Below are 57,671 nucleotides of genomic sequence, written 5' to 3'. Positions count from 1 at the left end.
GCTGGTCGAGTCCCGCGACCTGGCCTTCGGCACCAGCCGCTGGAGCTCCAAACTGGTGCACGGCGGCCTGCGCTACCTCGCCTCCGGGCGGATCGGGGTGGCTCGGGAGAGCGCGATCGAGCGCGGCGTGCTGATGACCCGCACCGCCCCGCACCTGATCCGCGCGCTGCCCCAACTGGTGCCGCTGCTCCCGGGCTTGCTGCGCCCCGGGCAGGCCTCGCTGATCCGGGTGGGCTTCCACGCCGGGGACGCGCTGCGGATCGGCGCCGGGACGCCGGGCGCGCTGCTGCCCCGGGTGCGCCGGATCGGCGCCGCGCGGACGCGGCAGCTGGTGCCGGGCGTGCGGACCGCCGGACTGTCCGGCGCGCTGGTCGCGCACGACGGCCAACTCGTCGACGACGCCCGGCTGGTGGTGGCGCTGGCGCGGACCGCGGCGCAGTACGGCGCCACCGTGCTGACCAGGGTGCGGGCGGAGTCCGTGACCGGCAGCAGCGCCCGGCTCACCGACACCGTCACCGGGCAGTCGCTGACCGTCGAGGCCGGCGCGGTGGTCAACGCCACCGGCGTCTGGGCGGGCGAGGTGGACCCGTCGATCAGGCTGCGCCCCAGCCGGGGCACCCACCTCCTGGTGGACGCCGCCGCGCTCGGCCACCCGACCGCGGCGCTCACCGTGCCGGTGCCCGGTTCGACCAGCCGCTTCGTCTTCGCGCTGCCCCAGCAGCTCGGCCGGGTGGCGATCGGGCTGACCGACGAGGACGCGCCCGGTCCGATCCCGGACGAGCCGCAGCCCGCCGAGGGCGAGCTCGCCTTCCTGCTCGACACCGTCAACGCCGCCCTGAGCACCGCGCTGACCAGGGCGGACGTGCGCGGCGCGTACGCGGGACTGCGGCCGCTGATCGACACCGGGGGCGGCAGCACCGCCGACATCTCCCGGGAGCACGCGGTGCTGGAGTCGCCGTCCGGGCTGGTCACGGTGGTCGGCGGCAAGCTCACCACCTACCGGCGGATGGCGGAGGACGCGGTGGACGCCGCCGTCCGGCTGCGCGGCCTGCCGGCCCGGGCCTGCTGGACGGCCCGCCTGCCGCTGGTCGGCGCCCCGGCCCACCGGGACAGCCGCCCGCTCCCGGCGGGCGCCGTGCCCGGCTCGCTGCTCGCCCGCCACGGCGGATCGTCCCAGGAGGTGCTGGCCGCCGGGGAGTCGACCCCGATCGCGGAGGGCCTGGACGTGACGCGCGCCGAGGTCGCCTACGCCGTCACGCACGAGGGCGCGCTCGACGTCGCCGACGTGCTCGACCGCCGGACCAGGATCGGCCTGGTCGCCGAGGACGCCGAGCGGGCCCGGAAGGCGGTCGAGGAGATCGTGGCGCGGCGCCTGTAGCGGGTGGGGGAATCAGCGCGCCGCGCGCTCCGGCATCGGGTGCTCGGCCCCCGCGACCTCCAGGACACAGGAGTACGGCTGCTCGGCCGCGCCCGCGCGGTCCAGCCGCACCGAGAGCGGCAGCGGCGGCTCCTCGGCGAGCTGGGCGGCGAGCGTCAGCGGGTAGACGCCGTGCCCGTGGACGCGGTGGAAGGCGCACTCCTTGCCGTCCACCAGCAACTCGGTCTCGGTGATCCAGCCGGAGCGGACGTTGACGGTGACCGAGTGCCCGGCCTGGTCGAGGTGGAAGCTGTACCGCTGGCGCATGGGGAACCTCCCGCGCGGGGGCCACCGGTCGGGGCGGACCAGGGGATTCACCGCCAGTCTAGGGCGGCCGCGGGGCCTCGGCCCGGCGGGTGCGGCGGCCGGGGTGACGGGTGGTTCCCGGTGGAGCCCCTGAGAAATCCCCGGGGTGGGGCCCGACCGCAGGTGGATTCCCGTGATCTCTACAGTGTTGTAGATTCGTCCGCAGGGAGAGATCGAGGAGGGCATTGTGGGAGTTTCACTGGCCAAGGGCGGCAACGTCTCGCTGAGCAAGGAGGCGCCTGGCCTGAGCGCCGTGATCGTTGGTCTCGGCTGGGACGTGCGCACCACCACCGGCGCCGACTACGACCTGGACGCCAGTGCGCTGCTCTGCAACGCGCTCGGCAAGGTGGTCTCGGACCAGCACTTCGTCTTCTTCAACAACCTGCGCAGCCCCGACGGTTCGGTCGAGCACAGCGGTGACAACCTGACCGGTGGCGGCGACGGTGACGACGAGCAGATCAAGGTCGACCTGGCGCGGGTGCCGGCCGACGTGGCGAAGGTGGTCTTCCCGGTGTCGATCTACGACGCCGACGCCCGGCTGCAGAACTTCGGGCAGGTGCGCAACGCGTTCATCCGGGTGCTGAACCAGGCCAACGGCCAGGAGATCGCCCGCTACGACCTCAGCGAGGACGCGTCCACCGAGACCGCGATGGTCTTCGGTGAGCTGTACCGCAACGGCGCGGAGTGGAAGTTCCGCGCGATAGGGCAGGGTTACGCCTCCGGTCTGCGCGGCATCGCGACCGACTACGGCGTCAACGTCTGATCGCGGCAGGTGGGTTGCAGCAGGTGATCTGACGGGGTTTCGGCGGCCGCCGGCCTGTGCGGCCCACGCTCACTCGGGACGCCCGAGGGCGTGGCCGCCGAAACCCCCGCTGCCGGTGAGCTGACGGCGCCACCAGGCGTCCATTCCCGGTTCGTCCATGGCCGACCAGTCCGGTGCGGCGGCGACCTGCTCCCGGCCGAGCCGTCGGCCCAGTTCCACGAGCTCCCGCCCGACCACGCCCCGCTCCTGGTCGTACGCGGCCAGCAGGGCCGGCCAGGACCCGCCGTCCGCGGCGGCGGCCCGCCCGGCCTGCTCGAAGGCGTGCGCGTCCTGCAAGGCCTTCACCGCGCCGCTGGTGTTGTGCGGGCGGACGACGGTGGCCGCGTCCCCGCCGAGCAGCAGCCGGCCGGTCGTGCGGCGCGGGGTCTCCAGGTCGTAGACGGGCTGGAGGAAGGTCCGCTCGCGCGGGGTGAGGGTGACCAGGGCGGCCCAGTACGGCGGCAGGTGCCGTTCGGCGAGCCGGCGCAGCTCGTCGAGCTGTTCGTCGGTGAGGGTGCCCGCCGGGATGCTGGTCGGGCCGTCGAGGCGCAGCCAGGCGGGGGTGGGCGCGTAGAAGACCCAGTTCACCTGGGTGGTGCCGGGGGTGAGCCCGGGGATGCGGTAGATCACGACCTGGCCGCCGGGGTAGCAGACGGTGGCGCACTCGTCCTCCGGCCAGGCCGCGGCCCCGCCGGGGAGCTCCGCCAGCAGTGCGGCGTCGTAGCTGCCGCGCCAGCACACGTACCCGGCGTACGCGGGCCGGGCCTGCGGGCAGACCGCCGCGCGGACCACCGAGCGGTAGCCGTCGGCGCCGATCACCAGGTCGTACGGTTCGCGGGTGCCGTCGGGGGCGGCCGTCCAGGCGCCGTCCTGGTCGGTGCCGGCCGCGGTGACGATGTGGCCCTGCCGGAACTCGACCCGGTCGGGGGTGCGTTCGCGCAGGGCCTGCCAGAGGACGGCCCAGTGGTGGGAGTGGAACGGCATCGGCTGCTTCCAGAGCACCCGCCCGCGCCCGTCCGGTCCGTCGCCGCCGCGGTCCTCGGCCGTCTCCCGGGTGACCCAGCGGCGGACGGTGAGGCGGTGGCGGCGGATGCCGTCGTGGAGGTGGCCGGCGCGGACCAGTTCGTCGAAGCGGTCGTCGTTGATGCAGATCCCGACGCCGCGGTCCTCCAGCTGGCCCTCGCTGCGTTCCAGGACGATGATCCGGTCCGCTCCCAGCCGGGCGGCGGCCCCGGCGAAGGCGCTTCCGGCGATGCTGCCGCCGATCACGGCTATCGAGCTGCCCCGCATGGCGGTCCTTTCCGAGCTGCCGACACTGCCGATCTGACAATACGCGGATCATGCGCGGGAGTTCGCGGGAACCGGCAGAGCGCGGGCCCGGCCCGCAACCCCCTTATGCAACTAGTTGCACATCGGGCCGCCGTCCCCTACTCTGCGGTAACACCGACCCCCGCCGCCCCCAGGAGACGTCGATGAGCGCGTCGATGAGCACCACCCCCGGCAGCAGCCGCTACCCGCACCTGCTCAGCCCGCTCGACCTCGGCTTCACCACCCTGCCCAACCGCGTCGTCATGGGCTCCATGCACGTCGGCCTGGAGGAGGCCCCCGACGGCTACCGGCGGATGGCCGAGTTCTACGCCGAACGGGCCCGCGGCGGCGTCGGCCTCATCGTCACCGGCGGCATCGCCCCCAACGAGGCCGGGCGCCCCTGGGAGGGCGGCGCGATGCTCACCACCGGGGCCGAAGCCGACCGCCACCGCGTCGTCACCGAAGCCGTGCACGCCGCCGGCGGGAAGATCGCCCTGCAGATCCTGCACTTCGGCCGCTACGCCTACCACCGCGACCTGGTCGCCCCCAGCGCCCTCCAGGCCCCGATCAGCCCCTTCGTCCCGCACGAGCTCACCGCCGCACAGGTCGAGCAGACCGTCGAGGACTTCGTCCGCTGCGCCGGACTCGCCCGCCGCGCCGGGTACGACGGCGTCGAGATCATGGGCTCCGAGGGCTACCTGATCAACGAGTTCGTCGTCGCCACCACCAACCGGCGCGAGGACGAATGGGGCGGCCCGTACGAGCGCCGGATGCGCTTCCCGGTGGAGATCGTCCGCCGGGTCCGCGAGCGGGTCGGCGAGGACTTCATCATCGTCTACCGCCTCTCCATGCTCGACCTGGTGCCCGGCGGCTCCACCCTCGACGAGGTCGTCCGCCTCGCCCAGGCCGTCGAGGCCGCCGGGGCGACCATCATCAACACCGGCATCGGCTGGCACGAGGCCCGCATCCCCACCATCGCCACCTCCGTGCCGCGCGGCGCCTTCGCCTGGGCGACCAGGAAGGTGATGGGCACCGTCGGCATCCCGCTGGTCACCACCAACCGCATCAACACCCCGGAGATCGCCGAGCAGTTGCTCGCCGACGGCTGCGCGGACCTGGTCTCGCTGGCCCGCCCGCTGCTCGCCGACGCCGACTTCGTCGCCAAGGCGGAGGGCGGTCGCGCCGACGCCGTCAACACCTGCATCGGCTGCAACCAGGCCTGCCTCGACCACACCTTCAGCGGCCTGATCACCTCCTGCCTGGTCAACCCGCGCGCCTGCCACGAGACCGAACTCGTGCTCACGCCCACCAGATCGCGCAAGCGCATCGGCGTCGTCGGAGCCGGCCCGGCCGGGCTCGCCTTCGCCGTCTCCGCCGCCGAACGCGGCCACGACGTCACCCTGTTCGACGCCGCCGCGGCGATCGGCGGGCAGCTGAACACCGCCCGACGCGTGCCCGGCAAGGAGGAGTTCGACGAGACGCTGCGCTACTACCGCACCCGGCTCGCCGAGTTGGCCGTCACCCAGCGCCTCGGCGCCACCGCCACCGTCGACCGGCTCGCCGCCGAGAACTTCGACGAACTCGTCCTCGCCACCGGCGTCACCCCGCGAACCCCCGCCGACCTCCCCGGCGTCGACCACCCCAGCGTCGTCGGCTACCTCGACGTCCTGCGCGACGGCGCCCCCGTCGGCGAGCGGGTCGCCATCCTCGGCGCGGGCGGCATCGGCTTCGACGTGGCCGGCTTCCTCACCGACCCGGGCGACGCGGCCAGCCTCGACCCGGCCGTGTTCCAGGCCAAGTGGGGCATCGACCCGGAGTACCGCGAGCGCGGCGGACTGCGCCGCCCCGAGCGGCCCGCACCGCCGCGCGCCGTCCACCTGCTCCAGCGCAAGACCAGCAAGGTCGGTGCCGGGCTCGGCAAGACCACCGGCTGGATCCACCGCACCGAACTCCGGCACCGCGGCGTCACCATGGTCGCCGGCGCGACGTACGACCTGATCGACGACGCCGGCCTGCACTTCACCGTCGACGGCGAGCGCCAACTGCTGCCCGTGGACACCGTGGTGCTCTGTACCGGCCAGGAGCCGCGCCGCGACCTCTACGAGGCGCTGCGCGAGCGCGGCCTGGAGGCCCACCTGATCGGCGGCGCCGACGTCGCCGCCGAACTCGACGCCAAGCGGGCCATCAAGCAGGGCACCGAACTGGCCGCCGCGATCTGACCCTTCCTTCCGCGCCGGGTCCTGTTCGGCCGGACAGGACCTGGGCGCGCCTTGGGCACACCCTAGGATCGACGGCATGTCGCTGCCGCACGCCATCCTCACCGCCCTGCTGGAGAAACCGTCCTCGGGGCTGGAGCTGACCCGGCGCTTCGACAAGTCGATCGGCTTCTTCTGGCCCGCCACCCACCAGCAGATCTACCGCGAACTGGGCCGGCTGGAGGCCTCCGGACAGATCCGGGCCCTCCAGCCGTCCGGCCCCGTCCGCGGGCAGAAGAAGGAGTACGAGGTCCTGCCCGAGGGCCGCGCCGAACTCGTCCGCTGGACGGCCGAGGGCGCCGCGCCGCGCGCCGTCCGCGAACCGCTGCTGCTACGGCTGCGCGCCGCCGCGGTGGTCGGCACGGACGGCCTGGCGGCCGAGGTGCGGCGGCACCTGGCGCTGCACCGCGCGCAGTTGGACGACTACCGGGAGATCGAGCGGCACGACTTCCCGGCCGAGGCGACGGCCGGGGAGAACCGCCTCCAGCACGCCGTGCTGCGGGCGGGCATCGGGTTGGAGGCCTTCTGGGTGCAGTGGCTCACCGAAACCCTCGAAACCCTCGAAACCCTCGAAACCCTCGAAACCCTCGAAACTCTCGAAGCGCTCGACGTGCCCCCGGCGGACCAGGCGGACGAGCTGGACCAGGGGGTCTGACCTGCGGCGATCCGCGCCCGCGAGCCCCCTGTCGGGCCCGGTGGGACACTGGTGCCTGTCCCTGCCCGCACCCTCGACCGGGGGGCCCGCATGTCCCACCCGAAGCCGCTCCTCGCCCTCGCCGCCGCCGCCCTCGCCGCGGCGGTCGCCGTGGGCCCGGCCCACCTCGCCGCGGCCGCGACGCCAGGCCAGCCCGCCCAGGGCCTGCCCACCTCCGACCAACTCACCGCGGCCCTGCTCACCGTCGACGACGTCGGCCCAGGCTTCACCCAGGTGCCCAGTACGGCCGGCCCCAGCGCGAGCCCCAGCACGATGCCGTCCCCGGCCAACGGCTGCGACGCCCTCAGCGACCTGATCAACATGCACACCGGCGTCCCCGGCCCCGAGACCCCGCACGCCGAAGCCGAACTGGACGGCCCGGGCGGCAACCCCATGGTGACCGAGTCCCTCACCGCCGAGGACGCGGGAAAGCTCACCACCGACCTCGGCGCCGCCACCGCGGCCCTCAAGAGCTGCCACACCATCACCTTCAACGCCGGTGCCAACGACTCGGTGACCTTCACCGTCACCCCGGTCACCCTCGGCGACCGCCAGGACGCGCCCGCCGTCCGCCTCGACGGCACCCTGGCCGGCGTCCAGCTGAACGCCTTCGTCGGCGTCGAGCGCTTCGGCACCGTCGGCATGGCCTTCGGCTTCTTCCAGCGCGGCGGGGACTCCTCCCAGCTGGCCTCGTTCCAGTACCGCGCCGCCGTCGCCAAGGTCCAGCGCGCCCTCGGCAGCACCGCCGGCAGCACCACTCCGCCCACCGCCACGGCCCCCGTCACCCAGGGCACCTCGGTCTGAGCCGGGCAACGCGACGGCCCCCGTCGGGCGGGCAGCCCGACGGGGGCCGCGGCGTGCGGGGGCGCCGGTGCTGGCGAAGCCGTATCGGGCGGGTGCGGAACCGGCGGTGTCGGCGGGTCTCAGGCGCTGATGTGCCGCTGGGCCCGTGCGGGGGCGGGGGCCGGCGCCTGGATCGGGGCCGGGGTGCGGCCTGCGAGGCGGCAGCCGAGGCAGTGGGGGTGGCCCCGGCGGCCGGTCGGGTCGGGGGTGCGCCAGTGCCGGTGGGCGGGCGGGCGCGGGCCGGTGGGTTTGCCCCAGCCGGCGAGGTGGAGCAGCCAGCTGGCGAGCGCGCCGAGGGCGGTGAGGATCCCGCCGGCCCAGAGCCCGGCGGCCGAGCCGAGGACGAGGGCGGCGCCCGCGACGGTGAAGCCGAGGATCGCGATGACGGAGCCGGTCCAGCCGGCGATGGTGTGCCCCATGTCGTGGTCGCCGTGTGCGCTCATTGCTCCTCGTTTGGTGTGATGGGCGGGTCGGGATGGACGGGTCGAACCGTTTATCTCACGAGCTAAGTAACTTAGATGCTAAGGAGATATCGGGTGAAGGGCAAGCCGCGCCCCAGGGCGACGCCCGAGCAGGCGCTCTACGCGATGGACCGGATGATCGCGCTGGCGCAGTTCGGCCAGCAGGACATCGCCGCCCGGCTCGGGCTCAACGTCACGGACCTGACCTGCCTCGGCTTCGTCATCGAGGCCGCGATGGCCGGGGAGCCGCTGGCCGCCGGCGACCTCGCCGAGCGCGCGCAGCTGACCACCGGCGCGGTGACCGGCGTGCTCAACCGGCTGGAGAAGACCGGCTACGCCCGCCGCGAGGCCGACCCGGCCGACCGTCGGCGCGTCCGCGTGGTGATGGCGGAGGACGCGCAGCAGCGCGTCCTCCAGGTCTACGGCCCGTTCTACGAGCGGATCGGCGCGCTGTTCGCCGACTACACGCCGGACGAGATCGCGGTGATCGCCGACTGGTTCACCCGGGCCAAGGGGGTGCTGGGGGAGTCGCTGGACGAGATCCGGGCCGAAACGCCGTAGCGGCCGACCCCGGGGAGGGGTCGGCCGCCACGGTCGCGGAGCAGTGTCGCGAGGCGACGTGTCAGGGCAGTGCCTCAGGGCAGGTACGTCACCTCGGGGAAGGCCGCGGACGGCCCGTCGAGGAGGCGGCCGGCGCGGTGCCGCAGGTGCAGGTCGAAGAAGGCCACCGGGTACGCCTGCTGGATCTTCACCGCGCGGGCCGGGTCGAGGGTGCCGATCATGCCCCGGACCTGTTCGTCGGTCAGGCCGAGGAGCTCGGCGGCCTGCGGGATCAGCACCTGGTTGTCGCCGTACGAGACGTGCACGGCGCCCTGGGCCTGGACGTCGAGCCGCCAGCCGCGCAGGTGCGTCCAGAACTCGGCGACGTCCGGCTGGCCGGCCCGGGTGAACGCGGCGGTCATCATCATGAACGGCCGGTCCAGGTCGGTGGTGATGGTCGGCTGCATCGGGCCGTCCAGGCTCAGTCCGGCGCGGACGCGCCGGTCGGTGAGCATGGTGTAGACGGTGGCCGTACCGCCCTTCGACCAGCCGAACATGCCGATCCGGTCCGGGTCGAGGGCGAACGGCAACCCGGCGGGCAACGGCCTGCCGTCGGCGTCGGGGTTGCGCCCGGCGGCGAGGGCCTCCACCTGGTCGAGGAGAAAGCGGATGTCCGCGGCGAAGTCCTTCGGCCCCATCGGGACGCTCCGGTCCGGGGTGAGGACCAGTCCGTCGGGGAACTCGGTGATCGCGTCGCGGGTGTGGTCGACGGTGACCACCACGTAGCCGTGGCTGGCGAGTTCCTGGACCATCACGGTGTGGTCGGCGCGGTGGCTGTGCGCGCCGTGCGAGTAGACGACGACGGGCAGGCGGCGGCCCGCGCGGTGGACCGGGGCGCCCACGCGGCCGGAGGTGAGCGGAGCGAGCGCGGGGTCGATGGCGAAGCCCGTGTCCGCGAGGAACGCCCGCAGTGCGCCGTCGGTCATCCAGGGCGCGAGCGGGTACGCCCCGGCCTCGCGGGCGGGGTACCAGACGCTCGCCATCAGCTCGCGGAACCGGCCCGGGCCGGCCAGCGGGTCCGGGCGGGAGGCGTCGAGCAGGTGCAGCGGGACGGTGCCCACGGGGTGCGGCCCGGTGGGCTCGGGCAGGGTGAGCCGCGCCGGGCCGCCGGGCGTGGTGGCGGCGGGCGTGCCGGGGGCGGCGGCCCCGCCGGCCGCCCACGCGGGGCGGGCGAGGGCGAGCGGCGCGGCGGCCCCGGTGGCTCCGGCGGCCAGTGCGGCCCCCAGCAGGCGGCGGCGCGTCATGGCGTGTCGGCTCGTGAACGGCGTGGTGGTCATGGGCCCTCCCTGGGTGTGCTGGACGGAACCGGGCCGAGGCGCGCGGTCCTCGCGGGTGCGGTCGTCGTTCGACACCGGGCTGTCGGGTAAGCGCCCCTGACGGGCCGTCCGGACCGTCCGGTGGATCTCCGTGCACCTGAACGGAAGGCTGTCATCGCGGCGCACCCGGCCACATCCGACCACCGGATGACGGTGCGGCCGCGCGCATTGGCCTGGGGGTTTACATCCGTGGGCTGATGCGGCGGCGCGCCGGGGCGGGCCGGCGCATAGCGTTCACGCTCAATCCAGTGCAACGGGCGGCCCGGCTGACGTTGCGTTAAATCTGCAACTGTTGCAACGATAATAGGGTATTGACCTGCAGTGATGTCGATTGCGTACGACATTGCTGTTGCCATGTGGCGTGAAGGCAACGTAGCGTTTCCGTTGTCAGAAACAACGAGCCGCAGGAGAGCATCATGCAGAAGTTCGCCACCCCCGCCCCGGTCTCGGCCGTCCTCGACATCCCCGCCGGGCACATCCGGTTCATCGCCGCCGACCGGGCCGACACCACGGTCGAGGTCCTGCCCGCCGACGCCTCGAAGAGCCGCGACGTGAAGGCGGCGGAGCGGACCACGGTCGAATACGCCGACGGCGTCCTGCGGATCGAGGCGGCGGCGGCCGAGAACCGGATCCTCGGCCAGTCCGGCACCGTCGAGGTGACCGTCCAACTGCCCGCCGGCTCCCGCATCCAGGCGAAGACGGCCAGCGCCGAACTCCGGGGCGTCGGACGCCTCGGCGACGTCACCTTCGAAGGCGCGCAGGCCTCGGTCAAGCTCGACGAGACCGCCGGAGCCCACCTCGCCGTCCTCGCCGGCGACATCTCCGTCGGCCGCCTCAACGGCCCCGCCGAGATCACCACCGCCAAGGGCGACATCCACATCGCCGAAGCCGTCCACGGCACGGTCACGCTGCGCACCGAGGCCGGCGACGTGTCCGTCGGCGCCGCCCGCGGAGTCTCCGCCTCCCTGGATGCCGGCACCACCTACGGCCGGATCCACAACGCGCTCAAGAACACCGACGGCGCCGCCGCCGGCCTGAACATCCACGCGACCACCGCCTACGGCGACATCACCGCCCGCAGCCTCTGACGCGGCACCGCTCACCCACCCCCGAACTGCGCCGCGCCCATCCCACCGTGAGACGAGGAACGACCATGACCAGCACCCTCCACACCGTCGGGAACGACACCGCCCAGGACCGCCCGGAACTGCAGCAGGCCACCCAGGAGTTCGTCGACGCCGGCTTCGCCGGGATACAGCTGCGCGTGCACGACGAGCGCGGGGAATGGGTCGGCAGCGCCGGGGTGCGCAAGCTGGGCGAGGCCGCGAAGCCGCCGGTGGACGGGACGTTCTGGGTGGGCAGCACCACCAAGACCTTCGTCGCCACGCTGGTGCTGCAGCTGGTGGCCGACGGCGTGATCGGGCTGGACACCCCGGTGGCCGACCACCTGCCGCAGTTCGGGCTGGACCGGCGGATCACCGTACGGATGCTGCTCCAGCACACCAGCGGATTGGCCAGCTACACCGGCGACCTCGAACCCGACGGAACGTTCGTACCGGGGATCCCCGCGATGGGGAAGGAATGGGTGGACAACCGGTTCCACAGCTACCGGCCCGAAGAACTCGCGCAGTTCGCCCTCTCCAAGCCGGCACGGTTCGAGCCGGGCACCGACCAGAGCTACTCCAACACCAACTACACGCTGGCCGTGCTCCTGATCGAGCAGGCCGGCGGCCGCCCGTACGCCGAGGAGATGCGGCGGCGGATCCTGCGGCCGCTCGGACTGCGGGACACCGCGGTGCCGGGCGACTCGCCGGAGCTCCCCGGGCCGCACGCCCACGGCTACTACCGCTACCAGGACGGCGACCAGTGGAAGGTGGTCGACGTCGCCCGCCAGAACCTCTCCCTCCTGGTCGGCGCCGGCGACCTGATCTCGACCACCCGGGATCTCCGCACCTTCTTCGCGGCCCTGCTCGGCGGCAAGCTCCTGCCCGCCCCCCTGCTGGACGAGATGCGCACGCCGTACGGGGCGCTCGGCTACGGCCTGGGCCTGTTCGTCCAGGACCTCGGCCCGGACGGCGGCACCATCGTCCACCACAACGGCGGTGCCCCCGGCGGCTACGGGGCACTGATGATCGGCACCCCCGACGGCAGCAAGACCCTGACCGCCGGACTGACCACCGGCGACTCCGCATCCGACCCGGCACAGGAGTTCCCGAAGGCGCTGGACCGGCTCATCAAGGCGGTGTTCGGTAGCGGCGGCGGCGGCGGCGGCGGCGTGCGGGCCGGGGGCTGACGGCGGGCGTTCGTGGCGTTCGTGGCGTTCGCTGCGACTGTCGAGGTCTGATTCGGTCTCCGCCACCGGCTCGCCGCTTCCGCGCGACGAGCCGGTGGAGGTCCGCCGGGAGATGGTCCGCCGGGAGATGGCGGCCAATCGGCGGACGGGTGGGCGGAGCGCGGGTGTCGTCGGGCCGGTGCCGGGTGGGGGCTGCTACCAACGGTCCCATGTCCCATCACCTCAGCGGCCCCAACCTCCGCTCGCCCCGAGGCGACTCGCGGCTCGACCTGACCGACGTGTTCGCCTTCCCGGCCGCCGACGCGCCCGGCCGGACCGTCCTGATCATGAACGCGAACCCCTACGCCCCCACCCAGGCAGCCGAGTTCCACCCCGACGCCGTCTACCGCATCAACATCGACAACGACGGCGACCACCGTGCCGACGTCGCCTACTCCTTCACCTTCTCCGCCCCCACCCACACCGGCGCCCAGACCGTCACCGTCCACCGCGCGACCGGCGCCGCCGCGCAGAAGCACGAGCCCACCGGGGACGTCCTGTTCTCCGAAGCCCCGGTCGCCTTCGGGGACACGCCCGACGTCATCGAGGCGAACGGCCGCAAGCTCTCCGTCGGCCTGCGCAGCGATCCCTTCTTCGCGGACCTCGAAGGGATCGTCGACAACTTCACCTGGACCGGCAAGGACGCCATGGCCGACGCCAACGTCTTCGGCATCGCCCTCGAAGTCCCCGACAGTGACCTCGGCCCCGACCCGACGATCGGCGTCTGGGCCCGGGTCAGCCTCCGCCAGGACGGGCAGCTCGTCTCCGTCGACCGTGGCGCGCACCCCTCCCTCACCGCCTACTTCAACAAGGAGGAGGTGAAGGACGCGTACAACGCGGGCGAGCCGGCCGACGACTGGGACACCTACCGCGAGGCCTGGACGGCCGTCCTCCAGCACACCGGGGACTACACCACCGCGGCCGCCACCGAGACCCTCAAGCTCGTCCTCCCGGACATCCTCCGCTACGACCGCTCCCGCCCCGCCGCCTACCCCAACGGGCGCACCCTCGTCGACGACGTGACCTCGGCCCGCCTCACCATGGTCTCCGGCGGCAAGATCACCAGCGACCACATCCTCCCGCACACCGACGTCCTCCCCGTCTTCCCCCACCTCGGGCACCCGCACCCCGTCACGTAGCGAGTCAAGCGGCCGGACGACAAAGCGGCGGTCAAGAATCCTTGACCGCCGCTTCGCACTTCCTGCTCTGATCATGTGCCAGGCTGTGCGCCCCCACCCGCGTATGAGGAGGTCCGGTGAACCACGCGCGCCCACTGATCGAGGACTTCCCCGCCCACCCCGACGGCGACCCGGCCGGCGCCCTCGCCCGCGCCGTCCGCGAGCGCCGCACCGCCCTCGGCCTCTCCGTCGCGGACCTCGCCAAGCGCGCCGACCTCACCGACGCCCAGATCCGCGCCATCGAGGCGGGCCACGCCGCCCCCACCCTCCCCCTCCTCACCGCCCTCTCCCGGGCGCTGGAGGTTGCGCCGAAGCTGTGAGCGCTGAGGCCCGCGCCCTCTCCAACTCGGCCACGAGGCCTTCGACCCGTCGGTTCGCCTCCGTCCCCCACCCGTAGCCGGCCAGCAGCGGCAGTTGGTCCGACTTGCCGTCGGCCAGGACCAGAGCCGGAACCCCGGCGAGGACGATCGGGATGAGGTCGTCGACCCTGGTTCCGTACGCCGCCGACGAGGCCGCGATCAGTGCGCACACGAGCCCGATCAGGAAGTACGCGAGAGCCCAGGGACTGCGCCTCTTCTGCATGATTTCCCCCAGTTGTGGTGTGAGTCGGGGCGCCATCCGAACTTCGGATGGCGCCCCGACGGGTGGTGTAGCGGATTAGGTGCGGAGTGGCCCGCCGAAAAAGGACGGTGGGCCACTCGAACGCTAGCTAGACATCTTCTTTTCTACTTGCCGATGATCTGCTCCCAAAGCGGCGTCTCGTGAGACAGCGGCCGGAACGCCCGCCACTGCTCTCCATCGATATCGAACTCCAAGACCCGTTCCCGGAATATCCATTTCCCGGTGGTCCTGACGCTGGCATCCCCCAGTGCAATCGACAGCACTGCGGAGACTGCCGACTCGGCCGGCATTTCCTCGAACGAGAAGCCGTCGCAGAAGAATCCATAACGGGACCAGTCCCCTACGGGGCGTAGGTCGATGTCCAAGGCGCCGCCAAGGTGCACGGTGACCATCGGATCATCCTGATCGATGTTGACCGAGATCGGCAGGAAGTCGGGAATCACTTCCCGGGACGATCCGGCGGCCGAGATCCTCTCGGCCATCTCCTCGATTTCCAATGCGACCCCTCGTCGATATGCCTGACTCTGTCGTTCCTTGCGGTTACCAGTGATGCTTGAACGCGTGCTTCCCGATGCGGGGGCCCCAGAGGGCGTCGATCTTCCGCAGCTTGGGGATGGGCGTCTTGATCCTGAAGACGGCTCGATAGATCTTGTCGCCATCACGCTTGTGAACCGACCAACCGGCGGCCCACCTGGTGTCCTTGTTCCCACTATTGTACCGACCGGCCTTGCCAGGTTCTCTGAGGCCGAGCTTCTGCTCACCCTTCTTGAAGGCAGTCATGCTCGCGTTGCCGAATCTCTCCGACCTTCCTCCGAAGGTCTTGCTGAGAAACAGCTTCTCGGTGTATTTGACCTTCGCCTTGGTGGCCGACCAGGCAACGGCCTTGGCCACCTTGCGCGTTGCGGAAACGGCCTTGACGGCTGCGAATGCAGCCCCCGCTGCGGCGCCTGCGCCGACGACCTGCGCCACTGCCACGACCGCCATCTCGGCAGCCTTGGCCGTGTTCCCGGTGGCCGCGTAGGAGACCGAGGAGACCACGGCCGCTATGGTGCCGATCGGGCCGGGGATGTAGGCGGCCACTTCGGCGACCTTGGCGACAACCTCGACCGTCTTCTTCAGGAAGCTCTTGATGCCCCAGTTGCCGTCGAGGTCGGTGCAGTTGATCGGGTCGCCGGTGCAGTAGTCGTACGGGCTGGCGTTGCCGCCGGGCACCGGGTCGATCTGCAGGAAGCGGCCGAGGGCCGGGCTGTAGAGGCGGGCACCCATGAGGATGTCGCCGTCCTGGGCCTCGGCGGAGCGCTGCTTGCCGCCGAGCCAGCCGTAGCGGGCGTTGGCCTGACCGTCCTGCGGGATCCCGAACTCGTCGAAGTCGAGCACCACCGGCTTGGTGAGCGCGGTGTCGGTGGTGACGACCACCGAGCCGAACAGGTTGGTCAGCTGGAGCTGGACGTCACCGGTCTTGCTGGTGGTGGCGACCAGGTCGGTGTCCGGGCCCGAGACGTTGCGGGTCAGGGTGCCCTGGGCGGTGTCCTCGACGGTCCAGCGGACCTCGTCCGAGTCGTCGCTGTAGTGGTTCAGCTTCGACGTGGCGTTGGCCCAGGTGCCGTCGGCCTGCTTCTTGCTGGTGGTGAACGCGGTCAGGCGGTGGGCGGCGTCGACGGCCCACTCCTGCTTGGTGTCCCCCTTCTCCTGGGCGGCGACGCGGTCGTTGGCCCAGTAGGTGTTGGTCGCGCCGGTGGCCGTCTTCACGGTGCGCCCGAAGGCGTCGTAGACGAAGCCGGCGTCGGTGAGCCGGTCGGCGCTGTCGTAGGTGTGGTTCTCCGTCGTGGCCCCGGCCGTGCTGCACTCGCCGGCTGCCCCGCGCGGGGAGGTCTGCTTGGACAGGCGGTTGGAGTGGGCGTCGAAGGCGTACTGGCGGGTGACGCAGCCGGTGGCGACCGTGGTCTGCTCGGCCTTCACCAGCCGGCCGAGCCGGTCGTACCGGTAGGAGCGGGTGGCGGTGGAGCTGGTGTCCTTGGCCACCTGGCCCTGGGTGGAGATGTCCGTGCTCTGGGCCCAGACCACGGTGTTGTCGGAACTACGGCTGTAAGTACGGCCGGTGGCCACACCCATGGCGTTGAAGGTGTCCTTGCGGACGATGCCGCCGGGGTAGGTCTGCTCGACGAGCTGACCGCTCGTGCCGTACTTGGCGGTGAACTCGCCCGCCACGCTGTCCGTGACGGAGGTGAGGAATCCGCGCGGCTCCTTCGCGCGGTCGTAGGTGTAGCTGGTGGACCCGGTCGGGTCGCTCAGCTTCACCGGCTTGCCGAACTTGTCGAACTCCGAGGTGGTGGTGGCGCCGTCGGCGTCCGTGTAGGAGATCAGCCGGCCCAGCTGGTCCATGACCCTAGTCAGGGACTTGCCGCCGGAGGTGGTCTTCACCGCGTCGCCGGTGGCCGGGTCGTACTCGACGGTGACCTTCGGCAGCGGCTTGCCCTCATCCGAGGTGATCTCGGTCGAGACGACGCGATCCAGCCCGTCGTGGACGGTGACGGTCTTTCGGCTCTTGCCCGCGTTGGTCTCGGTGGTCTCCTCGGGCTCGTTGAACGCCGAGTAGCGGGTGACCCGCTTGACCGGCAGGGTGGTCGGCATCCGCGTGTCGTCGGATCCGGTGATCGCGCCGCCCGGCATCGTGACGCAGGGCAGGCCCGCCCACTCGGGACGGTTGGCGCACGCGGCGTCGTCCGGGTTGGCTCCGGCGGTGTAGAACACCGACTTCACCGTTCCGGCGTCGGCACCGTTCGAGCCCGGCTTGCGGGACTCCAGCGCGCGTCCGGAGGCGTTGTACTTCACCGTCGAGGTGGGCTTGGTGCCGAGGGCGTCGGTGGTGACTGCGGTGGGCAGCTTGAGCGTCCAGCCGGAGGTACCGCCGATCGGCGTGTCGTAGCCGGTCTTGGTGACGCGCAGTTCGACGTCGTCGGCGTAACCGTCGATGCGGGCGCCGTCGGTGGCGGTGGTGACCAGGTGGTAGGCCTGGCCGTCGGGCTTCCCTTCGTCGTAGGTGTTGGTGTTGTGGTCGCGGGCGACGACCGAAGTCCCGGCGGCCAGGGTCGGGTTGACGGTCGCCTTGGTGAGGGTGACGGTGTCGATGCCGGTGTGGAACCGCTCGCCGCCGCTGGCCGCGTTGGTGTCGACAACGGTGAGCTTCAGCTCGTGGTCGCCGCGCGTCAGCTTCGCGGGTGCGCCGGTGGTGTACGGGGCCACCGCAGCGTTCGCGCTGTAGGTGTCGATCCGCTGGCCGACGTCCTTGCCGTCGATCGCCCACTGGATGACGCCGTGGTCGCTGTTCTTGGTCAGCTGGCCGGAGAGGACGTACTCGCCCTCCTCGGGAACGGTGACGCGCATCGCGTCGAACGCGCCCGCCGTCGTGCCGCGAATGCTCAGGTGAGCGCCGCCGGACCAGGTGACGCCGCAGCAGTCGTTGTCGATCTGGACCTTGGTGTTGGTCCCGAGCTGCGGCAGCTTCTCGGCCTCGGCCGTGACGACGACCGGGTTGGTCTGGCCGTTGACCTGCTCGGCGAGCGACGCGCGGTAAACCGGACCGAGCGTCTCCGCCACGTCCAGGCCGTCGGCCGTGAAGACGGTGCGGGAGTCCAGCAGGCGTGCCCGGGTCGCGGAGTCGGCCGTGGTGAGGTTCAGTTCGGCTGCGATCTTGTCCGCGTCCGGGTGCGTGCCGAGCGCGATGGAGCGGTTGGTGGCCTCCAGGGCGCGGACGACGTGGCCGTAGCGGTCGTACTCCTTGGTGTCGATGTCACCGCCCGGGGTGACCGACGGGGTCGCGGTGTTGACCTCGCTGCCGGACGCGTTGAGGTAGTGGACACCGGCGGGCTTGTAGCCGTCCGGGCCGGGCTTCGCCGCCGAGGCGGTGTTGGTGCCGGGGTCGTCCTCGGGGCCGAACACGGCGGTGGCGTCGGTCGGCGCATCGGTCTGCGCCCACTTGGCCACGTCCGCACCGGAGAGGTCGTACGGGCCGCCCGCGCCGCGGGTCAGCGGCACCTCGTAGACGACCGACGTCGCGATCTCGCCGTTGACCTGGTCCTTGCTGCCCGGCGAGAGCGTGCCGCGGCGGACCTTGAGGAGACGGCCCGGGTCCTGATCGGCTGCGGCCTTGCCGTAGTCGAAGTTCCACGGCAACTCACCGGCAGCGCCGATCCGGGTGACCCGGCCGGCGTCGTCGTAGCTGTACGAGGTCTTCAGCGGGGTGGCCAGACGCGGGTCCCACACCTGAGCCAGGCGGCCGCGGTCGTCGTACACGTAGTGCACGACCTCGACGGCCTCCTGCTTGGAGGTGGCGGGGTTCCACGACCAGACCTTCACGCCTCGCACCCGGTCCAGGTAGTCACCCGGCGTCGAGGAGGTGGCGGTGGTGGCCTTCGCGTAGTCGTACTCCATCACCTCGCAGCCGCGCGGCAGCGGGTCGACGGTGCAGCCGTTGACGTCGTCGACGCCTGGCTCGACGGTCGGGATGACGCGCTTGACCAGCGAGCGGCCGTCAGTGGTGTCGTACTGGTAGCGGGTGGTCGACGCGGCTTCCGCCCCCGTCTCGCTGACCACCTGGTAGATGTTCGAACCGGCCTGGCGGGCGAAGACGGTCTTCGAGCCGTCCAGCTCGCTCAGCTCGTAGGTGGTGCCGGAGGTCTGGACGTCCCAGACCTGGTTGGGGCCGGTCCAGCAGACCCAGATCGAGGCGCCCTTGTCGGCGTCGAGACACTGGCCCGAGTGACGGTTCATGACCGTGCCGTCGGTACGGACCTCCCACTGCTGGTTGTCACCGCCGTTGCAGCCCCACAGCGTGAGCGGGGTGGCGTTGCCGGTCTGGCCCCAGGGGTTGTCCAGGCAGTAGCCGAGCAGGCGCAGGGTCAGGTCGTCGCCGCGGGTCCACTGCTGGTTCGACGCGCCGGTGCAGGCGGCCGGCTGGAGCCTGGCGCCGTTGCCGGCCGAGCCGTTCGGCACCTCCAGGCACTGCCCGGACGAGGACAGCAGCATCGAACCCGACTTCGCGGGTACGGCCTTGAGGGTCATCGACTCGGCGCCGGGCTCGGGGAAGAAGGTCCCGTCGGTGCCCTTGGCGAAGGTCAGCGAGCTGTCGTCGTTGCCCTTGATCTCGACCAGGTCGGACTGCGGGAACGACAGCGCCCGGTAGTCCGAGCCGGTGCCCGCGTTCGGGCCGCCGGACCACTGCGGGCCGAACGGGGCGACGATCTCCTTCAGCGACAGGTCGTCGAAGAAGACCTCCTTGCCGCTGCCGGCCGTGTTGCCGTTGTAGAGGCGGAACCAGGCCTCGGTGGCGTCCTTGGGCACCGTCAGGTCCAGCGTCAGCTGCTGCCAGCCGTCGGTGAACGACGCCTTCGGAGAGGCGGTCTCGCCGTAGCCGGCTGGGGTGCGGTAGACGCCGACCATCCGCAGACCGCGATTGGCCAGCGGGTTGTCCAGGCCGGTCGCGCCGGGGACGTAGATCCAGCCGGTGAGGCGGTAGGTCTTGCCGGGCTGCATGCCCTGGCCGAGCGTGTACTCGGGGCCGAGCGCGGCGAAGGAGTCCCAGCCGGAGCCGGCCGGGACGACCAGGAGCGAGTCGGGCGAGTTGTCGTGGCCGCGGGCCGTGGAGCGGGACAGCGTCGCCTGCCCGGCGGTGAAGCCGGTCAGGTCGGTGCCCACCTGGCGCTGGTTGAGCGTCAGACGCTCGCCCTGGGGCTGCCAGCCGCGGCCGGTGTCCCGAGAGGAGGTGGTGCGGGCCACCGACATGGCGAACTCGTTGGCGTCGGTGACGTCGGTCGAGTAGTCACCGGTGAGCAGGTTGACCGAGCCGGGACCGATGCCGGTGCCGGCCGCGCCGTCGGCGTTGCGGTCGACCGTGATGGTGTTCCAGACGGTGGCGTAGCCGTTGCCGGAGCCGTCCTCGGGGAAGAGGAGGGCGCGGACCTGGACGACGCCGCCGACCTGGCCGAGCGTATCGAGGACGCTCCAGTTGGCGTGCGGGCCGAGGTCCGCGAGCCGCGGCTTGTCCTCGGTGACCGCGGTGTTGTCCGCCTTGGTCAGGTTGGTGCGCGGGACGTTGTACTCCGCGGCGCCGGGGCCACGGCGGTACTGGTAGACGACGCGCTGGAACTGCGCCTGCGCGTCGACCGCGAGCTTGACGCGCTTCGCGGACTGGGTGCCGTTGACGGGCGAGCTCATGCCGGCCTGGCCGACCTGGAAGGTGTACGTCGCGGGCGGGGACAGGTTGCCCGCGCGGTCCTTGGACTGCACGCTGAGCACGCGCCGGCCCTCGGTGGTCGGCGTGATCGACGTGGTCAGCGCGCCGGTCGCGGCGACCGTCACCGGGGTGCCGCCGTCCAGGGTGTAGACGTAGGCGGCGGTGTCGTCGGTGCCGGGGGCGGGGGAGAAGGTGAACGACCCGGCCTGGTTGGCGGTGCCGTGCCACAGTCCGTCCGCCGGGTAGTCGGAGGAGCTGACGAACGGGGTGCCAGGTTTGACGGTGTCGGCGATGACGTTGGTGCCGACCCAGCCGGAACGGGACTTGCCGTCGTCGAGCATGGCCCAGATCGAGTACTGCACGCCCTCGTCGAGCTTGGCGATGCCGTAGTCGGAGGGGCGGACGGTCGCGATCGCGCCGTTCGGGGTGTCCCGGACGATGCTGCCGAGGAACGTGCCGCCGCGCCACAGGTCCAGGTAGACCTTCAGCGGGTCGCCGTCGGGGTCGGCCGCCTGCACCTGGAAGCGCGGGTTCGCGTCCGAGGTGTAGCGCGGGTTGCCCTGCTGCGAGGGCAGCACCTCCACCGTCGCCGGGGTGGCCGGGACGGTGTTGTAGGTGATCGAGAGGTACGGAGGCCAGTAGCCCTCGGCGGAGCTGAACTTCTTCCAGGACAGGTTGCTCGACTCGTCGGCCGCCTTGAGGGCGAACCCGTAGTCGTTGTAGCCGAACCCGGCGAAGTACCGGATCATCTCGGTGACGTCGGCCTTGGCCCAGAACGTGCCGTCGGGGGCATAGCAGTCGTGGTTGTCACCGTCGTTCGCCACGTCGTACGTGTCGTTCGAGGTGGCCCACTTCTTCTCCATCGCGGGCTGGTTGCCCCAGCGGGTCCACCAGGCCGCGCCGGGCGCGTTCCAGACCTCCCACTGCTTCGGGACGCAGGACGAGGAGTGGTAGTTGGCGAGGTTGAGCGTGGCGCCCAGGATCTGCTTGCCGTTGAACGACCCGCCCGGGACGGTGAGGAACGACCGGGCCACGACCTTGCCGTCGTAGCTGCCCAGCTTGAGGTCCGTCGACGCGGAGGCGTCGATGTTCTCGTTGGTCTGGACGTAGGTGTCGAACGTGGTGTCGACGTCCACCACCGGGTCGATGGTGACCGGGAACTGGGTCTTCGAGTCGGCGAGGAAGGCGGCGTCCGGGGTGAACACCAGCTCGGTGTCCGCGCCCTGTCCGCGCACCTCCATCGTCACCGGGCCGCGGTTCAGGTGCTCCTGCGAGGCCGGGTCGATCGCGGCGTCCCACATGACGGGGGCCGGGATCTTGACCGCGCTCTTGCCGGTCGCCTTGTCGAGCAGCTGGATCGAACCGTCCTGCTGCGGCGAGACGGTGAGCCCGGTGGTGTCCAGCGGGATCGTCATCGTGCCGGTCTGGGCGACGGCGGAGCGGTCCTTGACGATCAGGAACTGCTCGAAACCGGTCCGGGTGGCTTCGAGGACCAGGTCGACGCCGGGGCGGGCGTTGACGTAGGTCGCCTTGTTGCCCTCCAGCTTGGGCTTGGGCAGCTTGCCCAGCCAGCCGAACTTGACCTGCTGCTCACCGGAGCCGATCTTGACCAGCTCGCGCTCGGCGGGGAGCGGGGCCGGGGCGGACTGCGGGTCGGCGGCCTGGGCGGCGGCGCGGGCGCCGCTGCGGGAGGCCCGGCTTGCGTCGGCCGAAGCCGAAGCCGAAGCCGAAGCCGAAGCCGAAGCCGAAGCGGAAGCCGAAGCCGAAGCCGAAGCCGAAGCGGAAGCGGAAGCAGAGGCGGAAGCAGAGGCAGAGGCAGAGGCCGAGGCCGACGGAGACGACGACGGAGACGCGGAAGCGGGGGCCGTCGGTATCGCACTGGGCGACGTCGCCGGTGCCGTGGCCGGCGCAGTGGTGGCCGCTGCGCTCGGAGTCGTGGCCGGAGCCGTGCTCGGCAGGCTGTCGCCGACCGTCACCCCGGCGTCGCCGCCCTCGAAGACGACCCCGCCCGGGTGTGCCTTCGGCGCGACCTTGCCGTCCGGGGTCTGCACCAGCGTGGTGTCGACGGGCACCCAGGCGTCGCCGACCTTCATCCGGATCGGCCCGGTGGAGCGGTCGGAGGTCAGCGTGCCGTCCGGGTTCGCCCACAGGGTGGTGAACTCCGTGCGGGCGTTGGTGACCTCGATCCGCCGCTTCTGCAGCCGGGCCGAGAGCAGCGCCGAAGCCTCGTCAGGTGCCTCGGTGGCCGGAGTGGCGGGCGGAGTGGCGGGTGTGGGTGCGGCGGAGGCCGGGGCGGCTGTCACCGCGTCCACCACCACACCGGCCTGCACCAGCAGGCCGAGCGTCAGGAGCGCTGATACGGGGCGCATCCGACGCGTAGAGAAGGCCCCGCCCGCGAATGCGGACGAGGCCCGGGACCGTCGTGTCATTAAAGACTCTCTCAAGGAATGTGCATTATTCAGAATGGCTTGTTTAAAGCCGAAGGACAATCTCTCACTCCCAGCTGACTCCCAGTGACCAATCAGGATGACGATTCCGTAACAGATCATTTGTGTAGGGGCGTTGCGAAAACCTGGACCACCTCGCTGGCGTCATCCCTGGTAAGGGGTGCCTGAGGGTATGGAGAAGGCCTCGCCCGCGGATGCGAGCGAGGCCTGAGGTTGTTTTGACGGAAATTGACCTACTGTCAATTCCCCTGAGAAGTTTCCGTTTTCGCCTCCGCAAAGAGAGGCGTGCAGGTGCCGTCAGGCGGTGCCGCGGCCCGCCCGGCGGCGGCGCAGTAGCGCCGTGCCGAGTCCGAGGGCGGCGAGGAGGGTGCCCGCCCCGGTGAGCAGGGCGGTGGTCGGGGTGGAGTCGCCGGCCGGCGCCGCGACGGGGGACGTTCCCCGGTCGAAGCCGCCGAGCAGGTGCGCCTTGGCGTAGTCGGTGCCGGGCAGCTTGTCGGCGTACCGGTCGTGGACCACCTGCTGGTACTGGGCGAGGGTGATGCCCGCGTCGCCCACGGACCGGACCGCGTCCGGGTTGAGCGGCCGTACCTGGCCGTCGACCAGGGCGTACCAGGCCCGGATCTGCGGTTCCTCGAAGGCGACGGCGCCCCGGCCCAGTGCTGCCGCGGCGGCGGCGTGGTCGGTCTCGTCGCTGCCGGAGGCTATGTTGATCTCGGCCCAGGATCCGCCGGCGTGGGGGTCGGGGGCCGTCCACACCGAGGCCTTGCGGCCGTCGGCCGCGTCGGCCTCGGTCGCCATGAACGCGAACTTCGCGACCGGCGCCCCGACGGAGGCCGCCGCGACGAAGTCCGGGTTGAGGTAGTACACGGGCACGGTGTCACCGACCACCCGGGCGGGGGCGGCGGCCTGCGCCTGGCGGGTGTCGGAGGAGCCCTGGCCGGAGCCGTGGGCGAAGAACCCGCCGAGGGTCTGCACGACGGGGGCGGCTTTCGCCGCCGCGGCGGCCGCGGTGACGTCGGCCGTGGACGGGGCGGCCGGGACGCCGGCTGCCGTGGCCGGGGTGGCGGCGAGGGCGGGGGCGGCGGCGAGCAGTCCGCTGCCGGCGAGGGCGATGGCGGCGAGGGCGCGCGGGGCGCGGAAGTGCGTCATGGTGTCACGCCCCGATCCGGTACAGCGAGTCGTTCCAGTTGAACTGGCCGTTGTAGCCGGCGTAGTAGCTGTACGACGCCAGGTTGTAGCGGTTGCTGCTGGGCCACGGGTCGCCCCAGTAGATGGACTTGTTGCTCTGGTCGTAGCCGTAGATGACCTGGGCGTGCCCGCCGCCGGCCAGCCAGGAGATGCCGGTCTCGATCGGCCGGCCCGCGTTGATCTCGCTGACGATGGTGGTGAAGGACAGGGCGCCGGTCTCCTGACCGGGGGACACCCCGAGGGCGGAGAGCGCGTTCTGCACCCAGGAGAGCTGGCCGGGCTGGTTGGGGCACTGGTACGAGGTGTCCTGGCCGTAGGCGAGGTCGCAGAACGAGTTCTGGTCGGTGCCGTGGCCGAGGAAGGTGGCGATGGTGTCGCCGGAGGCGGCCCAGCACCACTGGTCCTGCTCCTGCGTCTGCATGGAGATGTTGAGCCGGGAACTGGCGGCGAAGGCCGGGGAACTTCCGGCGGCGGCCTGGGGGGAGGCCGAGGCGGTGCCGGCACCGGTGGTCACGACGGCGGCCAGCATGCACAGCGCGGCCAGTGCGGCGCGCAGGGACGACCCACGGATGGGTCCGTTCATGGGGGAACTCCTTCGTGCGGGGGCACGGGCGGCTCCGTGTGCACCCGGCGCCGCCCTGGGGTGTGCCTTGTGTGGGGGTGTGCTGTGTGGGGGTTTGCCGCGCGGCCGACGCGGCGGGCCCGGACCGGGGTGCTAGGAAGCGTAGGCAGTCGGCCGGGTCGCTCCCAGACCCCCCGGAGGGGCGCGGGCGGTGCTGTGAACGGGGCTGTGAAGAGGGGCGGTGCGGCGGAGGTGCTGCGCCGCAGACGGGTGGCCGGGAGTGGGGCTCCCGGATATGGACGCGGCCGGGGTAAGCCGGTAATTTCACAGCGCGCCGCGTCCCCCCGCACCGCGTCCCGCGCCACCGCCGTCCGCGCCACCGCCTCCGTACTGCCGCCCCCCGCACCGCCGCCGTGTCCCCTCGGCCCCGCCGCCGCGTGCCGGCCGGGCCAGTAGCCCCGGGAGTCCCGATGGCCAGTCGTCAGGAACCGCCGCCCGGTGTTGCCCCGGAGAGCGCCGCCGTGCTGGCCGCGCTGCGGAGCGGGCCCTTCGGCCTCGCGCTGCGCACCGCGATCGAGGCCCGCGGGCTGCCGCTGGAGCGGCTGCGCAGCCGGCTGGCCGAGCGCGGACTGCGGATCGCCGTCACGACCCTGAGCTACTGGCAGCGCGGCCTGCGCCGGCCGGAGCGCCCGGAGTCGTTACGGGTGGTGGCCGCGCTGGAGGAGATCCTCGGGCTGCCGACGCACGCGCTCACCGCCCTGCTGGGTGCGCCGCGGCCGCGCGGCGGGGCGGACCGCGACGGCGGTGGTCCCCGTCCGTATCCGCAGATGGTGCGCACCCCCGGTGATCTGGGCGGGCTGCTCGCGGATCTGGACAGCCCGGCGGCCGGGAAGCTCCAGGTGGTCACCGAGTGCGCGACGGTGACGGTCGGGCCGCGTCGTGAACTGGCGGCGCTCAGTTCGATGGTGGCGGTCCGGGCCCGGCAGGACGGGGTGGACCGGGCGCTGCTGATCTACGACTGTGACGAGGGCGTGGACGAGGGGGCCGTCGAGATCGTGGCGGGGGACAGCTGCCGGCTGGGCCGGGTGCGCCGGGATCCGGTGGCCCGGGTGGTGCTCGCGGAGCTGCTGTTCGACCGCTCGCTGCACTGCTCCGAGACCCAGGTGTTCTCCTTCGAGGTGCGCCCGCACAGCGCGGCCGAGTGCTGCCGCTACCGTGCGGCCTTCCGCTTCCCGGCGGACCACTACGTCCTGCGGGTGCGTTTCGATCCGGGTGAACTCCCGGTGCAGTGCCAGTGGTTCACGGCGAGTGACTCGGAGGGTCCGGACGACAGCCTGGCCGATCTCACCCTGGACAGTCACCACCTGGCGCACGTGGTGGCGACCGCGCTGGGGCCCGGGGTCGCGGGCATCCGCTGGGCGTGGACCTGAGGCGCGGCCCTCTGGCGTGGACCTGAGGCGCGGACCTGAGGTGTGGACCCGAGCCGCGGTCCTGCGACCGGCGGTCAGGCCGGTTCGTGCGCGGTGCCGCCGACGAGGGCGCGGGCCTGCGGGGCGGTCATGGGGTGGGCGAAGAGGTAGCCCTGGCCGAGCGGGCAGCCCATGGCGGCGAGGAGGTCGCGCTGTTCGGGGTGTTCGATGCCCTCGGCGATGACCCGGACGCCGAGGGTGTCGGCGATGCGGGCGATGCCTTCGACGAGGGCGTACTGCTGCGGGGAGAGGCCGAGCCCGTCGATGAAGGACTTGTCGATCTTGAGGATGGAGATCGGGAACTCGCGCAGGTAGGAGAGCGAGGAGTAGCCGGTGCCGAAGTCGTCGATGGCGATGCCGACGCCGAGGTCGCCGAGGGTGGCCATGTCGGCGTGGACGCGGTCGTCGCGGCGCATCAGGACGGATTCGGTGAGTTCGAGGACGAGGGTGTGCGGGTCGATGCCGGAGCTGTGCAGGGCGCCGCGGACGACGTCGACGAAGCCGGCGTCGCGGAACTGGCGGGCGGAGACGTTGACGTTGACCCGCAGCGGGGGGAGGCCGGCGGCGGCGCGGTCGGCGGAGCTGGCGGCGTGCCAGGCGGCGGCTTCCTGGGCGGCGCGTTCCAGGACCCAGGCGCCGAGGGGGACGATCTGGCCGCTCTCCTCGGCGAGGGCGATGAACTCGTCGGGCAGCACCATGCCGCGCCGCTGGTGCGGCCAGCGGACGAGCGCCTCGAAGGCGACCAGGCCGCCGGTGCGCAGGTCGACGATCGGCTGGTAGTACAGCTGGAAGGAGGATTCGGCGATCGCCGCGTCCAGGTTCTCGTTCAGCTCGTGCCGCTCCACCAGCCCGGTCTGGAGGGCGGGCTGGTAGTGGCGCCACTGGCGGCGGCCGGCCGCCTTGGCGGAGTAGAGCGCGAGGTCGGCGTGGGTGAGCAGTTCGGCCGCGTCCACGCTGTCCTCGGTGGTGGCGACGCCGATGCTGGCCGTCACCCGGACGGCCCCGGCGCTCAGCTTGAACGGTTCTGCGAACGCCGCCAGTACGGTGTCCGCGATGGCGTCCACGTCGGCCGGGCGCAGCGCGTCCTCGACCAGGACGGCGAACTCGTCGCCGCCGAGCCGGGCAGCGGTGTCCGAGCTGCGCAGCGCGGTGGAGACCCGCAGTGAGACGGCGATCAGCAGTTCGTCGCCGACCGCGTGCCCCTGGGTGTCGTTGACCACCTTGAAGTCGTCGAGGTCGAGGAAGAGCACCCCGGTGACGGCGCCGCTGCGCTCGCCGCGGGACAGCGCGTGGCCGACCCGGTCGAGGAACAGCACCCGGTTGGCGAGGCCGGTGAGGGAGTCGTGGAAGGCCCGGTGGGTGAGTTCGCGCTCCATCTGGCGCTGCTCGGTCACGTCGCGCAGGGTGAGCACCAGGCCGCCGACCGTCGGGTCGGCGCGCAGGTCGTTGAAGCGGACCTCGGCCTCGATCGGGGTCCGGTCCTGCCGCAGCAGCCGCCAGTGCTCACGGGGCTGCTCGCGCAGCGGTTCGCGCGGTGGCGAGTGCGGCTGCTCGCGCGGTGGCGAGTGCTCCGGCGCGTGCGCCGGGGCGGCGCCCACCGGGCCGCGCATCCGGGCCAGCGCCCTGCCGACGGCCCGGCTGTCCTCGGGCGGGACGAGCTCGGTGAGCAGGGTGCCGTCCAGACTGTGGTAGCCGAGGACCCGTTCGGCGGAGGAGGAGGCGTAGCGGACGCCGTCGTCGGCGTCCAGGATCAGGATGACGTCGCTGGCGTTCTGCACCAGGGTGCGGAAGTACAGCTCGCTGTTGCGGCGGTTGACCTCCTGGCTCAGCATGACCCGTTCGACGGCCAGCGCGGCCTGCGCGGCCAGGATCTCCAGCGAGCCCCACAGGCTGGTGAGCTCCTGCGTGGTGCCGGTGACGATGAGCGCGCCGATCAGCGGGTCGCCGGAGGGGCGTTCGTCGAGGGTGAGCGGGCACAGCAGGGCGGAGGGCATGCCGTCGAGGCGGGCGGCGAGGTCGCTGCCGATGTCCTCGACGGGCAGCAGCCGGGTCTCCCGGTAGGCGGCGAGGGCGAGCGCCTCGTCGGAGTCGGTGACGGGGCCGAGGTGGTGCTGGGCGGCGCCGCGTTCGGCGTGCCGTACGTGCAGGACGCCGGCCTCGGTGACGGCGAGCAGGGCGACGTGCCCGGGCTCGGCGGGCATCAGGGTGGAGGCGGTGGCCTGGACGGCGTCCGCGACCTCCTCGACGGTGACGGCCGCGGTGAGTCTGGCGCCGGCCTCGCGCAGGGCCCGCTCGCGGGCGATCGCCTGTCGGCGGGCGCCCACGACGACCGCCAGCCGGGCCAGCACCAGCAGGTACAGGAGGGCGGAGAAGGCGCCGATCACGCCCGCGTTGCTGGTGTTGCCGTCCAGCGACTCGATGATCAGGATCGCCGGGGCGATCAGCGAGGCGAGGGTGAGCAGGGCGAGGCGGCCGGCGCTCAGGTCGGGCTGCTGGGTGGGGACGGGTCTGGTCAGCTCGACCATGGACGGGTGCAGCGCGGCCGCGCCCCAGGCGGTGTAGAAGGCGGCCCAGCCGAAGTCGACGGGGGTGCCGATGTGCCAGTTGCCGTGCAACTGGATCAGCCCGTACAGGGTGTCCGCGACCAGCATGCCGACGGTGCCGACGGTGAGCAGTTGCAGTGCCCGGCTGTTGCCGCCGCGCGGGGTCAGCAGCCGCAGCAGCAGGGCGAGGACGACCACGTCGCCGAGCGGGTAGCCGATCGAGACGGCCTTCTGGAACCAGGAGAGGTCGGGGTTGCGGGCGTACGGGAGGATCAGGTAGATCCAGGCGAGCAGCGCCAGGCCCATGGTGAGGATCAGCGCGTCGAGCAGGCCGGCGCGGTCCTGACGGGCCGTGCGCCAGCGGATGAAGCCGAGCACACCGGCCGCGTACAGCACGAACTCGGCCAGGTAGAAGCCGTCGGCGACGGACGGGAACGGGTTGTGCAGGTGCAGGAACTGGGTCTGGACGACCTGGACGACCTCGCCCGCGGTGAAGCTCAGGTTGGCGAGCGCCAGCACGTACCAGAACAGCGCGTGCGTGGGGCGGTTGAGGCGGACACCGGCCACGATGGCCGCGCCGCTGCCGAGCCCGATGCCCGTCCACCAGATGATCCGCTGTGAGGGGTTGATGTAGTAGACGCCGGTGAACAGCACCATCCACAGCAGGTAACAGACCATCAGGCGTTGTCGCCGACGTGTCAACGGGGCTACCTCCTCCGCGACGCCACCCGGCCGGTGGGACGGGGGAGTTCGGGCGAGGACGGGTCTTGGCGGTCGCAGGGTCGTCTCGTCCCGGGCTGACGGGCACACGGCAGCGTCGCGTCCGATCGGGTTGCGATCGGACGTTCGTCCTGCGCCCTGAGTGCGTATAGTCGGAAATGTCGCACCTCCCAGGAAACTGCCGCCACAGCACGAGGTCAAGCCGGTGGACGACGCAGCAGACAGCGCACAGGGCGTACGAACGGATGTGAAGTCCGGGCGTCACGCCGTGGTTCGCAACGACAGCGGTCAGTACGCGATCTGGCCCGGCGACTTGACCGTGCCGGGCGGCTGGCACCTGGTGTACGGGCCGGCCGGCCGCGACGACTGCCGGGCCCACGTGGCCCGCGAATGGCGCCCGCCCGGGCTCGGCTTCCCCGGGCTCGGCTCCCCCGGGGAGCGCGGCCGCGGGCGGGCCGATGGCGACGGCGGCACCGTGCCCGGACTGCTGCGCTCCCGCGCCGCGCAGCACCCGGACGCGGTCGCCGTCGTCGCCGATGACGTCACGCTGAGTTACCGCGAGCTGGACCGGCGCAGCGATCGCCTGGCCGGGGCGCTGCGGGCGCGCGGGGTCGGCCCCGAGGAGGTGGTGCCGGTCTGTCTCGAACGCGGCGCGGGCCTGGTCGTCGCCTGGCTCGGTGTGCTGAAGGCGGGCGCGGCGCTGCTGCCGCTGGACCCGGCGTACCCGGCGCGGCGCCTGGCCCGGCTGGTCGAGGACAGCGGGGCGCGGGTGGCGGTCACCGACGGCGGCGGGGCGCTGCCTGGCGTCGAGCCGGTGCCGGTGGACGCCGAGGAGGGGCCCGGCGGGCCGGCCCGTACCGGGTCGGACGGCACCGGTGAGTCCGACGGTGCCGGGCCCGACGACCTCGCCTACCTGATCTACACCTCCGGCACCACCGGCACCCCCAAGGGCGTCCCCGTCACCCACCGCGCCCTGGTGTTCACCCTCGACCGGGTCGTCCACGCCTACGGCCTCGCCCCCGGCGAGCGCGTCCTGCAACTCGCCGCGCTCGGCTTCGACACCGCACTGGAGCAGGTCTTCGCGACCCTGCTCGCCGGGGCCACCCTCGTCCTCGGCGGCGGCCGCACCTGGGCGCCCACCGAACTCGTCCACCGGATGCCCGGACTCGGCCTCGCCGTCGCCGACCTCACCCCCGCCTACTGGCACCACGTGCTCACGCTGCTCCCGCCCGGCGGGCCCGGCCCGGAGCGGCTGCGGCTGGTCGTCGTCGGCGGGGACGTCGTGCACGCCGCCGACTGCCGCAGCTGCCTGGACCGGCTGCCCGGCGTCCGGCTGGTCAACGCCTACGGGGTCACCGAGGCCGCCGTCACCTCCGCGCTCTGCGAGGTCACCCCCGCCCTGCTGGACGCCGCCGGCCCGGGCGGCCCGGCCGCGCCGGTGCCGATCGGCCGCCCGCTGCCGGGCGTGCGGGTGCACGTCCTGGACGCCCGGCTGTCCCCCGTGCGGCCCGGCGAGAGGGGCGAGATCCACCTCGGCGGGCCCGGCCTCGCCCGGGGCTACTGGCGCGCCCCCGTGGCGACCGCCGAGGCCTTCGTCCCCGACCCGTACGCGCCGGTGCCCGGCGAGCGGATGTACCGCACCGGCGACGCCGGGCGCTGGCGGGCCGATGGGCAGCTGGAGATCCTCGGCCGCTTCGACGACCAGGTGAAGGTGCTCGGCCACCGCGTCGACCCCGCCGAGATCGAGGCCGCCCTCGCCGCCCACCCCGACGTCCGGCAGGCCCGCGTCGCCGCCGACGGAGGCGATGCCGACGGGGGTCGCGCGCTCACCGCCTACTACACGCTCGCCGACCACGCCGACGCCGGTGCGGAAGCCGGGGCCCGCCGCGACCGGCTCCGCGCCTTCCTGGCCGAACGGCTGCCGGAGTACATGCTCCCGGCCGCCTTCGTGGCGCTGGACCGGATGCCGCTCACCCCGGCCGGAAAGGTCGACCGCCGCCGGCTGCCGCACGCCGAGCCGCGCGCGCCGGCCGGGCCCGGCCCGGGCGGCACCGGGGCGGCGGGGGGCGGGGGTGCCGTCGAGGACGCCATCGGGCAGCTGTGGGCCGAACTGCTCGGCGTCGAGGACGTCGGACCCGCCGACGACTTCTTCGCCCTCGGCGGCAACTCGCTGCTGGCCATGGAGATGCTCGCCCGTGCCCGGATCATGCTCGGCCTCGACGTCACCCGTGTCCGCGACCTCACCCGCGCGCTGCTGCGCGACGCCACCCTGGGTGCCTTCGCGACCGCCGTCCAGGCCGCCCGCGCCGACGGAGCCGACGGCGCCGCCCGCACCACCGGCGCCGACGGAGCCGGCCCCGGCCCCGGCCCCGGCCCCGGCGAGGCCGCCGTCGACTGGGCCGCCGAAGCCCGGCTCGCCCTCCCCGTCCGGCAGTCCTGGAGCCCGGCGCCCAGCCGCGCCGAACCCGCCGAGATCCTGCTCACCGGCGCCACCGGCTTCTGCGGCGCCCACCTGCTGCACGCCCTGCTCGCCACCACCGGGGCCCGGATCCACTGCCTGGTCCGCGCCCCCGACGAGGAGCACGCGCTGGAACGCCTGCGCGCCGCCCAGCAGCGCTTCCTGCGCCACGACCTCACCGACACCCGGGTGGTGCCCCTGGTCGGCGACCTCGCCGCACCCCGGCTGGGGTTGACGCATCGTCGGTTCGACGGTCTGGCCGGGAGTCTGGACGCCGTCCACCACCTCGGCGGGCAGGTCAACTTCCTCTACCCGTACCACCAGCTGCGCGCGCCCAACGTCGGCGGCACCCGCGAGATCATCCGCCTCGCCGGGCACAGCCGGGGCGTACCCGTGCACTACCTGTCCACCCTCGCCGTGCTGGCCGGCTTCGGCGCGGCCGGCATCCGCGAGGTCACCGAACGGACCCCGCTCGCTCACCCCGACCGGCTCGGCGTCGGCTACGTCGAGAGCAAGTGGGTCGCCGAACAACTGCTGCACGAGGCCGCCGCCGCCGGGCTCCCGGTCACCGTGCTGCGCACCAACGACGTCACCGGGGACCTCGCCACCGGCGTGATGAACACCGGCACCGAGATCTGCGCGCTCATCGCGTACCTGGCGGACAGCGGCACCTGCCCGGACGTGCTGCTGCCGCTCGACTTCGTCCCGGCCGACCGCTTCGCGCGCGCCATCGCCCACATCGCCGCCCACGCCCCCGCCGACGGCGAGGTCTACCACCTCACCTCGCCGCGCCCGGCCGACCTCGCCGACCTCGCCGAACGGCTCCGGGCCCGAGGTCACCCGATCTCCGAACTCCCTTACGGGGACTGGGTGCAGGGCCTGGTGCGGTTTGCCGCCGGGCGCCCCGCCCACCCCATCACGCCGTTCGTGCCGCTGTTCGTCGACCGCGCCCCCGGGTCGGCGCTGTCGATCAGCGAGCTGTACTTCCGGCCCGTCTTCCCGCTGTTCGACCGCGCCAACACCGACGCCGCGCTCGCCGGCAGCGGGATCGACCTGCCCGCCGTCGACGCGGGCCTGCTCGACCACTACCTGGACCGGCTGGCGGCGGAGGGCTTCCTCCGGCCTCCGGCATGAGCGCCTTCGACGGGCTGGACGTCCACCGTGGGCCCGGGGAGGGGCCGGTGGCGTTCGGCGGCGGCCTCGGCGCGTCGGACCTGCTGGCGGCGTACCGCCGCGGCCTGTTCCCGATGCCCGCGGCGGACGAGTACGCCGGCGCCTACAACGAGGCGCGCTACGAACAGGCCGTCGAGGCGGGCGAGGTGGCACTGTTGCCCGGCGGGGGCGACCCGTACGCGCTGGCCTGGTGGTCGCCCGATCCCCGGCCCGTCCTGCCGCCCGACGGCGTCCGGCTCGGCAGCCGCCTGGCCCGGCGGCTGCGCCACCGGCCGCAGTGGTGGACCAGCGCCGACCGGGCCTTCGGCGAGGTGCTGGCCCGCTGCGCCGAGGGCCGCCAACCGGCCTGGCTGACGGGTGAGTTGCGGGCCGCGCTGGAGCAACTGCACACGCTCGGGGCCGCCCACAGCGGCGAGCTGTGGGAGGGCGAGGAGCTGATCGGCGGGGTGTTCGGTGTCGCCGTCGGGCCCGTCCTCAGCCTCGACTCGATGTTCCACCGCCGCCCCGACGCCGCCCGCGTCGCCGTCGCCGACCTCGGGGCGCGCTTCGGCGCGGCCGGCGGGCGGCTGCTCGACGCCCAGTGGGACAGTCCGCACATCCGCAGCCTCGGTGCCGAGCCGGTGCCCCGCTCCCGGTACCTGGCCGCGTTGGCGGCGGACGCCGCGGTCGGCCCGCTGCCGGGAGAGCCGCTGCCCGTGGCCCGACTGGTCTGACCTGCGCCTTTTACCCTGCTTGGCCTGTCTTCGACAAACTTATTCCCCGTCAGTAACATGACGCCGCGTGTTCAAAAGCTCCATAGGCAGGGTCGTCGGCCCCGCCCTCCTCACCCTCGCCCTCGCCGGGGTCGCCGCCTGCGGGCCGACCACCTCCGGCACTCCGCAGGCCGCCGCCGGCACCACCGAAGCGGCCGTCACCACCGGCACGACCACGACCACAACCACGACCGCCGCCGGCGGCCAGGCCCCGACCGCCGCGGCCGCCGGCACCCCCCGCGCCCGGGCCGCCGCCGCCCCGACCACCGCGGCCGCCACCGCGCGGCCGACCGGTGCGGCCGTTGCCGCAGGTGCGGCCGGTGCGCCGGTCACCGCCGCCCCGGCCGGCGACCGGCAGGCCGCCGTGGTCGCCCCCGCCAAGGACGGCGGCGCGGCCACCCCCGCCGGGCAGAACTTCCAGCTCACCGCGTACGACCCGGCGGCCGGCACGGCCGTGCTCTCGGCGCCGCCGGCCGCCGGGCCCACCGCGACCGCCGGCGCGACGCCGACCCCCGCGCCCGCCCCCGCGGTTCAGCCCGGGCAGCTCATCGCCAGCCCGCCCACCGCCGCCGCGCCCCAGGGCGCACTGGTCGCCGTCACCGGCGTCCGCCCCGGCGCGGGAGCCGGCCTCAACCTGACCACCCGTCCCGCCACCCTCGCCGAACTCCTCGGCGGCACCGAGGCCGACGGCCAGGTGCCCGTCGACCCGCACGGCATCACCGTCACCCCGCTGGTCAAGGACCTCAAGGCCGTCGTCGGTGCGGACGTCGGCGGCGTGAAGGCCGACGCCTCCGGAACCCTGGAGGTCGACGTCAAGGCCCCCGTCCCGCTGCCCGACGGCGCGAGCGTGGACGCCTCCGGCTCCCTCCAGCTGCACCCCGCCGTCCACTTCGCCTACCACGGCGCCGCCGCCGGCAGCCCGCGTACGGCCTCCATCGGCTTCGACCTCGGCGCCCACGCCCAGTGGAAGGTCACCGGCGACGTCGCGCGCGGCACCGGCGCCGCGCCCGTCCGGCTGCCCTTCGCCACGTTGCAGGCCAGCCCGGTGCTCACCGTCGCCGGACTGCCCGTCGTGGTCAACCTGAAGCTCACCTGCTACCTGGAGGTCGGTGCCGACGGCCAGGTCCACCTGGAGGCCGAACAGGAGGCCACCGGCACCTGGGCCGTCCGCGCCGACTACACCGGCGGCAAGGGCTGGACCCCGACCACGGCCGCCGACACCAAGGTCTCCCCGGTCCGGGTGCGCCTCACCGGCAAGGCCGGGGTGCGGGCCGCGCTCGGCGCCGAGGTCTCCGTCGGCCTCTACGACACCGTCGGCGTCCAGACCACCGTCGCCCCCTACCTGCGGGCCCAGGCCGAGGGCTCACTGGCCGCCGACTCCTCCGGCAACCCGCCGCAGGCCCAGGGCAGTTGGTCGCTGGTCGGCGGCGTCGACCTGACCGGCTCGCTGCTCGCCCACCTCAAGGTCTTCGGCACCCCGGTCATCGAGGGCACGTACCCGCTGCCGCCGTTCCACCGTGAATGGCCCCTGGCGGCGGGCTCCGCGGCCCTGCCGTCCCCGCGCCCGAGCAGCTGACCCGGGCAGCCCTGGTCCCGAGGTCCGGTTACTGCTCGGGCGGTACGCCGGGCGGCGGGGCTACTGCTCCTGACGTACCGACAGTTCGTGTCCCAGGGCGATGATCCGGCGCCGGGTGCGCTGGAAGGCTGACGCGCAGGAAGTCGGGCCTGACCGACTTCCTGCGCATCCGCACCCATCACCGCCAGGAGACCGTATGACCACCCCCAAGGCCCTGCGCCGCGTCGCGGCCGCGGGCCTCGCCCTGACCGCCTGCCTCGCCACGGCACCCGCCGCCACGGCCGCCGCCGCCGAGCGCGACGGCGGCCCCGCGAGCGCCGGAGCCGGACTCGACCGCTACCACCACCAGCACCTCGACTGGCGCAGCTGCGTCCTGGGCCCCGACGACGAGGTCGGCCGCGGCCTGGAGAGCGCGGGCGCGCGCTGCGCGGACGTGACCGTGCCGCTCGACTACAGCGACCCCCGGGGGCGGACCATCACCGTCGCGATCTCCCGGCTCAAGGCCACCGACACCCGGCACCGGATCGGCTCCCTCCTGCTCAACTTCGGCGGCCCCGGCGGGCCGGGCCTCGCCAACTCCGTACTGGTGCGCGGGGCGATGAAGGAGACCGGTGCCCGCTACGACGTGATCGGCGTGGACCCGCGTTTCGTCGGCCGCAGCACCCCGCTGGACTGCGGCCTGTCCAACGGCCCCGTCCTGCCCTCGGCCGGCGCCGACCGGGCGGTCTTCGACCGCCAGACGGCGTGGGCCAAGAGCGTGGCCGACCGGTGCCGCGCCACCAACGGCTCGGTGCTGCCGTTCGTCACGACCCGGAACACGGCCCGCGACCTGGACGTCGTCCGGGCCGCGCTCGGCGAACGGAAGATCTCCTACCTGGGCTACTCGTACGGCACCTACCTGGGCACGACCTACACCCAACTGTTCCCCGGCCGCTACGACCGGGTGGTCCTCGACGGCGGGATCGACCCGCGCAGCTACAACCCCCGGCTGATGCGGGGCACCGAGAACGAGCACGAGCGGGCGCTCGACGGCTGGGCCGACTGGGCGGCCGCGCACCACGCCGACTACGGCCTCGGCGGCACCCGCGCGCAGGTGCGCGCCACGATCGACCGCGTCGTCGCGGCGGCCGAGCGGGAGCCGCTCACCGTCGGCACCGCCCCCGACGTCTTCCGGCTCGACGGCAGCCAGGTGCCCTCCCTGGTGTTCGCCGGGATCGCGAGCGACCTCGACCCGGCGCGGGCGGGCCTCGCCGAGCAACTGTCCGTCCTGGCCAAGGCCGCCGACGGGCAGCCCACCCGGGTGTCGCCCGACTTCGCCACCTTCCTGCGGGGCGCGTTCACCAGCGCGGGTTCGGCCACCGGCAGCGTGCAGACCGCGATCCTGTGCGGGGACGTGGCCGCCCCGCGCGACCCCGAGCAGTACTGGCGCGACATCGAACGCGACCGGGCCGCCCACCCGCTGTTCAGCCCGATGACCGACAACATCACCCCGTGCGCGTTCTGGGACGCGCCGCGCGAGGAGCCCACCACGGTGCGGCGCGACGCCGCGGCCCTGCTCGTCGCCGCCGGCGGTGACCCGCGCACCCCGTACCGGGGCGCCGTCGCCCTGCACGGCATGCTGCCCGGCTCCCGGCTGGTCACCCTCGACGGCGCCTTCCAGCACACCAGCTTCGGCGTCTACGGCAACGCCTGCGTCGACGACTCGGTGAACGCCTACCTGGCCACCGGTCGCCTGCCGGGCAAGGACCGCACCTGCGCCAAGCAGGGCTGAGCAGCCCTCGACAGTGCCGAGCAGCCGTGGGCAGCCCTTCCTGACCAGCCGAAGGCTGCCCTAGGCTGCGGCCATGCTCTCTGTGGTGGTGGCCCCCTGGGCGGGCGAGGCGGAGCCGGTGTTCGTGCGGGCGCCGGACGAACTGCACGATGCCGCGAGCACGATGAAGGTCGCGGTGTTGGCGGCGCTCGCCCGTGGCGGGGCGGATCTCGATGCCGAGGTGCCGGTGGTGAACCGGTTCGAGTCCGTGGTGGGCGGGGAGTTCGGCAACGATCCCGACTGGGACAGCGATCCGCTGCCGTGGGAGCTGCTGGGCACGCACGTGCCGCTGCGGCTGCTCGCCGAGCGGATGATCACGCACTCCTCCAACCTGGCCACCAACCTGTGCCTGGCCCGGGTCGACCGGGCGGCGGTGGCCGAGGCGTGGCGGCGGGCCGGGGCGACGCGCAGCGCGAGCCCGCGCGGGATCGAGGACTACGCGGCGCGCGACGCCGGGGTGCACAACCTGGTGAGCGCGCGGGATCTGGTGCGGCTGCTGCACTCCCTGGGCGGGGAGCCGGAGTTGCTGGCGCTGCTGGAGCGCAACGCGTTCCGGGTGGACCTGGCGGCGGGCCTGCCGCCGGACACCCGGATCGCCTTCAAGAACGGTTGGGTGCCCGGCGCCCGGCACAGCGTGGGCCTGGTCCACCCGCAGGACTGCCCGCCCTACCTGATCGCGGTCTGCTACACCGGCCCGCTGGCCTCGGGCGAGGACCGCACCGACCCGGCGGCCCGGCTGCTGGCCCGGGTCTCGGCGGCGGTGTGGCAGCGGCGGCACGAGCTCGCCGGTGCGTGAGCCGACGCGTGACCCGGCTGCCCACCCGCCTGCTGCGCGGCTTCGCGCAGCAGGCGGGACAGCGGTCAGTACGGCTGGACGAGGACGTGGGCGGCGCCGGGGATGCCGACCTTGAGGAGTTCGTCCTCCTCCGGGGTGGTGGGCGTGCCGGTCTCCTGCTTGAGGATGGCCCGGGAGAGCGCCTGGACCCACATGGCGCGGGGTCGGCGACGCTCCTCCCAGGCGGCGAGCGCGGCGGGGACGGTCTCGGCGGCGTCCAGGCTCCGGGCGAGGACGAGGGCGTCCTCGACGGCCATCGCGGCGCCCTGGGCGAGGTGCGGGGTGGAGGCGTGGGCGGCGTCGCCGGCGAGCGCGATCCGGCCGACGTGCCAGGGCTCCTCGACGCTGACCTGGGAGATCCGCGAGTAGACCACGGCGGACGGGTCGGTGACCTGGGCGAGGGCCTCGGCGATCGGGCCGCCGAAGCCGGCCAGGCGCTCGGCGAGCTGCTCGTGGGCGTGCCCGGGGTCGGGCCGGAAGTCCTCGGCCTCGGCGAACACCGAGCCCAGGTACATGAGGTCGTCGGTGATCGGGGTGAGCAGTGCCTTGGCCTTGAGGTTGCCGGTGGACATCACCACGCCCTGGACCTCGGGCGAACGCGGCAGGGTGACGCGCCAGTTGGCGAAACCGGTGTACTCGGGCGCGTACTTCTCCCCGTAGAGGCGCTTGCGCAGCGGGGAGCCGATGCCGTCGAAGCCGACGACGAGGTCGTAGCGGCCGCGGTGCCCGTCGGTGAGGGCGGCGTCGACGCCGTCGGCGTCCTCGGCGAGGTCGGCGATGGTGGTGCCGAAGCGCAGGGTGGCGCCAGCCCGGGTGGCGGCGGTGGCGAGCACCTGGGCGAGGGCGGGGCGGGGGATGCCGTTGTTGGAGGGGGCGTCGCCCATCCGGGGCTGCGGGATCTTGGCGAGGGTGGCGCCGGCCGGGTCGCAGATGGTCAGCACCTCCCACTCGAAGCCGGCGGCGAGGCAGTCGTCGAGGACGCCTATCTCGCGCATCACGTGGAGGGCGTTGGAGGGCTGGATGATGCCGACGCCGAGCGCCTCCAGCTGGTCGCGCAGTTCGGCGACGTCGACGTGGTGGCCGCGCTCGGCGAGGGCGGTGGCGAGGGTGAGCCCGCCGATGCCGCCGCCGTGGACGAGGACGCGCAGGGGTGAGGTCATGGGGTGGCTCCTGGGGAAGGGAGGTGGTTCAGCCGACGTTCAGCCGACGGGGGCGGCGGAGAGGTCCATCAGGTGGTCGACCAGGGCGAGCAGCAGGTCGCGTCCGAAGGCGCGTTCGCGGACGTCGCCGAGGAGCATCGGCACCTGCGGGTCCAGGTCGAGGGCGGCCCGGATCTCGTCGGGGGTGCGGGTGTTGTGGCTGTGGAAGCAGTTGATGGCGACGACGAAGGGGATGCCCCGGCTCTCGAAGAAGTCGATGGAGGCGAAGCTGGTGTCGAGTCGGCGGGTGTCGGCGATGACGATGCCGCCGAGGGCGCCGTTGACGAGGTCGTTCCACATGAACCAGAAGCGTTCCTGCCCGGGGGTGCCGAACAGGTAGACGACGAGGTCCGGGTTGACGGTGATCCGGCCGAAGTCGAGGGCGACGGTGGTGGTGTCCTTCTGGTCGACGCCGGACAGGTCGTCCACGCCGACGCTGGCCCGGGTCAGGTACTCCTCGGTGCGCAGCGGGGTGACCTCGCTGACGGAGCCGACGAGGGTGGTCTTGCCGACGCCGAAGCCGCCCGCGATGAGGATCTTGACGGCGGCCGGCGCGGTGGCGACGCCGGCGTCAGCGGCACTGCTGGGGTGGGGTGTTGCCATGGTTCAGAGTCTCCGGAGTCCTTCGCGAACGGCCGTGAGCAGGCCGAGGTCCACGCCTCCGGCGGCCCGGGCCACCGAGAGCGGTGCCCGGGCCCGCAGCAGGCCCTGGGCGACCAGGTCGCCCAGCAGGATCTTGGTGACCGAGACCGGGAGGTCCAGGCCGGCCGACACCTCGGCGACGGCGGCGGGCCGCCGGCAGTGGTCGAGGATCATCCGGTGCTCGGGCTGGAGGCCGCGGGCACCGGCGCGGCTGCCCCGCGCCAGGGCCCGGGCGGCCTCGTCCTCGACGGTGGTGAGCACGGTGATCAGGGTGAGGTCGTCGCGCTCGGGCGCGGTGCGGCCGCGGGTGATGGTGTACGGGCGCACCATGGCGCCCGACTCGTCCTCGGCGTCCTCGTCCGGCAGTTCGCTCCAGTGCGGGACCTCGCGGCGCTGCCCGCTCCCGTTCTCGCTCCCGTTGCCGCTCCCGCTTCCGTACGGGCCCACCGGTGTCAGCTCCGGTTCCGGGCGGCGAAGGCGTCGAAGCCGGCGGGGGAGGCGGCGCCGGCCTCGGCACGCACCGGGGTGGTCATCTTCTGTCCGACCTGCTGCACCAGGGTGTGCATGGCGACCGACATGATCTCGGCGTCGACCTCCTGGGAGGCGACGACGGCCAGGTGGGTGCCCTGGGCGGCGGCGATGATGAACAGCCAGCACTCGGCGAGTTCGACGATCACCTGGTGGACGGCCCCGCCGTCGAAGAGCTGGCCGACGCCGCGGGCCAGGCTCTGCTGGCCGGTGGCGACGGCGGCGAGGCGCTCGGCGTCGGCCCGTTCGATGGTGCGGGAGTGGCTGACGACCAGGCCGTCGTCGGAGAGCAGGACGGCGTTCCTGGTCCCGGGCACCGAGTCGACGAGTCCGTCCAGCAGCCAGTCCAGGTCCTGGTGGGTGGCGATCGTTCGGTTCATGACTGGTCATCCGTTCGTGTGGTTCGGGGGTTCGCGGCCGGCAGGGTCCAGGGGGAGGGGCCGGGCGCGGGCGTCGGTGAGCCGGCGGGGGCGGTGGGGGGAGCCGGTGGGGTCACGGCCCCGGGCAGCGGGTGCTCGCCGCTGTCCTGGGCGCGGGCGGCGCGGGACTGGCGCTGGAAGGCGCCGATCGTCGCACCGGAACGCTTCGCCGGGCGCTGGAAGGGGCCGCCGGCGGGCTCGCCGGCCGGGGCGGCGGGTTCGGCACGGGGCCCGGCGGTGGGCTCGGCCCACTGCGGGCGGGGCGCCGGCGGGACGCGCAGTTCGGCGGCCAGGCTGGCCTGCCGGACGCGCTGGGGCAGCGGGGGCTGCTCGGTCTCGGTGGGGCTGAGCGGCACCGCGGAGGCGTACTCGCGGCGCCGGCGCCGTTCGGCCAGCCGGTAGTGGTCGGCCGGGCGGTACTGCTCGTCGGCGTACGGGGCCTCGGCGTCGGTGACCCGGGCGTAGGCGATGTCCGGGTAGGCGGGCACGTCGTGCGAGGGCAACTGGTCGACCGGGGCGTCGGGGGCCGGCGAGCTGTGCTCGATCGGCTGCTCGGCGTACGGGGCGGCGGGGAACGGCGCGGGCTCGGCGGCGGGCGCGGCCTCGGGCTGGACGTACTCGACGTGCCCGAAGGCCTGGACGGGGGCGGTCAGCGGGTCGAACGGGAGCTGCTGGGGCTGCCCGAGCGGTTCCGCGTACCCGAGCGGTGCGACGTACCCGGGCTGCTCCACCTGGCCGGGCTGGTCGACGGGCTGGACCTGGCCGAAGGCCTCGACCTGCCCGAACGCCTCCACCGGGGGGAAGGACTCGGCTGCGGCGAAGGCCTCCACCGGCGGGACGGACTCCGCCGGCGCGAAGGACTCGCCCGGCGGGAAGGAGTCCACGGGCGCGACCGGCGGCCCCGCCGGCTCCGGCTCCGGGGCCTCGTCGGAGGCGGTGAGCAGCGCCTTGCGGGAGCGCCGCACGAGCGGGATCGGTTCGACGGGGGCGGCGTCGGGGAGTCCGGCGTCGCCGTCGATGACGAGCTCGTCGGGGACGAGCACGACGACCCGGGTGCCGCCGAAGGCCGACGGCCGGAACTCGATCTTGAGTCCGTTGTGCGCGGCCAGCCGGGCGATGACGTAGAAGCCGAGGCGGACGTCGTCCGCCCGGGCGAGCACGTCGGTGCGGGGCGGGCGGCTCATCAGTTCGTTGGCGGCGTCGTACTGCTCGGGGTCCATGCCGAGGCCGCGGTCCTCGATCTCGACGGCGAGTCCGCGGCCGACCATGGCGGCCCGGACCTCGACCGGGGTGGGCGGCTTGGAGAAGGTGGTGGCGTTCTCCATCAGCTCGGCGAGCACGTGCGCGACCGGGCCGACGGCCCGCTCGGACAGCCACGGGTGGCCCTCGACGTCGATCATGATCCGGCGGTAGTCCTGCACTTCGCCCTGCGCGGCGCGCAGCACGTCCAGCAGCGGGACGGGCTTGCGCCAGCGCCGCTGCGGCTGGCCGCCGGCCATGATGACGAGGTTCTCCTCGTAGCGGCGCAGGCGGGCGGTGAGGTGGTCGAGGTCGAACAGGCCCTCCAGGACCTCCGGGTCCTCGTGCTTGCGCTCCAGCTCGTCGAGCTTGCGCAGCTGGCGGCCGATCAGCAGCTGGGTGCGGCGGGCGATGCGCTGGAGCAGCCGCTCGAAGCCGCGGTGCTGTTCGGCCTGCTTGACGGCGGCCTCGACGGCGGAGGCGCGGGCCAGGTTGAGGGCCTGGCCGAGGCGGGCGAGTTCGTCGGTGCCGTTGCCGTGCGTGCCGGCGGTGATCGTGCGGGTGTCGGTCTCGACGTCGACCTGCTCGCCGCGGCCGAGGCGTTCGACGACCTCGGGGAGGGTGCGCTCCATCTCCTCGGCCTGGGTCTGGAGTTCCTTGATGCGCCGGCGCAGCGAGCGGCTGAGCCGCCAGGAGGCGATGATCACCGCGACGACGGTGATCAGGCCGATGACGGTGGTCAGGACGACCGTGGTGAGGAGGGAGAGGATGGTGCCCTTGCCGACGTCGACGATGGCGCTGGTGCGGGTCTCGATGGCCTTGACCAGCTGCGGGTTGAGCTGGTCGAGGGCCTGGCGCCACTGGTCCTGGGCGGCGGGGAGCTTGACGGTGCCGTTGGCCTCGGCGGCGGTGGGCTTGGTGAGTGACTGCTCGACGGCGGCCTTGGCCTGCCAGGCGGGGCTGTTCATCAGGTCGTGCCAGGCGGCGGCCTCGCCGTCCGGGATGTACGGGAGGACCTGGACGGTGAAGAGGTGCTCCTGCGCCCCGACGGCCTGCTGGACCTGCTGGTAGTCGGTGACGGTGAGCCGCCCGGTGGGCCAGCCGCGGGCGAGGATGGCGTCCTCGCGGGCGAGCATCTCCTTGGCCCAGAAGGCGTTCACCAGGGTCTTGGAGACCCAGGTGACCTCGCCGGCGTCGACGCGGCTGAGTGCGGTGAACAGTCGCAGGTCGACGGCGATCAGGTCGGTGTAGTACGCGTAGAGGCTCTGCTGGTCGATCGAGCCGTGGTCGACGGCGGCGCGCTGTTCGGCGAGCTTGCCCATCGCCTGGCGGGCCTCGGTGACGGCGGTGAGGACCTCTTCGGGGGCGCTGTCGGCGGTCTCGCCGGAGAGGACCTGGAACTGGCGGACCGCGTCGTCGGTCTGCTGGCGCTGGCGGCGCAGCTGGTCGGTGTTGCCGCCGGGCCGGGCGAGCGCCTCGGCGCTGAGCCGGCGTTCTTCCTGGAGGCTGTAGTAGACGATGTTGGACGGCTGGCCGGCCTTCTGGGCGAGCAGGCCCTGGGCGGCCTGGCGCTGGAAGTCGAAGACGGTCTCGCCGCTGGTGACCGCCCACAGGGCGGCCAGGGCGATGCTGGGGACGACGGCGAGGACGAGCAGCGCCGTCCGCAGTGACAGGCGCGGACGCCTGCGGGGGGCCTTCGGCGTCGGGGGCCGCCGATTCGCACGCGCGCGCAGAGCAGTCTCCTTGGGGATGGCGGCCGGCCTGAGCGGGGCGGCCGTCCGGGGCACGGGCTTGACGAGGCGATACTAGTCATACCGTGTGATTGGAGTGAAAGTGCGTTCGCCGCCTGGGCCGTGGTCACACACGCTCCGGACACAATGTCATCTGACGGTTGATCGTACGTGCTCGAAGCATCCCAGTTCGGGGCGGGTTGACGAGGCGTCGGCCGCCGGGGCGGGCGGCGGGGTGGCCGCCGTGTGAAAACTGTGTGCCCGCGCTCCGGATATCCGTCCGGTCGGTCGGTCGGCTGCCCGGTCGGTTGATCGGCCGACGCCCCGCCCGCCTCGCCTCGCCCGCCTCGCTCAGTCGGCCAGCAGGCGCGACCGGGTGGCCTCCAGCTCGGCCGCGAGCACCCGCCCGGCCTCCTCGGGATCGCCCCGGTGCAGCGCCCCGACGAGGTCCGCGTGCGACGCGTAGCCGTGGTTCGGGTCCCCGCTGCGCAGCCCCAGCACCCCCACCAGGTCCACCAGGTGCTCCCTCAGGACGGGCACGAACTGGGCGAACAGGTCGTCCAGCACCGGATTGTGCGCGGCGGCCACCACGGCGGTGTGCAGCGCGATGTCGGCGTCCACGAAGGCCGCGTCGTTCGCGCCGCCCGCCGCCAGCCGGGTGGCCAGCGCCGCGTCCACGGCGGCGAGGTCCTCCTCCGTGTGGCGCGCGGCCGCCAGTCGGGCCGCCTGCACCTCGACCATGGTGCGCACCTCGTAGACGTGCGCCAGCTCCGCCCGGCGCAGCCGGGTCGGCCAGTCCAGGGCGGGCCGGTCCGCCGTCACGAACACGCCCGACCCCTGCCGGCTCTGCACCATCCCGGCGCCGGCCAGCGCGCGCAGCGCCTCCCGGACGGTCGAGCGGCCGACGCCCAGCTCCTTCGCCAGGGCGACCTCGCCCGGCAGCTTCCCGCCCACCGGCCAGTGTCCGGCGGTGATCTGCTCCTCCAGGCGTCGGGTGGCCTGGTCGACGAGGGGGGAGCGGTGGAGGGGGCCGAGCGGGGACATTCGCGTTCACCTGTCAGCTTGTCTGAGGACTTGGTTCGTGGTTAGTCTACCCGGCATGCAGCCGTGGAGTCTCCCTCTGGGTGGCCTTCTTCTTGGTGGCCGCAGCGGGGCGTGACCGGACCGGCACCCCGCTGCGGGGCGCCGTCCTGCCGGTCCACCGGTACCTCCGTAAGGACTCATCATGCGATTCCCGACCCTGCGTACCCCCGCCGGCCCCGTCCCGGTCACCGCCCCCGCCTGGAACCCGCAGCGCCCGGGTGCCATGCCCTCCCACCGCTACCGGCCCGCCCACGAGCGCGTGCACGTCCCCGCACTGATGCGGCGCTGGCCCGGCCGACGGATCAACCACGCCCCGCTGTGGGTCCCCGTCGACCTGCGCGACGGCAACCAGGCCCTGGCCGAACCCATGGACCCGGCACGCAAACAGCGGATGTTCGACCTGCTCCTGGCCATGGGCTTCAAGGAGATCGAGGTCGGCTACCCCTCCGCCAGCCGCACCGACTTCGACTTCGTCCGGCAACTGGCCACCGTGCCCGGCGCGGTGCCCGAGGACGTCACCGTCGTCGTCTTCACGGCGGCGCGCGCCGACCTGATCGACCGCACCTTCGAGGCCGTCCAAGGCCTGCCCCGCGTCGTCGTCCACCTCTACACCGCCACCGCCCCGCTCTGGCGCGAGGTCGTCCTCGGGCGCGACCGGCACGAACTGCGGGCCCTGATCACCGAAGCCGCCACCCACCTGGCACGGCGGGCCGACGGCCGGCCCGGCGTGCGTTTCCAGTTCTCGCCCGAGGTGTTCAACCTGACCGAACCGGACTACGTCCTGGAGGTCTGCAACGGCCTCACCGAACTGTGGGACGCCAGCCCCGACCGGCCCGTCGTCCACAACCTGCCCGCCACCGTCGAGATCGCCACCCCCAACGTCTACGCCGACCAGATCGAGTACCTGCACCGGCACCTGGAGCGCCGCGAGTCGGTGATCCTCTCCGTCCACCCGCACAACGACCGGGGGACGGGCGTCGCCTGCGCCGAACTGGCCGTGCTGGCCGGCGCGCAGCGGGTGGAGGGGTGCCTGTTCGGCAACGGCGAGCGGACGGGCAACGTCGACCTGGTGACGCTGGCCCTCAACCTGCACACCCAGGGCGTCGACCCGATGCTCGACTTCTCCGACCTCGACGAGATCCGCCGCACCGTCGAGCACTGCAACCGGCTGCCCGTGCACGAGCGCCACCCCTACGCGGGGGACCTGGTGCACACCGCCTTCTCCGGCACCCACCAGGACGCCATCAAGAAGGGTTTCGCCCACCACGCCAAGGTGGCGGCCGAGTCCGGCGTCCCGGCGCACGAGGCGCCCTGGTCGGTGCCGTACCTGCCGATCGACCCGGCCGACCTCGGCCGCGACTACGAGGCGGTCATCCGGGTCAACAGCCAGTCCGGCAAGGGCGGCATCGCCTACCTGCTCCAGACCGGGCACGGGCTGGAACTGCCGAGGCGGCTCCAGATCGAGTTCTCCCGGGTCGTGCAGGAGGCCACCGACGACAGCGGGCGGGAGGTGACGGCGGAGGAACTGTACGGGCTCTTCCGCGCGGAGTACCTGGACGCGGCGCCGGACTGGCCGTGGCAGGCCGGTGACGACTGGGCGGAGGTGGACGGCCGGCGCGGCGAGGGCGCCGGGCCGCTCGACGCGGTGGCCGACGCGCTGCGGGTCGACATCCTGCACTTCAGCGAGCACGCCGTCGGGGCGGGTGCGGGTGCGGGCTCCGGTACCGACGCCGTCGCCTACGTCGAGGCCCGGGTCGGGGGACAGGTGGTGTGGGGCGCCGGGCGGGACGGCTCGGTGCTCACGGCGGGCGTCCGGGCGGTGCTCAGCGCCGTCGGCCGCGCGCAGCGGGGGTGACCCGTACGGACGGGAGTTGTACGGAGACGGCCCACCGCGACACCGTGCGCGGTGGGCCGCGCCGCCTACATCGGTTTCGGTGCGATCACCGCGAACGGCGCGCCCTGCGGGTCGGTCACCACCGACATCCGGCCCGCCACCATGTCGAACGGCGGGGCGAGGACGGTGCCGCCGTGCTTGACCAGGGCGTCCACGGTGGAGTCGACGTCGTCCACCGCGAAGTACGTCAGCCAGTGCGCGGGCGTGCCAGGCGGGTCGTTGGCGAGCAGCGAGACCCCGCCGACGGACCGGCCGCCGACCCGCAGCTCCCAGTACTGCTCGGCGCCCTGCGCCGGTTCGATCTCGATGCCGAACGCCTCGCCGTAGAAGGCGGTGGCGCCGGGCACGTCGCTGGTGTGCAGCTCGTTCCAGATCAGCGCGCCGCTCTCGTTGACGACCCGGGCGCCGGAGAACTCGCCCGGCTGCCAGACGCCGAACACCGCGCCCTGCGGGTCGGCGGCGATCAGCATCCTGCCGAGCTCGCCGACGTCCATCGCCGGCACCAGCAGGGTGCCGCCCGCGCCGACGATCGCGTCCTGGGTGGCCTGGGCGTCGGTGGTGGACAGGTAGCTGGTCCACACGGTCGGCGGGGCGGGCATCCCCTCCGGCGCCATCGCCGGTCCGATCCCGGCCGACGGCCTGCCGTTCAGCTCGCAGACCGCGTACCCGCCGAACTCGGCCGGGCCGACCCGCCCCTGCCAGCCGAACAGGTCGCGGTAGAAGTCCAGTGCCGCCTGCTGGTCCTGCGCCATCAGATCGACCCAGCACGGGGTGCCGGTCGGGTACGGAGTGGTGACTTCGGGCATTCTCGCTCCTTCAGGTGAGGTCCTGCGTCGGTCACCCTCTCGTCGCGGACCGTACGCCGCCACTCGACACGCTGTCACGACCCGCCGGGCGGCCGGTGACGAGCCGCTCAGCGCCGGTCAGCGCCGGTCACCGCCGTCGAAGCGGGCAGGGCGGGGGAGTTTCGGAGGTGGGGCCGAACGTCCGGGGGCACGCCACGGCGGCGACCGACCGGAGCTGCCGGCCGGATGTCCAGTACGTCCACACCACGTCGTGCGGGAACGTGTCGAGGAACGCCGAGGCGTGATCCAGCCGGGTGGCCGAGGGAAGGTCGTCCTCCGGGGCGGGGGAGTCGGCGAGCTGCTTGCCCAGCCAGTCGAGGGCTTCGGTGGGGTCGTTGGTGGTGAGCCTGATCTGTGCTGCCGACTTGGCGAGCCAGTGCATGACCTCCAACGGCGGTACGGGGCTGCCCCATTCGGGCCGCACACCGTTCTGCGGTTCCGGCGGCCGCCGCTCGGCGTCGTCGGGCCGCTTGCCGCCCGCCCACGCGTAGCAGTGCCAGTGGAGGCCGGGCCTGTTCCAGTGATCCATGAGCGCCTTACCCTGGGTGTGAGGCGGGCCCCGCTCCCAGTTGCGTTGGGAACGGGGCCCGCTGGTGCGAGGTGGCGCGTCAGGCGGAGGTGGTGAAGCGGTCCGGGTCGATCCCGGTGGAGCTCAACTCCACGGTGGTGAAGCGCAGTTCTCGCCCCGGAGCCTTGGTGTCACCCATCACCCACAAACCGCCGGCCACCCCCGGCACCTCCCGCAGGGTCACGCACGACTCCCCGTCGTCACCCCCACCCTGGTTTCCGCCACACGCCTTGTAGGCGGCGAGTCCGGCCGGGATCTCGATCTCGTACAGGTCGCTCACTGCACTGCCTTCCTGTTCGATGCTGAAGAGGGCGACCCTCATCCTGTGTTGGCTGATGAGGCGCCATCGGGTCGACAGTAAGAAGCCGTGAGTGCCACGGTCCACGAAGTTGCACTCGGTTGCACCGGTTCACCCGAGGGAGTTGACGGCCCTGGTGATGCATGCGCGTGCTGCCGCACCCCGATCGGCGAGCTTCGCCAGCTCGGCGAACGCCTTGTGGTAGGTGCCGATTTCGCTCGGTGTCGAGATGTTGATCTCCGCCGTCAAGGTTTCCACGGCGACCAGGTCTTCATCGAAGGCGTAGAACGCTTCAAGTGGCCAGACCGAACGACGCACGCCGAAGGGGATGACTCCGAAGGATACGTTCGGCTGTGCCATCACCGACAGGAGGTGCCCGAGCTGGCCGGCCATCGCGGCATCGTCGGCCACTCGGTAGTACAGGACCGATTCCTCGACCAGAATCGCGAACCGTTGCCCTGCGTTGCGGATGACGCTTGATCGATCGATCCTCGCCCGGACGGCTTGGTCGACGTCGTCAGGTGTCCCCTGGAAGTCCGTGATGGAGTGCAAAAGCCCGGATGCGTATTCGACGGTTTGCAGCATCCCCGGTACGACATTGGACGCGTAGACGCGGAAGTGTCGGGTTCGCCGATATAGCGGAACCGTCTTTTCGTGGATCTTCCGCATGCCGTCACGGTGGATCTGCTGCCACTGTATGTACATGGAATCAGCGGAACGCGAGGCGGCGATGAGGTCTGCCGCCTGGTCATCGACGCCACAGGCGGCACACCATGCGCGGATGTCGGCGTCCGACGGCGGAGTCACGCCTCGCGCAATCCGAGATGACTTTGATTTATGCCATCCACAACGAGCGGCCAGCTCGTCCCCTGTGAGCCCGGCGTCCTTCTTCATCGCGTCCAGGCGCGCGGCTATCGCCGCGCGCGCGGACTTCGCGCTGGAGAGCGGGTTGGAGGACATGAACTAGTCGATCGGATTCCTGTGCGGGCAGCTAGACGGAGAACTTCTCGTGCGGGATCCCGGACTCCCAGACCGCTTCGAAAGCCGAAGCGCACAGTGCTACCACCGCGGCGTCTTCCGTCTGATCCGTGTCGACCCATCGGCCGGCGCCATCGAAAATGTTGAACTGAACGAGCCGACCGTCAAAGATCCAGCAGTCATTGCCGGGAAGAGCGATTCCGGACGCGCTGCGCCTGGGGAGCCAGCGGATGTCTTCACCGGCGGCAATGTTGGTGAAAGTGCCGGAGTGCTCGAAGCGGATGTACTCGCTCACCGGCTCCGAGACCACACGGGCGCGCCGAATCGCGACGCCTCGGCCGGTGACTTCCTGTACCAGATCGAGCCAAGGCCGCCACCAGGACTCGCGATTGTCGGGATCGAGCCTCTTCCCGTGGTGCCACGCGGCGAACCCCTCGGCTTCGTTCTCCACCGAGTACCAGTCTCGCATCTCAAGGTGCAGCGCGGAATGACGTGCGGATTTGATCAGATCGGCGAAGTTAGAGAGCGTCTGTGCCACCAATGGCCTCCCTGAGAAGTGGAATCATGCGCCGGGGCAGCCGGATGACGGTCTCGTGCTCGGGAATCGGGCCGGCCTTCAGGCACTCGACTTCCGTCGCCTCGTCCGCTTTCCAACCCTGAATCACCAGCTCTGCCCGTTCCTCGTCCACCCATACGGAGGGACACCCGTGGTCTCCGGACTCGGGGTCCTTGCCGACGAACCGCAGCTTCATAACCGCCTCCGCTGTCGAGTCAGTTGCGCCCAGTTGCAACGACCCTGGGCCCCGTCCGGGTGTGGAGTCAAGGGCGCATCGGGGCGCAGTGGAGGCGGACGCAACTCAGACCCCGCTCCAACCATCCGCCAGGGTGCGGAAGAAGGTCCGGATGTCGGCCACCAGCAACTCGGGCTGTTCGAGGGCGGCGAAGTGGCCGCCGTGGTCGAACTCTGTCCAATGCACGATGTTGTCGATGCGTTCGGCGAAGGCGCGGACCGGCAGGGTGATGTCGTGGGGGAAGACGGCCATGCCGGTGGGGACGGTGGAGGGGGTGGCCTCGGTCCAGCCGTTGCGGGCCGACTCTTTGTACAGCCGCGCGGAGGAGCCGGCGGTGGCGGTCAGCCAGTACAGCATCACGTTGGTGAGGAGGTGGTCCCGGGGCACGGCACCTTCGGGAACGCCGCCGCCGCAGTCCGTCCACTCGCGGAACTTCTCGACGATCCAGGCGAGTTGGCCGACCGGTGAGTCGGTGAGCGCGTAGCCGACGGTGTGCGGGCGGGTGGCCTGGACGGCGGTGTAGCCGGAGGTTTCGGCCTGGTGGCGGGCCCAGGTGTCGAGCCGTTCGCGGTCGAGGGCGTCGAGGACGGCCGGGTCGCCGGTGGGGAAGGTGGGGGAGGTGTTGACGTGCACGCCGATGACCCGGGTGGGGGCGGCGAGGCCGAGTTCGCGGGAGATGCCGGAGCCCCAGTCGCCGCCCTGGGCGCCGTAGCGCGGGTAGCCGAGGCGGTCCATGAGTTCGGCCCAGGCGCGGGCCACGCGCCGGTAGTCCCAGTCGAGTTGGCTGGTCGGTCCGGAGAAGCCGTAGCCGGGGATGGAGGGCGAGACCACGTGGAAGGCGTCGCGCGGGTCGCCGCCGTGGGCGCGGGGGTCGGTGAGCGGGCCCAGGATGTCCAGGAATTCGGCCACCGAGCCGGGCCAGCCGTGCGTGATGATCAGCGGGGTGGCGTCGGGTTCGGGTGAACGGACGTGCAGGAAGTGCACGTTGGCGCCGTCGATGGTGGTGGTGTACTGCGGGAAGGTGTTGAGCCTGGCCTCGTGCGCGCGCCAGTCGTAGCCGGTCCGCCAGTACTCGGCCAGGTCCTGGAGGTAGGGCAGCGGGACGCCGTAGTCCCAGCTGGTGCCGGGCAGTGAGTCGGGCCAGCGGGTGCGGGCGAGGCGGTCGCGCAGGTCGTCGAGCTGATGCTGCTCGATGGCGATGCGGTAGGGGTGGATGGCGGTTTCGGCGGTGATGGCTGGGGGCCTTTCGCGGTGCTGCGGGCAGGGTGCGGGTCAGGTCGGCAGGAGGTGGGCGAGCAGGGCCGCTTCCAGGTCGCGCAGCGGGAAGGACGGGTCCTCGGCGGCGAGGGTGAGGCCGCCGCGGATGCCGGCGAGGAGGAGCAGGCGGGCGGCGGCGGGGTCGGGGACGCGGCAGGCCGCCAGGGCTTCGTCCAGGGCCTGGAAGAGGTCGGCGGAGGCGAGGTCGGCGCCCGCGGCGACCAGGACGGCCCGGGCCTCGGGGTCGGCGAGGAGGGCGGAGACGGCCCGGCTCTCCTCGACCTCCTCGGGGGCGGCGTCCAGGCCGAGCAGGGCGGAGCGGACCAGGAGCCGCAGGGTGGCGGCGGGGCTGTCGGCGGGCTGGGCGGCCAGCGCGGCGCGGGTGCGTTCGCGCCAGCCGTCGGCGATGTCGACCAGCAGGCCGTCCTTGCTGCCGAAGTAGCGGGAGGGCAGTCCGTCGGCGACGCCGGCCCGGGTGGCGACTTGGCGCAGGGTGGTGGCGCGGTAGCCCTGTTCGGCCATGAGCAGGACGGCGGCGCGCCGGATCTTGGCGCGGGTCGCTTCGCGGACGGCTGCCGAGGCCTCAGGCGTGCGGGGCATGGGGGTGTCCGGTTTTTGGTTGAACCATTGTTCAATATAAACACGTGAGGGCGGCCCGAGTCACGCGGGGCGGGGTCCGGGGGAGTCGGTGGCAGCCGTCAGCCCAGTTCGTAGCGGATGATCTCGTCGGTGGCGGTGGTCACGACGAAGCCGGTCTTCGTCAGGACCCTTCCCGAGCCGGGGTTGCCGACGCGATGCTCGGCGATGACCCGAGGGGTGCGGTGGTGGGCGAGGAACTGCCGCACCGCCGTGGTGGCGTAGCCGTGGCCCCAGGCGTCCTCGCGCAGGATGTAGCTGAGGCTGCCCGTGTGGCCGGTGATGCGGAGTCGGATGATGCCGATCAGGTCGTCGTGGACGTCGATGCCGAGGACGCGTGCGGTGCGCGGCCGCTGCGCGTCGGCCTCCCGGGCTTCGCGTACGTAGTCGTGGGCCTGGGCGGCGGTCATCCGGCCGAACCACATGTCGGCGACCGACCTGCCGCTGTAGATGCGGCGGACGGCGCGGGCGTCGGCCGGCCGCAGCTCGCGCAGGTGCACCCTTCCTCCAAGTCGTGGCGCCGGTCCGGGGCTTCCCCCTGTCGAAGGGGAAGCCGACGGGAAGCCCCGGACCTGGGCGGCTCAGGTGAAGATGAGGCGGAAGATCTGGTTGTAGATGAAGAAGCCGCCGGGCTGGCCGGGGATCGGCTGCAGGTTGAACGTCTCGGCGAATGACATGGGCTTGTCGAAGGCGTTGTCGACGGCGAGGCTGCCCGTGACGGTGACCAGAACGCCGCCGCCCGGCGCGGGCTGCGCGTCCTTGCTGTTCACCTTGTGCTTGACGGTGGCCAGTTCGGGCTTCGTCAGCTGCGCGAGGATGTTCTGCGGCCCCTGGAACTGCTGGCTTTCCCACGTGAGCATCGACTCGGGCCGGTAGAGGCTGGCGAGGCTCGGGCGCCCCGCGATGCCGGAGTCGAAGGTGGTGTAGTAGTGGCTCACGAACGAGTTGGCAATGGCGTTGAAGTCCATGCGCGGAACGTACCAGTCCGCTCACAACGGGTGGGTGCTGTTTGACGGAACCGCCACCGGGGTGACCGGATCCCCTTATCCTGGCAGGCTCCTGACGAGCCCGGTGCCCGTGCCCGTCTTGACTCTCCCACCGTGGGAGAGTCGACAGTGGGGCGCATGCACGTCGATGAGGTCGATGAAGCGGTGCTGTTGAGCATCGGAGAGGTCGCGCGCAGGACCGGGCTGTCGGTGAAGCTCATCCGGCACTGGTCCGACACCGGGGTGGTGCCGCCGGCCCGGCGGACCGCTGCCGGGTACCGCCGCTACGACCCCGCGTCGCTGGGCCGTCTGGAACTGGCCCGGACCCTGCGGGATCTCGGGCTGGACCTGGCGGCGATCCGTGACGTCCTCGACCGCGAGCACACCCTGACGAGGGTGGCGGCGGCACACGTCGACGCGCTGGAGGTGCGCATCCGCCTGCTGCGCACGCAGCAGGCGGTGTTGCGCTCCGTCGCCCGCCGGACCACCACTGCCGAAGGACTCGCCTTCATGACCCGAACCGCCCGCATGTCCGCCGCCGAACGCCGCTCGCTCATCCACGAGTTCGTGACCGGGACGCTCGCGGAGCTGGACGTGCCGACCTACCGCCGGGAGCAGCTGGCCGCCGTCGTCGACCTGCCCGAGGACCCCACGGACGAGCAGGTCGACGCCTGGATCGAACTGAGCGAGCTGGTGGCCGGCCCGGAGCTGCGCGCGGGGATGCGCCGGCTGGCCGAGTGCTCCGCCCGGCACGCGCCCGGCGAGCACGACGAGAGCGTGCTTCGGGCGATGCGGCAGCTGGCCGAGGACTGGAACCGTCGGGTGGCCGCCGCGATGCGGGAGGGGATCGCCCCGGACTCGCCGGCGGCCGACTCCGTGGTCGCCGCCGTCGTCACGGCCTGGATCCCCACCCCCGCGAACACCGGCGTCGCCGCAGACGCCGACGAGGACGCCGCCGGGGCGACGGACAGCGACGGCGCGCCCGCCCGGCGCAGGTTGCTGGAACAGCTCACCGCGGCGTCCGAGCCCAGTGTCGAGCGGTACTGGCAGCTCCTGTGCGTCCTCAACGGCCGGCCCGTGGCACCCGGCGTGGCGGACACCGGGGCCTGGCTGAAGACCGCGCTTCGCGCCAACCCCGCTCCGGGCGCGCGGGCCGGCGAACTCGCCGCTTTGTACGGGGCCGACGCCGACGCCTGGCGGCCCGGTGGCGTGCTCGACGCCTGCGAGCGGGTCCAGAACGCCGTGGCGGAGCTGCTGCGCGACATCCACCCGGACCAGTTCGACCTGCCGACCCCGTGCGCCGGCTGGGACATCCGCACCCTGATCGACCACATCGTCTGGGAGAACCTGTTGTGGGGCGGCCTGGCCCGGGGCTTCCCCCGCACCGACGTCGGCGCGGACCATCTCGGGGACGACCACGTCGGGGCGTTCCGCACCGCCGCGCGCGACGCGCTGACCGCGTTCCGCCGCCCGGGAATGCTCGACCGGCGATTCGGCCCGGCACCCGGCCGACGGCTCGTCGAGCAGCTCGTCATCGAACTGCTGCTCCACGGCTGGGACTTGGCCGCCGCACTCGGGCGACCGCGCGACTTCCTGCCGGACCTCGCCGAACTCGCGCTGCCGGTGGTGCGGGAGATCTACGACTCCCTGCCGAGGACCCCGGGAGGCTCCTTCGCCCCGCCCCGACCCGTCCCCCCTGCCGCACCCGCGCTCGACCACCTGGCGGGCTACCTCGGCCGCACCGTCACCTGACGCCGCCCGCCGCTCCACGAGGCCCCAGGGCTGCGAGCGCCCTGCTGCCGGCGGCCAGTGTTCCGGCGCACCGCCGGTGTCAGCGGGTGCGGCTACCGTGAGCGCAGGTGGGCAGTCGGACTGATACCGGGGGGGCCGATGGAGAACGCGCCGGACCACGGCCGGACCGTGCGGAACGGTTCGCTCGCCATGATCGGCCTGGGGGTCCTGCTGTGCGTCCTCACCCTGGTCTACCTGATACCGCACGACATGGGGGTGACGTCGGCTCTCCGCAGTCGCGGCGTGCACACCCCTGCGGTCGTCACCGAATGCGCCGAAGTGAGCGGGCCGCAGGACAACCCGGCGGGCAACTCACACTGCCGGGTGCGGTTCACGACGCCCGAGGGGAGATCCGTCGAGACCCAACTCGCCTACGTCACCGACACCGTCAAGGCCCGCGACACCGTGACGGTGGTGTACGACCCCCGGCACACCGACATCGCCGCCCTTGCTTCGAGCATCGGTTTCTGGAACTCACTGGGCCGGAACGCGCTCGATGTGGTCGCACTGGTCGCGTCCGTCGTCATGACCCTGCTGGGCCTCGCGGTTCACCTCGCGTACCGCCGGCTCACCCGGGCACGCAGACGGCCCACCGCTCTTTAGGCGGCGAGCCGTTGAGAGGAAGTCGATCAGACCTCGGTGGTGGCAGTGGTGGCGAAGGCGACGAACGCCTGCCAGGCGGCGGGAGTGAAGGTGTGGTGGGGGCCGGAGGCGTCCTTGGAGTCGCGGACGAGAACGGCCTCGGTCGTCTCGGCGACCTCGACGCACTCGCCGCCCTCGTTGCCGCTGTAGCTGCTCTTGAACCAGGCGATCTCGATGCAGGCGCCGCCCTCATTGCCACTGTGGCTGCTCTTGAACCAGATGAGTTCGCTGCTCACTGCTCCCCCTGAGTATGGGACGGCACCGTCAGCTTGACGGTACGCCAACGGCCCGCCGCCCGGTAGGCGGTGGGCCGCTGGGAGGACGTTGATCAGACCTCGGCGGTCGCGGCGAATGCCACGAACGCCTGCCACGTTGCCGGCTCGAACGCCAGCTGGGGGCCGCTCTTGTCCTTGGAGTCGCGCACGTGGACGACAGTGGGCGTCTCGGCGACCTCGACGCATTGACCGCCTTCGTTGCTGCTGTAGCTGCTCTTGATCCACGCCAGCTTCGCGTTCATCGTTCTCCCAGCATCTTCTCGATCAAGGCCAAGGACTCCCTCAGGTTGAGCGACTGCCCCCTGAGAGCGCCGTATCGTGCGTTCATGATACGGACTTCTTCCTGGTCCGTGATCAGGCGACTACTCTGCTGCGCCTCGATGTACCCGTTCTGCGGCCGCCCCTTGGGGGTGATCAAAGTGAATGGGCCACCGAGTCCCGGATGCTCGATTCTGTCGAGGGGCATGACGTGAATGGCCATGCCTCTCATCTGTCCGATCGTCAGCAGTTTGTGCAGCTGCTCCTCATGAACGTCCCAGCCACCCAGGGGGCGCTGCAGAACGCTCTCCTCAATGACCCAGCTGAGGATCGCGCGCGGCCACCGGGTCAGGATCTCCTGCCGAGCCATTCGGGCGGCTACTCGCTCCTCAATCACCTCTTCGGTCAGTAGCGGCTGCCGCATGCCGAAGAGGGCCCGAGCGTGCGCCTCGGTCTGTAGCAATCCAGGGATGAGCAGGGTGCTGTACTCGTGAATCTCAATGGCTAGCGGCTCCAGGCCTACGTAGCCCCTGAACCAGGCGGGGTGCCGCAAGCGAGCCTTGGCCCGCGCGCTCATGACGTCGTCTTTTGTGATGGCCAACACGCCACCGGCGTTGAGGAGTTTGTCCACCGCCACCAGCAGCTCCGGTTGCGGGGTGCGTTTCCCGCGCTCCACCGCGCCGATCAAGTGCTCTCCGTAGCCGACGTGTTCGCCGAGCTCCTTCTGGGTCATCCCGGCCCGCTCGCGGAAGAGCTTGATCTGCTTCCCGATGGCGCGGAAGAAGTCCGAGACCTCTCCCAGGTCCTCCGGCAGTTCCGTGCGAATGTCGTCGTTCGACTCGATGTTGCGTCCTGCGCCCATCGCGACCACCCCGTTAGTGATTCGGTCACACGAACAAAAGCTGTCCGCACCCGGACAGGCACTCTCCGTACTCCCCGGATGCATGGTCAGCGTACGTCCGCGCCGTCACGCTTTTTTCCATGACGACCGACATCCCCCTCGACAGGCCCCGCCGTCACACCATCACCCTCGCCGCCACCCCCAAGGGCGCCGCTATCTGCCGGCGCATCGCCAGACGTCAACTCACGACCTGGGGGCTGAACTTGTCCCACACCGAGCCGTACTACTCGGCTCTCCTGATCGTCGCGGAGCTCGCCGCCAACGCGACGACCCATGGCCGCGTTCCGGGGCGCGGCTTCGAGTTTCACCTCTGCCTCACCACCACCGTGCGCCGGGGCACTACCTTGCGCATCGAGATCTCGGACTGCCGGGGCGACCGCTTCCCCGCCCTGCCCGCCGTCCTCGCCCCCAACTCCCAGTCCGGGCGCGGCCTCACCCTCATCGACGCCCTCGCCGACCGCTGGGGCAGCATCCCCCGCCACCCCAACGCCAAGACCGTCTGGGCCGAACTCGACCTCCCCATCACCCCCGATGCGTCCTGAACCCCGCCATAGTCCGGGCAGCGCGACGCTCTGCACCCTCCTTCCGTGCGTCCTCCTGCTCGCGCTCCTCGCCTGGATCCACCCCCTCACCGCCCACCACCCTTCGAACCGCCACCCCCGCCCCGTCGCCACCTCCGCCCCAACTACCCCGTAAAGCAAGAGGAGTGGGAAGTCGGCCCTGTTGTGCCGGGCCGTCGGCAGGCCCCACGCGCGCAGCAGGTCGTAGGCGTGCGACTGGCAGTCGATGTCGAAGCCGACCCGGGCGCCGATG

48 protein-coding genes (1 of these 48 running past the window's edge) are annotated in these 57,671 nt (G+C 72.5%); 20 read left to right on the top strand and 28 right to left on the bottom strand.

The window, feature by feature from the left end; all coding sequences use genetic code 11:
• Positions 1–1,378, top strand: the 3' portion of a protein-coding gene (locus tag ABT015_RS26090; RefSeq protein ID WP_350883077.1) for a glycerol-3-phosphate dehydrogenase/oxidase. It extends 212 nt beyond the left edge of the window; 1,378 of the gene's 1,590 nt are visible here — the last part of the coding sequence; its start codon lies beyond the left edge, outside the window; the stop codon is at positions 1,376–1,378.
• A gap of 12 nt (positions 1,379–1,390) precedes the next feature.
• Here the strand turns inward: ABT015_RS26090 and ABT015_RS26085 are convergent, their stop codons facing one another.
• Positions 1,391–1,684: a hypothetical protein gene (locus ABT015_RS26085; protein WP_350883075.1), complete on the bottom strand. Its 294-nt coding sequence runs from the start codon at positions 1,682–1,684 to the stop codon at positions 1,391–1,393.
• Between the two features lie 226 nt (positions 1,685–1,910).
• Here ABT015_RS26085 and ABT015_RS26080 point away from each other — a divergent pair, with 226 nt between their 5' ends.
• Positions 1,911–2,486, top strand: coding sequence for a TerD family protein (locus ABT015_RS26080; protein WP_350883073.1), 576 nt, complete (start codon positions 1,911–1,913; stop codon positions 2,484–2,486).
• A 69-nt stretch (positions 2,487–2,555) separates the two neighbouring features.
• On the opposite strand, the gene ABT015_RS26075 is transcribed toward ABT015_RS26080, so the two are convergent.
• Positions 2,556–3,815 carry an FAD-dependent monooxygenase gene (locus ABT015_RS26075; protein WP_350883071.1) on the bottom strand — a complete coding sequence of 420 codons (1,260 nt, stop codon included), beginning with the start codon at positions 3,813–3,815 and terminating at the stop codon, positions 2,556–2,558.
• 182 nt (positions 3,816–3,997) lie between these two features.
• Here ABT015_RS26075 and ABT015_RS26070 point away from each other — a divergent pair, with 182 nt between their 5' ends.
• The 3 genes from ABT015_RS26070 to ABT015_RS26060 all read left to right on the top strand — a co-directional run bounded on the left by ABT015_RS26070 (position 3,998) and on the right by ABT015_RS26060 (position 7,586).
• On the top strand, positions 3,998–6,052 hold the full coding sequence (locus ABT015_RS26070) for an oxidoreductase (RefSeq protein WP_350883069.1): 2,055 nt from the start codon (positions 3,998–4,000) through the stop codon (positions 6,050–6,052).
• Between the two features lie 76 nt (positions 6,053–6,128).
• Positions 6,129–6,743, top strand: coding sequence for a PadR family transcriptional regulator (locus tag ABT015_RS26065; protein ID WP_350883067.1), 615 nt, complete (start codon positions 6,129–6,131; stop codon positions 6,741–6,743).
• A gap of 90 nt (positions 6,744–6,833) precedes the next feature.
• On the top strand, positions 6,834–7,586 hold the full coding sequence (locus ABT015_RS26060) for a hypothetical protein (protein ID WP_350883065.1): 753 nt from the start codon (positions 6,834–6,836) through the stop codon (positions 7,584–7,586).
• A gap of 119 nt (positions 7,587–7,705) precedes the next feature.
• Here the strand turns inward: ABT015_RS26060 and ABT015_RS26055 are convergent, their stop codons facing one another.
• Positions 7,706–8,068: an HGxxPAAW family protein gene (locus tag ABT015_RS26055; protein WP_350883063.1), complete on the bottom strand. Its 363-nt coding sequence runs from the start codon at positions 8,066–8,068 to the stop codon at positions 7,706–7,708.
• A 93-nt stretch (positions 8,069–8,161) separates the two neighbouring features.
• Here ABT015_RS26055 and ABT015_RS26050 point away from each other — a divergent pair, with 93 nt between their 5' ends.
• Entirely contained in the window at positions 8,162–8,647 is a 486-nt protein-coding gene (locus tag ABT015_RS26050; protein WP_350883061.1) for a MarR family transcriptional regulator, read from the top strand.
• A gap of 74 nt (positions 8,648–8,721) precedes the next feature.
• Here ABT015_RS26050 and ABT015_RS26045 read toward each other — a convergent pair whose 3' ends face one another.
• On the bottom strand, positions 8,722–9,963 hold the full coding sequence (locus tag ABT015_RS26045; RefSeq protein WP_350883059.1) for an alpha/beta hydrolase family protein: 1,242 nt from the start codon (positions 9,961–9,963) through the stop codon (positions 8,722–8,724).
• A gap of 455 nt (positions 9,964–10,418) precedes the next feature.
• On the opposite strand from ABT015_RS26045, the gene ABT015_RS26040 reads away from it, so the two are divergent.
• From ABT015_RS26040 to ABT015_RS26025, 4 genes are all read left to right on the top strand, one after another.
• Positions 10,419–11,090, top strand: coding sequence for a DUF4097 family beta strand repeat-containing protein (locus ABT015_RS26040; protein WP_350883057.1), 672 nt, complete (start codon positions 10,419–10,421; stop codon positions 11,088–11,090).
• A 65-nt stretch (positions 11,091–11,155) separates the two neighbouring features.
• Positions 11,156–12,295 carry a serine hydrolase domain-containing protein gene (locus ABT015_RS26035; RefSeq protein ID WP_350883055.1) on the top strand — a complete coding sequence of 380 codons (1,140 nt, stop codon included), beginning with the start codon at positions 11,156–11,158 and terminating at the stop codon, positions 12,293–12,295.
• 209 nt (positions 12,296–12,504) lie between these two features.
• Entirely contained in the window at positions 12,505–13,473 is a 969-nt protein-coding gene (locus tag ABT015_RS26030) for a DUF4331 family protein (protein WP_350883053.1), read from the top strand.
• Positions 13,474–13,589: 116 nt separating this feature from the next.
• Positions 13,590–13,832 carry a helix-turn-helix transcriptional regulator gene (locus tag ABT015_RS26025; RefSeq protein WP_350883051.1) on the top strand — a complete coding sequence of 81 codons (243 nt, stop codon included), beginning with the start codon at positions 13,590–13,592 and terminating at the stop codon, positions 13,830–13,832.
• A 405-nt stretch (positions 13,833–14,237) separates the two neighbouring features.
• Here ABT015_RS26025 and ABT015_RS26020 read toward each other — a convergent pair whose 3' ends face one another.
• The 4 genes from ABT015_RS26020 to ABT015_RS26005 form a co-directional block, all read right to left on the bottom strand.
• The gene (locus tag ABT015_RS26020; protein ID WP_350883049.1) at positions 14,238–14,630 is read right to left on the bottom strand and encodes a hypothetical protein; all 393 of its coding nucleotides are present in this window, start codon (positions 14,628–14,630) and stop codon (positions 14,238–14,240) included.
• A gap of 43 nt (positions 14,631–14,673) precedes the next feature.
• A complete protein-coding gene (locus tag ABT015_RS26015) occupies positions 14,674–22,734 on the bottom strand; it encodes a ricin-type beta-trefoil lectin domain protein (RefSeq protein ID WP_350883047.1) in 8,061 nt (2,686 codons plus the stop codon).
• A 375-nt stretch (positions 22,735–23,109) separates the two neighbouring features.
• The gene (locus ABT015_RS26010; RefSeq protein WP_350883045.1) at positions 23,110–23,961 is read right to left on the bottom strand and encodes a hypothetical protein; all 852 of its coding nucleotides are present in this window, start codon (positions 23,959–23,961) and stop codon (positions 23,110–23,112) included.
• A gap of 4 nt (positions 23,962–23,965) precedes the next feature.
• Positions 23,966–24,583 (bottom strand): papain-like cysteine protease family protein, encoded by a 618-nt coding sequence (locus ABT015_RS26005; RefSeq protein WP_350883043.1) that lies wholly within the window; start codon positions 24,581–24,583, stop codon positions 23,966–23,968.
• A 449-nt stretch (positions 24,584–25,032) separates the two neighbouring features.
• Between ABT015_RS26005 and ABT015_RS26000 the strand changes: the two genes are divergently transcribed.
• Positions 25,033–25,992, top strand: coding sequence for a helix-turn-helix domain-containing protein (locus ABT015_RS26000; protein ID WP_350883041.1), 960 nt, complete (start codon positions 25,033–25,035; stop codon positions 25,990–25,992).
• A gap of 74 nt (positions 25,993–26,066) precedes the next feature.
• Here ABT015_RS26000 and ABT015_RS25995 read toward each other — a convergent pair whose 3' ends face one another.
• Positions 26,067–29,276, bottom strand: a complete 3,210-nt coding sequence (locus tag ABT015_RS25995) for an EAL domain-containing protein (protein WP_350883039.1) — start codon at positions 29,274–29,276, stop codon at positions 26,067–26,069.
• A gap of 160 nt (positions 29,277–29,436) precedes the next feature.
• On the opposite strand from ABT015_RS25995, the gene ABT015_RS25990 reads away from it, so the two are divergent.
• From ABT015_RS25990 to ABT015_RS25970, 5 genes are all read left to right on the top strand, one after another.
• Positions 29,437–32,886 carry an amino acid adenylation domain-containing protein gene (locus tag ABT015_RS25990; RefSeq protein WP_350883037.1) on the top strand — a complete coding sequence of 1,150 codons (3,450 nt, stop codon included), beginning with the start codon at positions 29,437–29,439 and terminating at the stop codon, positions 32,884–32,886.
• Entirely contained in the window at positions 32,883–33,638 is a 756-nt protein-coding gene (locus tag ABT015_RS25985; RefSeq protein ID WP_350883035.1) for a leucyl/phenylalanyl-tRNA--protein transferase, read from the top strand. Before ABT015_RS25990 ends, ABT015_RS25985 begins: the two co-directional genes overlap by 4 nt.
• Before the next feature lie 67 nt (positions 33,639–33,705).
• The gene (locus ABT015_RS25980) at positions 33,706–35,253 is read left to right on the top strand and encodes a hypothetical protein (protein ID WP_350883033.1); all 1,548 of its coding nucleotides are present in this window, start codon (positions 33,706–33,708) and stop codon (positions 35,251–35,253) included.
• Positions 35,254–35,449: 196 nt separating this feature from the next.
• Positions 35,450–37,024: an alpha/beta fold hydrolase gene (locus tag ABT015_RS25975; protein ID WP_350883031.1), complete on the top strand. Its 1,575-nt coding sequence runs from the start codon at positions 35,450–35,452 to the stop codon at positions 37,022–37,024.
• 73 nt (positions 37,025–37,097) lie between these two features.
• On the top strand, positions 37,098–37,859 hold the full coding sequence (locus ABT015_RS25970) for a serine hydrolase (RefSeq protein ID WP_350883029.1): 762 nt from the start codon (positions 37,098–37,100) through the stop codon (positions 37,857–37,859).
• A 65-nt stretch (positions 37,860–37,924) separates the two neighbouring features.
• Here ABT015_RS25970 and ABT015_RS25965 read toward each other — a convergent pair whose 3' ends face one another.
• The 6 genes from ABT015_RS25965 to ABT015_RS25940 form a co-directional block, all read right to left on the bottom strand.
• Positions 37,925–39,058, bottom strand: coding sequence for an FAD-dependent monooxygenase (locus ABT015_RS25965; protein ID WP_350883026.1), 1,134 nt, complete (start codon positions 39,056–39,058; stop codon positions 37,925–37,927).
• 39 nt (positions 39,059–39,097) lie between these two features.
• The gene (locus ABT015_RS25960) at positions 39,098–39,700 is read right to left on the bottom strand and encodes a GTP-binding protein (protein WP_350883024.1); all 603 of its coding nucleotides are present in this window, start codon (positions 39,698–39,700) and stop codon (positions 39,098–39,100) included.
• Positions 39,701–39,703: 3 nt separating this feature from the next.
• A complete protein-coding gene (locus ABT015_RS25955) occupies positions 39,704–40,186 on the bottom strand; it encodes a DUF742 domain-containing protein (RefSeq protein ID WP_402447284.1) in 483 nt (160 codons plus the stop codon).
• Between the two features lie 5 nt (positions 40,187–40,191).
• A complete protein-coding gene (locus tag ABT015_RS25950; RefSeq protein ID WP_350883022.1) occupies positions 40,192–40,647 on the bottom strand; it encodes a roadblock/LC7 domain-containing protein in 456 nt (151 codons plus the stop codon).
• Positions 40,644–43,712, bottom strand: a complete 3,069-nt coding sequence (locus ABT015_RS25945; RefSeq protein ID WP_350883020.1) for a sensor histidine kinase — start codon at positions 43,710–43,712, stop codon at positions 40,644–40,646. The genes ABT015_RS25950 and ABT015_RS25945 overlap by 4 nt, the downstream gene beginning before the upstream one ends.
• A gap of 294 nt (positions 43,713–44,006) precedes the next feature.
• A complete protein-coding gene (locus tag ABT015_RS25940; protein ID WP_350883018.1) occupies positions 44,007–44,699 on the bottom strand; it encodes a FadR/GntR family transcriptional regulator in 693 nt (230 codons plus the stop codon).
• A gap of 181 nt (positions 44,700–44,880) precedes the next feature.
• Between ABT015_RS25940 and ABT015_RS25935 the strand changes: the two genes are divergently transcribed.
• Positions 44,881–46,593: a 2-isopropylmalate synthase gene (locus tag ABT015_RS25935; protein WP_350883016.1), complete on the top strand. Its 1,713-nt coding sequence runs from the start codon at positions 44,881–44,883 to the stop codon at positions 46,591–46,593.
• A gap of 65 nt (positions 46,594–46,658) precedes the next feature.
• On the opposite strand, the gene ABT015_RS25930 is transcribed toward ABT015_RS25935, so the two are convergent.
• The 10 genes from ABT015_RS25930 to ABT015_RS25885 form a co-directional block, all read right to left on the bottom strand.
• Complete coding sequence (locus ABT015_RS25930; RefSeq protein ID WP_350883014.1) at positions 46,659–47,438, bottom strand: VOC family protein; 780 nt, start codon at positions 47,436–47,438, stop codon at positions 46,659–46,661.
• Between the two features lie 127 nt (positions 47,439–47,565).
• Positions 47,566–48,006 (bottom strand): hypothetical protein, encoded by a 441-nt coding sequence (locus tag ABT015_RS25925; protein WP_350883012.1) that lies wholly within the window; start codon positions 48,004–48,006, stop codon positions 47,566–47,568.
• A 79-nt stretch (positions 48,007–48,085) separates the two neighbouring features.
• Entirely contained in the window at positions 48,086–48,325 is a 240-nt protein-coding gene (locus ABT015_RS25920; RefSeq protein WP_350883010.1) for a DUF397 domain-containing protein, read from the bottom strand.
• 129 nt (positions 48,326–48,454) lie between these two features.
• Positions 48,455–49,303, bottom strand: a complete 849-nt coding sequence (locus tag ABT015_RS25915; protein WP_350883008.1) for a helix-turn-helix domain-containing protein — start codon at positions 49,301–49,303, stop codon at positions 48,455–48,457.
• 31 nt (positions 49,304–49,334) lie between these two features.
• The gene (locus ABT015_RS25910; protein WP_350883006.1) at positions 49,335–49,859 is read right to left on the bottom strand and encodes a DUF6879 family protein; all 525 of its coding nucleotides are present in this window, start codon (positions 49,857–49,859) and stop codon (positions 49,335–49,337) included.
• The gene (locus ABT015_RS25905; protein WP_350883004.1) at positions 49,840–50,073 is read right to left on the bottom strand and encodes a hypothetical protein; all 234 of its coding nucleotides are present in this window, start codon (positions 50,071–50,073) and stop codon (positions 49,840–49,842) included. The genes ABT015_RS25910 and ABT015_RS25905 overlap by 20 nt, the downstream gene beginning before the upstream one ends.
• A gap of 105 nt (positions 50,074–50,178) precedes the next feature.
• On the bottom strand, positions 50,179–51,327 hold the full coding sequence (locus tag ABT015_RS25900; RefSeq protein WP_350883134.1) for an epoxide hydrolase family protein: 1,149 nt from the start codon (positions 51,325–51,327) through the stop codon (positions 50,179–50,181).
• A gap of 57 nt (positions 51,328–51,384) precedes the next feature.
• Positions 51,385–51,969, bottom strand: coding sequence for a TetR/AcrR family transcriptional regulator (locus ABT015_RS25895; protein ID WP_350883002.1), 585 nt, complete (start codon positions 51,967–51,969; stop codon positions 51,385–51,387).
• 98 nt (positions 51,970–52,067) lie between these two features.
• On the bottom strand, positions 52,068–52,505 hold the full coding sequence (locus ABT015_RS25890) for a GNAT family N-acetyltransferase (RefSeq protein WP_350883000.1): 438 nt from the start codon (positions 52,503–52,505) through the stop codon (positions 52,068–52,070).
• An 81-nt stretch (positions 52,506–52,586) separates the two neighbouring features.
• Positions 52,587–52,973, bottom strand: a complete 387-nt coding sequence (locus ABT015_RS25885; protein ID WP_350882998.1) for a nuclear transport factor 2 family protein — start codon at positions 52,971–52,973, stop codon at positions 52,587–52,589.
• Between the two features lie 156 nt (positions 52,974–53,129).
• On the opposite strand from ABT015_RS25885, the gene ABT015_RS25880 reads away from it, so the two are divergent.
• The gene (locus tag ABT015_RS25880; protein ID WP_350882996.1) at positions 53,130–54,743 is read left to right on the top strand and encodes a TIGR03086 family metal-binding protein; all 1,614 of its coding nucleotides are present in this window, start codon (positions 53,130–53,132) and stop codon (positions 54,741–54,743) included.
• A gap of 138 nt (positions 54,744–54,881) precedes the next feature.
• Positions 54,882–55,385: a DUF3592 domain-containing protein gene (locus tag ABT015_RS25875; protein WP_350882994.1), complete on the top strand. Its 504-nt coding sequence runs from the start codon at positions 54,882–54,884 to the stop codon at positions 55,383–55,385.
• Between the two features lie 26 nt (positions 55,386–55,411).
• On the opposite strand, the gene ABT015_RS25870 is transcribed toward ABT015_RS25875, so the two are convergent.
• From ABT015_RS25870 to ABT015_RS25860, 3 genes are all read right to left on the bottom strand, one after another.
• A complete protein-coding gene (locus ABT015_RS25870; RefSeq protein WP_350882992.1) occupies positions 55,412–55,660 on the bottom strand; it encodes a DUF397 domain-containing protein in 249 nt (82 codons plus the stop codon).
• A gap of 92 nt (positions 55,661–55,752) precedes the next feature.
• Positions 55,753–55,941 (bottom strand): DUF397 domain-containing protein, encoded by a 189-nt coding sequence (locus ABT015_RS25865; RefSeq protein ID WP_350882990.1) that lies wholly within the window; start codon positions 55,939–55,941, stop codon positions 55,753–55,755.
• Complete coding sequence (locus ABT015_RS25860) at positions 55,938–56,819, bottom strand: helix-turn-helix domain-containing protein (protein ID WP_350882988.1); 882 nt, start codon at positions 56,817–56,819, stop codon at positions 55,938–55,940. The genes ABT015_RS25865 and ABT015_RS25860 overlap by 4 nt, the downstream gene beginning before the upstream one ends.
• Positions 56,820–56,938: 119 nt before the next feature.
• Between ABT015_RS25860 and ABT015_RS25855 the strand changes: the two genes are divergently transcribed.
• Positions 56,939–57,400: an ATP-binding protein gene (locus ABT015_RS25855; RefSeq protein ID WP_350882986.1), complete on the top strand. Its 462-nt coding sequence runs from the start codon at positions 56,939–56,941 to the stop codon at positions 57,398–57,400.
• Positions 57,401–57,671: the final 271 nt, after the last annotated feature.

The sequence above is a fragment of the Kitasatospora sp. NPDC094016 genome (assembly GCF_040304045.1).
Taxonomy (GTDB): Bacteria; Actinomycetota; Actinomycetes; order Streptomycetales; family Streptomycetaceae; genus Kitasatospora.
The sequence above is the reverse complement of the archived record's forward strand: the minus strand, read 5'-3'. Positions and strand labels throughout refer to the sequence as shown.

Coding starts and splice junctions, on each gene's coding strand:
- ABT015_RS25855 (WP_350882986.1), top strand. CDS start 56,939: ATGACGACCGACATCCCCCTCGACAGGCCCCGCCGTCACACCATCACC.
- ABT015_RS26030 (WP_350883053.1), top strand. CDS start 12,505: ATGTCCCATCACCTCAGCGGCCCCAACCTCCGCTCGCCCCGAGGCGAC.
- ABT015_RS26075 (WP_350883071.1), bottom strand. CDS start 3,815: ATGCGGGGCAGCTCGATAGCCGTGATCGGCGGCAGCATCGCCGGAAGC.
- ABT015_RS25935 (WP_350883016.1), top strand. CDS start 44,881: ATGCGATTCCCGACCCTGCGTACCCCCGCCGGCCCCGTCCCGGTCACC.
- ABT015_RS25885 (WP_350882998.1), bottom strand. CDS start 52,973: ATGGACTTCAACGCCATTGCCAACTCGTTCGTGAGCCACTACTACACC.
- ABT015_RS25905 (WP_350883004.1), bottom strand. CDS start 50,073: ATGAAGCTGCGGTTCGTCGGCAAGGACCCCGAGTCCGGAGACCACGGG.
- ABT015_RS26065 (WP_350883067.1), top strand. CDS start 6,129: ATGTCGCTGCCGCACGCCATCCTCACCGCCCTGCTGGAGAAACCGTCC.
- ABT015_RS26040 (WP_350883057.1), top strand. CDS start 10,419: ATGCAGAAGTTCGCCACCCCCGCCCCGGTCTCGGCCGTCCTCGACATC.
- ABT015_RS25950 (WP_350883022.1), bottom strand. CDS start 40,647: ATGAACCGAACGATCGCCACCCACCAGGACCTGGACTGGCTGCTGGAC.
- ABT015_RS25895 (WP_350883002.1), bottom strand. CDS start 51,969: ATGCCCCGCACGCCTGAGGCCTCGGCAGCCGTCCGCGAAGCGACCCGC.
- ABT015_RS25875 (WP_350882994.1), top strand. CDS start 54,882: ATGGAGAACGCGCCGGACCACGGCCGGACCGTGCGGAACGGTTCGCTC.
- ABT015_RS25860 (WP_350882988.1), bottom strand. CDS start 56,819: ATGGGCGCAGGACGCAACATCGAGTCGAACGACGACATTCGCACGGAA.
- ABT015_RS26045 (WP_350883059.1), bottom strand. CDS start 9,963: ATGACCACCACGCCGTTCACGAGCCGACACGCCATGACGCGCCGCCGC.
- ABT015_RS26015 (WP_350883047.1), bottom strand. CDS start 22,734: ATGCGCCCCGTATCAGCGCTCCTGACGCTCGGCCTGCTGGTGCAGGCC.
- ABT015_RS25985 (WP_350883035.1), top strand. CDS start 32,883: ATGAGCGCCTTCGACGGGCTGGACGTCCACCGTGGGCCCGGGGAGGGG.
- ABT015_RS25925 (WP_350883012.1), bottom strand. CDS start 48,006: ATGGATCACTGGAACAGGCCCGGCCTCCACTGGCACTGCTACGCGTGG.
- ABT015_RS26000 (WP_350883041.1), top strand. CDS start 25,033: ATGGCCAGTCGTCAGGAACCGCCGCCCGGTGTTGCCCCGGAGAGCGCC.
- ABT015_RS25865 (WP_350882990.1), bottom strand. CDS start 55,941: ATGAACGCGAAGCTGGCGTGGATCAAGAGCAGCTACAGCAGCAACGAA.
- ABT015_RS25965 (WP_350883026.1), bottom strand. CDS start 39,058: ATGACCTCACCCCTGCGCGTCCTCGTCCACGGCGGCGGCATCGGCGGG.
- ABT015_RS25915 (WP_350883008.1), bottom strand. CDS start 49,303: ATGTCCTCCAACCCGCTCTCCAGCGCGAAGTCCGCGCGCGCGGCGATA.
- ABT015_RS26070 (WP_350883069.1), top strand. CDS start 3,998: ATGAGCGCGTCGATGAGCACCACCCCCGGCAGCAGCCGCTACCCGCAC.
- ABT015_RS26055 (WP_350883063.1), bottom strand. CDS start 8,068: ATGAGCGCACACGGCGACCACGACATGGGGCACACCATCGCCGGCTGG.
- ABT015_RS26060 (WP_350883065.1), top strand. CDS start 6,834: ATGTCCCACCCGAAGCCGCTCCTCGCCCTCGCCGCCGCCGCCCTCGCC.
- ABT015_RS25970 (WP_350883029.1), top strand. CDS start 37,098: ATGCTCTCTGTGGTGGTGGCCCCCTGGGCGGGCGAGGCGGAGCCGGTG.
- ABT015_RS26010 (WP_350883045.1), bottom strand. CDS start 23,961: ATGACGCACTTCCGCGCCCCGCGCGCCCTCGCCGCCATCGCCCTCGCC.
- ABT015_RS26005 (WP_350883043.1), bottom strand. CDS start 24,583: ATGAACGGACCCATCCGTGGGTCGTCCCTGCGCGCCGCACTGGCCGCG.
- ABT015_RS25940 (WP_350883018.1), bottom strand. CDS start 44,699: ATGTCCCCGCTCGGCCCCCTCCACCGCTCCCCCCTCGTCGACCAGGCC.
- ABT015_RS26035 (WP_350883055.1), top strand. CDS start 11,156: ATGACCAGCACCCTCCACACCGTCGGGAACGACACCGCCCAGGACCGC.
- ABT015_RS25930 (WP_350883014.1), bottom strand. CDS start 47,438: ATGCCCGAAGTCACCACTCCGTACCCGACCGGCACCCCGTGCTGGGTC.
- ABT015_RS26085 (WP_350883075.1), bottom strand. CDS start 1,684: ATGCGCCAGCGGTACAGCTTCCACCTCGACCAGGCCGGGCACTCGGTC.
- ABT015_RS25975 (WP_350883031.1), top strand. CDS start 35,450: ATGACCACCCCCAAGGCCCTGCGCCGCGTCGCGGCCGCGGGCCTCGCC.
- ABT015_RS25880 (WP_350882996.1), top strand. CDS start 53,130: ATGCACGTCGATGAGGTCGATGAAGCGGTGCTGTTGAGCATCGGAGAG.
- ABT015_RS25960 (WP_350883024.1), bottom strand. CDS start 39,700: ATGGCAACACCCCACCCCAGCAGTGCCGCTGACGCCGGCGTCGCCACC.